Raw genomic sequence first — 57,671 nt, forward strand, 5'->3', positions numbered from 1 at the left:
CGCGCACCTTCTCCAAGGCCTATGGCCTGGCCGGGCTGCGCGTGGGCTTCGCGATCGCCCAGCCGGCGGTGACCGACCTGATGAACCGCATCCGTCAGCCCTTCAACGTCAACTCGCTGGCCCAGGCCGCCGCGATCGCCGCGCTGAACGACAAGGAATTCCTGGCCAAGGGCGCCGAGAACAACTTCGCCGGCTACCGGCAGCTGACCGCCGCTTTCGACGAGCTGGGCCTGGAATACGTGCCCTCGTTCGGCAACTTCGTGCTGGTGCGCGTCGGCGACGACGACGGGGCCGGCGCCCGCGTCAACCTGGCGCTGCTGAAGCAGGGCGTGATCGTGCGTCCGGTGGGCGCCTACGGCCTGCCGCAGTGGCTGCGCATCTCGATCGGCCTGCCGGAAGAGAATGCGGCCTTCATCGCGGCGCTGAAGAAAGTCCTCGCCTAAATGCTGGGCAAGGTCGTCATCGTCGGCGTCGGCCTGATCGGCGGCTCGTTCGCGCTTGCCCTGAAAGGGGCGGGCGCGGTGCGCGAAGTCGTCGGCATGGGCCGTTCGCCGGAGGCGATGGCGCGCGCGCTGGAACTGGGCATCGTCGACGTGGTGGCCGAGTCGGCGCAGCAGGCCATGGCCGGCGCCGACCTGGTGCTGCTGGCCGCGCCCGTGGCCCAGACCGGGCCTATCCTGGCCTCGCTCCTGCCGTATCTGGAGCCGGGCACCGTGATCACCGACGCCGGCAGCACCAAGGGCGACGTGGCGGCAAGCGCGCGCGCCGTGCTGGGCGAGCGGGTCAGGCAGTTCGTGCCGGGCCATCCGATCGCCGGGCGCGAATCGAACGGGCCGGACGCCGCGCTGGCCGAGTTGTATCGCGGCAAGAAGACCGTGATCACGCCGCTGCTGGAGAATTCCGCGGGCGACGTCGGATTGGTGGCCGCCGCCTGGCGCCTGTGCGGCGCCGTCATCCACACGCTCACGCCCGAACAGCACGACGCCGTGTTCGCCGCGGTCAGCCACCTGCCGCACCTGCTGGCCTACGCGCTGGTCGACGACATCGCCCGCAAGCCGCACGCCGACCTGCTGTTCCAGTACGCCGCCAGCGGTTTCCGCGACTTCACCCGCATCGCCGGCTCCTCGCCGGAAATGTGGCGCGACATCAGCCTGGCTAACCGCGACGCACTGCTTACCGAGCTCGATGCATATCTGGCACAATTGACCGCATTGCGCGGGCTGCTCGCGGCCGGCGACAGTGCCGGCCTGGAAGCGGTGTTCGACAACGCCCAGCGCGCCCGCCGCGCCTGGGGCACCGCCATCGAGGCGAACGAACCGCCGCCGGGCCCCGAATCAGGAAAATAAATGACGCAGCAAACACCGCAGCAAAAGCATTACCCGCAACACATCGACCTCGAACCCGTCATGCACGTCGAGGGCACGGTGCGCCTGCCGGGCTCGAAAAGCATCTCGAACCGCACGCTGCTGCTGGCAGCGCTGGCCGAGGGCGACACCACGATCCACGACCTGCTGGCCTCGGACGACACCATGGTCATGCTGGGGGCGCTGCGCGCGCTCGGCATCGGCTGGGAAGAAATCGACGAGCGCACCATCCTGGTGCATGGGCATGGCGGCAAGCTGCCGAACGGCGAAGCGGACTTGTTCATGGGTAACGCCGGCACCGCGATCCGCCCGCTGACCGCGGCGCTGGCCGTGATCGGCGGCGACTACACCCTGCATGGCGTCTCGCGCATGCACGAGCGTCCGATCGGCGACCTGGTCGACGCCCTGAACGAGGTCGGCGCCCAGATCGAGTACACGGGCGAACCGGGCTTTCCGCCGCTGCGGATCAAGCGCGGCCACATTCACGCCAACCGCATCGCGGTGCGCGGCAACGTGTCGAGCCAGTTCCTGACCGCGCTGTTGATGGCGGCCCCCTTGATGGCGCGCGGCCATGCGGTGACCATCGACGTGGTCGGCGAGCTGATCTCCAAGCCCTACATCGAGATCACCCTGAATCTGATGCGGCGCTTCGGCGTCACGGTCGAGCAGAACGGCTGGGCATCGTTCACCGTGCAGCCGGGCCAGCGCTATGCTTCGCCGGGCAGCATCCACGTCGAGGGCGACGCGTCCTCGGCCTCCTATTTCCTGGCGGCCGGCGCAATCGCCGGCGGTCCGGTGCGGGTGGAAGGGGTAGGGGAGAACAGCATCCAGGGCGACGTGCGCTTTGCCGACGCCCTCGAGCGCATGGGCGCGACCATCACCCGCGGCGAGAACTGGATCGAGGCGCGCTCGAACGGCGTCCTGAAAGCCATCGACGCCGATTTCAACCACATTCCCGACGCCGCCATGACGATCGCGGTGGCGGCGCTGTATGCCGACGGCACCAGCACCCTGCGCAACATCGCCAGCTGGCGCGTGAAGGAAACCGACCGCCTGGCGGCCATGGCGCTCGAGCTGCGCAAGCTCGGCGCCATCGTGGAGGAGGGCGCGGACTACATCCGCATCACGCCGCCGCACGAATTGCTGCCGGCGACCATCGACACCTATGACGACCACCGCATGGCGATGTGCTTCTCGCTCGCCGCGCTGGACGGCAAGGCGCGGCGCGGCAACGCGATGCGCATCAACGACCCGAAATGCGTCGCCAAGACCTTCCCCGACTATTTCGAGGCCTTCGCCGGTATTGCTCGAAATGAACTGTTTTAAAAAATGAATCAACCGCGCGTCCGGCGCGTAGCCAGGTAGAAAAAAGGTAAGAAGAAAAATGCCGAATTCCCATATCCCCGTCATCACGATCGATGGCCCGACCGCTTCCGGCAAGGGCACCGTTGCCGCCCGCGTCGCCGACCGGCTCGGCTATCACCTGCTCGATTCGGGCGCGCTGTACCGGCTGACCGCCTTGTCCGCGATGCGTGCCGGCGTCGACCTTGGCGACGAGCACGGCGTGGCGAACCTGGCGGCGCAGTTGCCGGTCCGGTTCTCCGGCGACGGCATCTTCCTCGATGGCGAGGAGGTCGGCGCGCTGATCCGTGCCGAGGAAGTGGGCAACAACGCATCGAAAATCGCGGCGCTGCCCGGCGTACGCCAGGCGCTCTACGCCCTGCAACTGGGCTTTCGCACGGCCCCCGGCCTGGTGGCCGACGGGCGCGACATGGGCACCGTCATCTTCCCGAATGCCCGCCTAAAAGTGTTTCTCACGGCAAGCGTCGAGGCGCGTGCGGAACGCCGGTATAAGCAATTGATTGGCAAAGGATTTTCTGCTAATATGGACGATCTGCTGGCGGATTTGCAGGCGCGCGATGCACGCGATACTGGGCGTAGCGTCGCCCCGCTGGTGCCGGCGGAGGGTGCGTATGTCCTCGACACGTCCGAGATGACGGTCGATGAAGCAGTGGAACAAGTGTTGCATTGGAACGCACTGTTGTAAGGCGATGTTGTCATCGCAGCTGTAATTTGTGGTGCCGGTGTTGGCAATGTTGCTGCGCCGGTGATGTTCAACTTGACCCAGTTCAGGCCGCGTATTGCCGTCCTGCTGGCTAACTTGTAAATAACCTATGTCTACTGCAACCACCCAAGCATCCGGTATGGAAAGCTTTGCCGCCCTCTTCGAGGAATCGCTGTCGCGTCAAGACATGCGCTCGGGCGAAGTCATTTCCGCTGAAGTCGTGCGCCTGGATCACAACTTCGTGATCGTCAACGCCGGCCTGAAGTCGGAAGCTTTCATTCCTATCGAAGAATTCAAGAATGACCAGGGCGAACTGGAAGTCCAAGTTGGCGACTTCGTTTCCGTGGCCATCGAATCGCTGGAAAACGGTTTCGGCGATACCATCCTGTCGCGCGACAAGGCCAAGCGCCTGGCATCGTGGCTGGCTCTGGAAAAAGCAATGGAGTCGGGCGAGATCGTCACCGGCACCGTCAACGGCAAGGTCAAGGGCGGCCTGACCGTCCTGACCAACGGCATCCGCGCATTCCTGCCGGGTTCGCTGGTCGACACCCGTCCGGTCAAGGATACCACCCCGTTCGAAGGCAAGACCCTCGAATTCAAGGTCATCAAGCTGGACCGCAAGCGTAACAACGTCGTGCTGTCGCGTCGCGCCGTCATCGAAGCATCGATGGGCGAAGAGCGTGCGAAGCTGATGGAAACGCTGAAGGAAGGCACCGTCGTCACCGGCGTCGTCAAGAACATCACCGACTACGGTGCGTTCGTCGACCTGGGCGGCATCGACGGCCTGCTGCACATCACCGACCTGGCATGGCGTCGCGTGCGTCACCCGTCGGAAGTGCTGTCGGTTGGCCAGGAAATCACCGCCAAGGTCCTCAAGTACGACCAGGAAAAGAACCGCGTCTCGCTGGGCGTCAAGCAGCTGGGCGACGATCCTTGGACCGGCCTGTCGCGTCGTTACCCGCAAGGCACCCGCCTGTTCGGTAAAGTCACCAACCTGACCGACTACGGCGCATTCGTCGAAGTCGAACAGGGCATCGAAGGCCTGGTGCACGTGTCGGAGATGGACTGGACCAACAAGAACGTGGCTCCGAACAAGGTTGTCCAGCTGGGCGACGAAGTCGAAGTCATGGTCCTGGAAATCGACGAAGAGCGTCGTCGTATCTCGCTGGGCATGAAGCAGTGCAAGGCCAATCCTTGGGACGACTTCGGCATGACCCACAAGAAGGGCGACAAGGTCAAGGGTTCGATCAAGTCGATCACCGACTTCGGCGTGTTCATCGGCCTGCCGGGCAACATCGACGGCCTGGTGCACCTGTCGGACCTGTCGTGGACCGAGCCGGGCGAAGAAGCCGTGCGCCGCTTCAAGAAGGGTGACGAGCTGGAAGCCGTGGTCCTGGCCATCGACGTCGAGCGCGAGCGTGTTTCGCTGGGCGTGAAGCAGCTGGAAGGCGACCCGTTCAACAACTTTGCAGCCCTGAACGACAAGGGTTCGCTGGTCACCGGTACCGTCAAGTCGGTCGAGCCGAAGGGCGCCGTGATCCAGCTGAACGAAGAAGTCGAAGGCTACCTGCGTGCTTCGGAAATCTCGCGCGACCGCGTGGAAGATGCCGGCACCCACCTGAAGGTTGGCGACAAGGTCGAAGCGCTGGTCATCAACATCGATCGCAAGGCTCGCAGCATCCAGCTGTCGATCAAGGCGAAAGACAATGTCGAGACCCAGGAAGCAATGCAGAAGCTGGCTTCGGACAGCAGCGCCGCATCGGGCACCACCAGCCTGGGCGCACTGCTGAAGGCCAAGTTCGATAACAAGAACTAAGCAAAGGCTATCCTGACGAGGCGACCAGATGACCAAGTCCGAGCTGATTGCACGACTGGCTGAGCGTTATTCTCAGCTGGTCGCCAAGGATGCGGAGTACGCTGTCAAGACCATCCTCGATGCGATGACCAACGCTTTGGCTACCGGCCAGCGCATCGAGATCCGTGGTTTCGGCAGTTTCGCGCTCAACAGCCGTCCGCCCCGCATCGGACGCAACCCGAAGTCCGGCGACAAGGTGATGGTGCCCGAAAAACGGGTGCCCCACTTCAAGCCCGGCAAGCAGTTGCGCGAGCGGGTGGATGCGATGGTCGGGCAACCGATCATCGAAGACTGAGTCGTCTGCCTGCGTGCAGACAAAACGGCATCCGCGAGGATGCCGTTTTTTTTCGTCCAGCGGTGTGAGAACCGTAGGGTGGGCGCCCCGTGCCCACGCGTGAACGATGAACATCGTTGGCCCACATTGTCGGCCCATGTTGATGCGCCAACGTCATGCGAGCGTCACGCGTGGGCACAGGGGCGCCCACCCTACCGGCGCACGCCGCTCGTCTTTGAAATAAAATTGCAGATATGCGACACTGCGCCTTTGCACACACCGGCAACATCACCCGATGAAATTCGTCTCCACCATTGCGGGATTTATCCTGTTCGTGCTGTTTTTCGGCTTCGCGCTGAAGAATACGCAGGCGGTCGACCTGCACTTTTTCCTGAACTACGAACTGCGTGGTCCCCTGGTGCTGATGCTGCTGGCGTTCTTCATTGCCGGCGCTGCCCTCGGGATCCTGGCCGTGACCCCGACCGTGTTCCGCCACCGCCGCGAAGCCTCGCAGCACAAGAACACCATCCAGGCCCTGCAGAGCGCCGCCGGCACCGGCGCCGCCCAGCCGGCCGCGGATGCCGTCGCGCCGGGACGTGCCCAGCCGGCGCCACGCCCGGCCGCGCCGCGTTGACACCATGCGCCAAGCGGCGCTAACGAACATAAAAAGAAACCATGGAAGCTGAACTCTGGTGGCTGCTGGCCATTCCCTTCTTCTTTGGCCTGGGCTGGATCGCTGCCCGGGTTGATATCCGCCAACTCCTGTCCGAGTCGCGCACCCTGCCGCGCGCCTATTTCCGCGGCCTGAACCACCTGCTCAACGACAAGCCGGACAAGGCCATCGACGCCTTCATCGAGATCGTCACCCTCGATCCGGAAACGGCCGACATGCACTTCGCACTCGGCAACCTGTTCCGCCGCCGCGGCGAGATCGAGCGCGCCATCCGCGTCCACCAGAACCTGCTGGCGCGTCCGGACCTGCCGCTCGAGCAGCGCACCCAGGCCCAGTACGAGCTGGGCATGGACTACCTGAAGGCCGGCCTGCTCGACCGCGCCGAGGAAACCTTCAACGGCCTGGTCGACAGTTCGTATTCGGTGCAGGCACGCCGTGCACTGCTCGAGATTTACCAGCGCGAAAAGGAATGGAGCCGCGCGATCGATGCCGCCACCGGCCTGCAATCCTCGGGCGCCGGCGCGCGCCAGAAGGAAATCGCCCAGTTCTACTGCGAGCTCGCCCAGGACGCGCTGGTGCGCAACGACAACGCCGACGCCCTGGCGCTGCTGGACAAGGCCCTGCACGCCGACCGCAACAGCGTGCGCGCCACCATGCTGCTGGGCGACGCCCTGCTGGCCCAGGGCGACGCCGAGGGCGCGCTGACGGTCTGGAAACGTGTCGAGCACCAGAGCGTGCCGCACGTGGCCCTGGTCGCCGGGCGCCTGATGGACGGCTACCGCCGCGTCGGCCGTCCGCAGGAAGGCGTCAAGCTGCTGCGTTCGTATTTGACGGAAGCCTCGTCGATCGACCTGATCGAGGTGATCTTCAAGGCGGTGATCGAGCTCGACGGCGTCGATGCCGGGCACCAGCTGGTCGTGGACGAGCTGCGCCGCAACCCGACCCTGCTGGGCCTGGACAAGCTGCTCGAGGCGCGCCTGATGGATGCCCCGGCCCACGTCTGGGAAGAGCTCTCGATGGTGAAGAACCTGATCCACGGCTACACCGCCAAGTTGGCGCGCTACCAGTGCGGCCACTGCGGCTTCAAGGCGCGCCAGTACTACTGGCAGTGCCCGGGTTGCAGCCAGTGGGAAACCTACCCGCCGCGCCGCACCGAAGAACTCAACGTCATGAACTGACGCCAGCCGGGCCGCCACCAACAGGGCGGCCCGGTCTCGTTTGTACTGCACCACACCGCATCCACGCATCACATCGCACCCACACGCCATGAGCACTGCCATCCCATCCCGCCTGCTGGCGGCAGAAGACTATCTCGCCAACCCCGCCCCCCGGCTCGACCACGTGCGCATGCTGGTGGTCGGCGACGTCATGCTCGACCGCTACTGGTTCGGCGACGTCTCGCGCATCTCGCCGGAAGCCCCGGTGCCGGTGGTGCGCATCGAGCGCCGCGAGGAGCGCCTGGGCGGCGCCGCCAACGTCGCGCGCAACGCCGCCGCGCTGGGCGCGCACAGCGGCCTGCTGGGCGTGGTCGGCAAGGACGAGGCGGGCGAGCAGGTCGACGCGCTGCTGCGCGATTCCAGCATCCACAGCTACCTCAAGCGCGACGAAGCGATCTCCACCATCATCAAGCTGCGGGTCATCGGCCGCCAGCAGCAGATGGTGCGCATCGACTTCGAGGATGCGCCGACCGAGACCGTGTTGCGCGACAAGCTGACCCAGTTCCGCGCCCTGCTGCCGGACTACGATGTCCTGATCTTCTCGGACTATAACAAGGGCAGCCTGGTGAACGTGGCCGAGATGATCCGCGAGGCGCGCGCGGCCGGCAAGGTCGTGATGGTCGACCCGAAGGGCGACGACTTCTCGATGTATGCCGGCGCAACCATCCTGACCCCGAACAAATCGGAACTGCGTCGCATCGTCGGCAACTGGAAGAGCGAGGACCAGCTCACGGACAAGGCGCAGGCGCTGCGCACCGAGCTCGGCCTGGAAGCGCTGCTGCTGACGCGCTCGGAAGAGGGCATGAGCCTGTACACGGAGCGCGAGGTGCTGCACGTGCACGCGGATGCGCGCGAGGTGTTCGACGTGTCCGGCGCCGGCGACACCGTGATCGCAACCATGGCGGCCATGCTGGGCGCGGGCGCGCCGCTGGACATGGCGCTGGCGACCGCGAACCGGGCGGGCGGGATCGTGGTGGGCAAGCTGGGGACGGCGACCGTCACGCGCGAGGAGTTGTTCGGGGCGTGAAGCGGGGGCGCTTCGGCCACGACATCCAAAAAATGTATCGGCCCGGATAAGCACGACCGCGTGGGTTCAAGAACCCACCCTACAAAAGCGGCGTTCGGACGCCAACGTTCGCACCGGGTTGCGTAGGGTGGGTTCTCGAACCCACGCGGTACGACGCCGGCATGTCGAAACGCCGGCATATCGAAACACCGGCAACGAACGCGGCCCGACGCAAACCCGTCACATCAACAACACCTCCCCATCTTCCGGAATCACCACCCGCGTGCTCTCCGGATAATCTTCCTGGCCATCGAAGCGGTGGCAAAACACCGTCTCCTGCGCATGGTTGCGCAATTCCTGGCTCGTATGCACGGTCGCCACGACCCGTTCGCCATCGAGCAGGGCGACCGGCACGTCGCGCAGGCGGCTGCAGACCGAGACGCCCAGCTTGCGCGTCACCGCCCACACCATCGGCTTCTGGTACCAGGGCAGCAGCTTGCCGACCGAGCCGCGCGCGTCTGCGAGCAGGTGGCGCATCGCGCCGATGGTCCAGGCCTCGCGCGGCAGCGTCGGCACCAGCACCAGGTTGACCGACAGGTCCTCGCTGCGCCGGTTGATCAGGAAGTGGCTGTGGTCCTCGGCCAGGCGCTCGTCCACCGGCACCATGAACAGGCCGTCGGCGCGGCGCGCGACCGGCATCGCCTCGTACTCGCCTTCGAGCCAGACCTGGAGATCCTCGACGCGCACGGCCTGGTGCGTCGGGCGCAATTGCACGGCCAGCGCGGCGCGCCCGCCCAGGGCCTGCTGCACCGCCTTGGCCATCGGATAGAACAGGTCGCGGTAGGGCACCAGGCGCGTGCGCGGTCCCTTGACCTCGACGGTCTGCACGGGCTCGCGTGGCGCGTCGACGGCGGCCGCCGCGCCGCAGGCGCACAGGAGAACGAGCAGCAAGAACAGTCTTGGCATGGCCAGCTCCGGACGGCTTCCTGGGAAAACCAGATGCTTTCACGGCTGTGCGTAAACTTCAACACGCATTATTGGCAGTGTCGGTTTCGCGGCACAGTTCGCGCTTGATCCGGCTCAACCGTAACAGGTCAACAGTACTGACTCCCGGACGTTAAGCGCGCTGGACGGCATTCGCCGTTCCCGTACTGTCACGACTATGGAGACCACATGATCAAGAAACTGCTGCTCGCAATTGCCACGCTCGCCGCCTCGGCCAGCTTCGCCTTCGCCCAGGTGGACGTCAACAAGGGCGACGAGGCCGCCCTGAACGGCGTAAAGGGCCTGGGCCCGAGCACGACCAAGGCCATCCTGGACGAACGCGCCAAGGGCGAGTTCAAGGACTGGACCGACCTGCAGAAGCGCGTCAAGGGCATGGGCGAGAAGAAGGCCGCCAAGCTGTCCGAGGCCGGCCTGCAGGTGAACGGCAAGGCGAAGGAGGGCGCCGCGATGACAGCCAAGGGCGAAGCCAAGGCGGCCAAGGCGAGCGCTGCCAAGGATGCCGGCGCTGCCAAGGAGTCGAGCGACGCCAAGGGCAGCATGTAAGCGCTGCGCGCAGGCACGCCGCCCGCGGCCGGGCCATCGGCGCGGGCGGCTTCGCTATACAAATTTTTGAGATGTAAGTACTGCAAGAAATGACATGTGCATGAGAAGATATGTTGCTTGATTGAAGCGCAACGATTCCAAGGATTTCCATGCCTCATGTTCGCATTACCGCCGGCCTCGTGGCCGGCCTGATCGCCGGGGGCGCCTTTGCCGCCCCGGCTGCACCGGCCGCCAGCGCAGCTGGTCCCGACGTCACCCGCCACCAGGCACAGATCGACAAGATCGTCGCCGAGATCTCGCCCAAGCGTATCGAAAGCTATATCCGCAAGCTGGTCAGCTTCGAGACGCGCCATACCATGTCCGAGACCGAGTCGGACACGCGCGGCATCGGCGCGGCCCGCCGCTGGATCAAGAGCGAGCTGGAGCGCTGCGGCGCCGGCAAGCTGCAGGTCGCCTTCGACAGCCACATCGCCCCGGTCTCGGCGCGCATCTCGCGCCCGACCGAGATCGTCAACGTGGTCGCCACCCTGCCGGGCACCCAGGAAGCCGCGAAGGACCGCCTGTACGTGGTCAGCGGCCACTACGACAGCCGCAATACCGACGTCATGGATGCCACCGGCAAGGCGCCCGGCGCCAACGACGACGCCTCGGGCACCGCGGCCGTGATGGAGATGGCCTGCGTGATGGCGAAGCACCAGTTCGACGCGACCCTGGTCTTCATGGCCGTCGCCGCCGAGGAGCAGGGCCTGCTGGGCGCCGGCCACTGGGCGCGCCAGGCGCGCGCCAACAACCTGAACGTCGCCGGCATGCTGAACAACGACATCATCGGCAGCTCGCGCGCCGACGACGGCCGCGTCGACAACAAGCAGGTGCGCCTGTTCGCGCAAAGCATCCCGGCCACCAAGGAGATGAGCGAGGCCGTGCGCCAGCTGGTCGCCACCGGCGGCGAGAACGATTCGATCACGCGCCAGCTCGCGCGCCACGTCAAGGAGCAGGGCGAGCGCTACGTGAAGGGGTTCAAGGTCAACGTGATCCAGCGTCACGACCGCTACCTGCGCGGCGGCGACCACATGCCTTTCCTGGAGCAGGGCTATGCCGCGCTGCGCTTCACAGTGCCGAACGAGGATTTCGCGCACCAGCACCAGAACCTGCGCACCGAGGACGGCAAGGTCTACGGCGACCTGATCGACTTCGTCGATTTCGACTACGCCGCGAAGGTAACCAAGGTCAACGCCGCGGCCCTGGCCTCGCTGGCGCTGGCCCCGGCCGCGCCGAAAGACGTCAAGGTGCGCACCGCCGGCCTGACCAACGACACGACCCTGGTCTGGGCCGCGAACGCCGAACCGGACGTCGCCGGCTACCGCATCGTCTGGCGCGAGACCACCGCGGCGCAGTGGGAAGGCGCTAAGTACGTGGGCAATGTGCTTGAGGCCACGGTGAAGCTGTCGAAGGATAATTACTTCTTCGGCGTGCAGGCGGTGGACAAGGACGGCAACGTCAGCCCGGCGACGTATCCGTTGCCGCTGCGCTGATCGCAAACGAGCGTTACAGGGGCGCCTGCCCCTGTCTGCTTTTCGTAGGGTGGGCACTCGTGCCTACGCGGTCTCACCGCTGAAAAAACGGCGCAATGACTGGCACCGCTTTCGTCTGCGGTCCTGATCTGATGCGCGGATGATCGCCGGTGCTAGTCCGCGTGGACACAGGTGTCCACCCTACAAAACTCATCGGAATCATCTTGTCTGCGGTTCTGGTCCGGTGCGCGGCTGATCACCCTGCCATTCCGCGTGGGCACAAGTGCCCACCCTACGAAATCCCCATTCACGATTCCCCGATCCCGCACAACGCGGCCCTCTGGACCACATCACGACGCTCAATTGCTTATCGGATTAAAATGGCGGTTTGAAGAACCGCAAGAGAGCGAACATGGCCTACAAGACCATCGAAGATACGATCGGTAACACGCCGCTGGTGCAATTGGTACGCCTGCCGGGCGCGGACGCCGCGGCCCGCAACAACGTCATTCTCGGCAAGCTGGAAGGCAACAATCCGGCGGGTTCGGTCAAGGACCGCGCCGCCATGTCGATGCTGAAGAACGCCGAGGCGCGCGGCCAGATCAAGCCGGGCGATACCATCATCGAGGCCACCTCGGGCAATACCGGCATCGCGCTGGCGATGGCGGCGGCGATCCGCGGCTACAAGATGGAGCTCCTGATGCCGGACAACCTCTCGATCGAGCGCCGCCAGAGCATGGCGGCCTATGGCGCCCAGATCATCCTGACGCCGAAGACCGGCGGCATGGAATACGCGCGCGACATGGCCGACCAGATGCAAAAAGACGGCAAGGGCATCATCCTCGACCAGTTCGCCAACCAGGACAACCCGCGCGCCCACTACGAAACCACGGGCCCGGAAATCTGGCGCGACACCGAAGGGCGCATCACGCACTTCGTGAGCGCCATGGGCACGACCGGCACCATCATGGGCGTTTCGCGCTACCTGAAGGAACAGAACGAGAACGTGCGTATCATCGGCGCCCAGCCGGAAGAAGGCTCGTCGATTCCGGGCATCCGCAAGTGGCCGCAAGCCTACCTGCCGAAGATCTTCGACAAGTCGCGCGTGGACCAGGTGGAGAACGTGAGCCAGGCCGCGGCCGAGCAGATGGCGCGCCGCCTGGCGGCCGAAGAGGGCATCTTCTGCGGCATCTCGGCCGCCGGCGCCGCCGAAGTGGCGCTGCGCATTTCGCAGACCGTCGAGAACGCGACCATCGTGTTCATCGTCTGCGACCGTGGCGACCGCTACCTGTCGACCGGCGTGTTCCCGGCGTAAAAGCTAAACAGAAACAGAAACGACGAAGGGGCCACACGGCCCCTTTTTTATCGGCGCAGGATCCCGGTCACACGACCGTCTCGAAGATCCCGCGCTGCTCCGGCGCCAGGCCGGAGCATGCGATTACGACTGCTCGCCGGTGTTGCCCGACGCTGCAGGCGCTGCGCCTTCCTTCGGCTTGAACTGCTTGTCGCTGATGCGGAACTTGTTGCGGCGGTCGCCCATCAGGTAGCGCAGGTCGCGGATCGACAGGTCGCTCACTTCGTGCATGCGGATCAGCAGCGATGCGCCGACCGGCAGGCGGTGGTGGCGGATCTTCGAGATGACCGGCGGCGCCACTTCGAGTGCGCGCGACAGGGCTGCGTCGTTCTTCAGGCGCAGGTTCTCGATCAGGGTGTCCAGCAGACGGTTCGGGTTGTATTGCAGCAGTTCATCCGATTCCGAATCGCTGTTCATATCAATGCCGACTTGGTTTGTCATGATTTCAATAATTCCTATGTGGGTTACGGAAAGTCGCTAGCGGCGTGTCGATTCCGGAAGGTCTTTCGAAAAAATCTACTCAATTGTACAACTATTTTGGTGTTCAGTACTTATGAGCAATAGAATTCGGTGCGAAGGTCTCTGTTTTGTTGTCTAATCGCAACAATAGCCGCAATGCAATTCTCTCACAAACTCACGGAAAAAATAATTGTTTTTTCGTTAAACTTAAATGTAAAGGAAACAGGTTTTGCCCGCCGCACGTTTCAAAATGATATGCTCGGTTGATAACACTTTGGGGAGTATGTCGTCCCCGAGAATGTTTCCATAGAGTATAGAAACCGGGGCAACTGGGATACCCCAGGGGAGTACCTGGGGTTGAAAAGAATTCACTGCGGCAAAAAGTTGCCGTTGAAGTTACAACCTGTTACAAAGTTTCCGGCTCTACAATAGCTTACATCAGGGCATTGTCGCGGGTTTCGCGCACTGCGCGGCCCAGGTCGATGACCGACATCGCATAGAAATAGCTGCGGTTGTACTTGGTGATGGCGAAGAAGTTGTCGCTGGCGGCCCAGTACTCGGTCGGCTCGGCGCCGTTCTGCAGGTCGACCAGGCCGTACAGGCGTCCGTCAGGGAGCGGAATGTCGGGCGTGACGCCGGCGGCGTTCAACTCGTCGGGACGCAGCGTGGCGCTCAGGCCGCGCTCGAGCAGCGGTTCCCAGGCGCGGCTGGGCGATACCGAGGCCTGGATCACGGCCGGCGCCGTGTCGCGCGGGTTCCAGCCGTGCTGGACCAGGAAGTTGGCGACGCTGCCGATGGCGTCGGACGTCGAGCCGCGCAGGTCGACGTGGCCGTCGCCGTCGAAATCCACGCCGTATTTCAAGATATTGCCCGGCATGAATTGCGGCAGGCCGACCGCGCCCGCGAACGAGCCCAGCAGCGAGAACGGATCGATGTTCTCGTGGCGCGCCAGCAGCAGCGCGTTTTCCAGTTCGCTGCGGAAGAAGGCGGCGCGCGCGGCCTGGTTCGGCGCTTCCGGATAGGCAAAGGCGAGGGTGGTCAGGGTGTCGAGCACGCGGAAACGGCCGGTGTCGCGGCCGTACACGGTTTCCACGCCAATGATGCCGACCAGGATCTCGGCCGGCACGCCATAGGTCGCTTCGGCGCGTTGCAGCGCCTCGGCGTTCTCGTTCCAGAAGCGCACACCCGCATTGATGCGGATCGGTTCGATGAAGCGGGCGCTGTAGGCTTGCCAGTTCTTCGGCTTGCCCGGCGGCGCCGGCTTAACCAGCTGCACCGCCGACTCGACGAAGCGCACCTGGCGCATCAGGGTGTCCAGTTCGCCGCGTGCGAAACCGTGCTTGGCCGCCATTTCGTCGGCGAAGTCGCGCACCGCCTGCCACTCGGCAAAATTGACCTGCTCGCCATCGTAGTCGATGGTTTTCGCCGCCGTCACCGCCGTCGCGGCTACCGCGGCCGCAGCCACGGCTTTCTTGACCGGCTTGGCGTTGGCCTTGGCGGCCTTGTCCTTGCCCGCCTTCGCAGCTTTTGCCGTCTTCGCGGCCTTGGCGGATTTGCCGGCCTTGGCGCCCTGGGACGCCTTGGCCGGGCGCGTCTTGGCGGCCTGGCCGCTGTCGGCGGCGCTTGCTTGCGAAATCGGGGTGGCGGCGAGGAGGAAGGCGGCGAGTGCGGGTACGAACAGTTTCATCTGACTTGCGAAAGTAGGCGCTTCAAGGTCGTGGCAAGATGGGCGTCGGCGCCGCGCGGCGCATAGCGCCAGCTGCTGTAGCGGTGCAGGAATTCCTGGGCGGCGGCCAATGCTTCCGGCGCCAGCCTGCCTGCGGCCGCGATGCGCGCCGCGTAGGCCCGCGGCCCCTCGTCTGCCGAGCGCGCAAGCCCAAGGCGGGACAGGCGCGTGCATAGGGCCGAGTATAGCGCATCGACCGGATCAACTTCCCGGCGGCGACGTAATGTGCGGACCAGCAACAACACAATTGCCAGGATGCCTAGCCAGAGCGGCAAGCGCCAGTCCAGCAGCGCGGCCTGCAATCGGTCGACCATGCCGCGCTGGCGCTGCGGCGTGTAGTTCAGCACCCACTGGTTCCAGCCATTGTTCATGGCGCCGGCGGCATAGCGCAGCTGCAGCAGCCAGGGATGGGCGGCGCCGTCGATGCCGACCAGGCCGCCAAGACCTTCGATGCCGAAGGGCGGACGCGGCGGCACGGCGCCGGCCATGCCGCGCTGGACGCGCTCGGGCGCGACCGCCGCCGTCGGGTCGATGCGCACCCAGCCGCGCCGCGCCAGCCAGACCTCGGCCCAGGCGTGGGCGTCGGACTGGCGCACGGTCAGGTAGCCGTCCAGGGGATTGATCTCGCCACCCTGGTAGCCGGTGACCACGCGCGCGGGAATCCCGGCGGCGCGCATCAGGAAGACAAAGGCGCCGGCATAGTGCTCGCAAAAGCCGGCGCGGCTGCCGTACAGGAAGCCATCGACGGCGTCGCGCCCGAGCAGCGGCGGATCCAGGGTGTAGACGTAATGCTCGCTGCGAAAACCGCGCAGCACGGTGTCGACGCGGCGCGCCGGGTCGGGAATCGCACGCAGCTGCATGCCCGCCATCAGCGCGCGCGGATTGCCGTCGGCGGGCAGCTGCAGCCACTGGTCGGCGTCGAACGGCAGGGCGTCGGCCTGCAGCCGGTAGTGGACGAACGAGGCGACCTGGTAGCGCAGCCGCGCAGCGATCGGCAGCAGGGTCGTCATTTCGACTTCGGCGCTCAGCTGGGCGGCGTTGCTGGCGACGCCGGGCAGGCGCTCGGGCATCTCGAGCGCGAACAGCCAGCGGTTGTTGGCCGGCTCCAGCGTGACCTCGTAGCGCAGCGGCTCGCCGGCGACCGACAGCGCCAGCCTGCGGTCCTCGAGGCCCTGCCGCCGGGCCGCGCCGACGCGGGTCCAGGTGCGCCCGTCGTAGTCGCCCAGCACCGGGCCGCGCCAGTAGAGCTGCTCGCGCGGCGGCGGCGCGCCGTCGAACCTGACGCGGAAGGCCACTTCCTGCGACTGCGCCAGGTTCGCCATCATGCCCGGCGCCATGGTCTCGGACAGACCCGTGCGCGCACCGCCGGCATCCCCCGGCAGGCCCCACAGCGGGCCCTGGATGCGCGGGAACAGGAAGAACAGGGCCAGGGCCAGCGGCGCGGCCAGGCCCAGCATGCGCGCGCTCATCAGGAAGCGTTCGCGCAGCGGCGGCACCGCGCCGGCGAACTGGAAGCTCATCTGGGCCGTGAACAGCAGCAGCACCGAGAGCGCCATCAGCAGCGCGGTGACGATGCCCTGCTCGTAGAAGAAGTTGGTCAGCACCAGGAAGAAGCACAGGAACACCACCACGAACAGATCGCGCCGCGCGTGCATCTCGAGCATCTTGAAGGCTACCAGCAGCACCAGCATCGCGACCCCGGCGTCGCGCCCGAGCAGGGTCTGGTAGCTGTGCATCACGCCCAGCATGGCGGCGAAGGCGAGCGGCAGCAGGAGCAGGCTGGGCGGCATGCGCTTGCCCTGCAGGGTGATCGCGGCGCGCCAGGCCAAGGTGGCGCCGCACAGCAGCGAGACCCACCATGGCAGGTGCGCCGTATGCGGGAGGAGGACCAGCAGCGCGCTGGCGAGCAGCAGCAGGGTGTCGGCCTTGTCGCGCGGCAGGTTCGCGATGCGTGCGAGTGCCGCTTTCAAGGCGCGCTCCCGCTGCCGCCGTTGTCATCCCCGCGTCCGTACAGCGCCAGCGCGCGCAGGCAGGCCGCCTGGTGCGCCGCGCCGAGTCCGGCGTCGAAAGCGTGGGCGCCGAGCCGGAAGGCATAGGGCAGGGCGCGGCCCTCGGCTTCCAGCACCCAGCGCGTCATGCGCGACAGGCGCAGCTCCAGGTCCTCGCGCGGCGGCAGCGCGGCCAGGTCGAGCACCAGTTCGTCGCGCGCGCCGCCTTCGAAATGCTTGGTGGCGAGTTGCCCGCCCTCGCTCGGGTCGAGGCGCGCGATCTGGCGCCAGGCCAGGCGCCGCAGCGGGTCGCCCGGCTGGTAGGCGCGCACCCCGGCGAAGTCGTCGCTGCCGGGCTGGCCGGCGCCGTCGCTGCGCGCGCCGCCCGTTCGAGGCAGGGGCAGGGGTGGCGCGCCTTCCTCGGGAAACGGATAGACCAGGGCCTGCGCCTGCGGATGCCAGTAGGCCCAGGCGCGGAACAGCCCGAGCGGAAAGCGCGTCGAGAGGACCAGGCGCGGCGCCGCCAGCCAGCCGCGCGCGCCGGCAGGCACCGCGATGCGCACGCCGGTGCTGGACGAGGCCGGGACGTCGGCCACGTGGCGCTCTTCGCCGGCGCCGGCGAGGTCGATCCGGATCGCGTAGCGCGCACGCGGTCCGGGATTGGTGAGCAGCAGGTCGAACGGCGCTTCCTGGCCGGCGAACACGCTGGATGCGCGGCCGGGCGAGAGCACCAGGTAGGCCAGGTTGCGCCAGGTGAGCACCATGTCGACCAGCGCGCAGGACAGCGCCATGAAGGTGAGGGCGTAGCCGAGGCCGAGGTTGTAGTTGATCGAGCCGACGAGGAGCACCAGGATCAGCGCGCCGAAGCCCAGGCCCGGCCCGGTCGGCAGGATGTAGATGCGGCGCTGGCCGAGCACCAGCGCGCCGGCGTCGCGCAGGCCGTGGCGGCGGGCGCCGAGCTTGCGGGCCAGCCAGCCCGCGGCCGGGTCCGTGGCCGATTCAGTGGCCGATCCTGTGGCCGATCCTGTGGCCGGTTTTGCGGCCGATTCTGCGGCCGATCCTGCGCTCGATCCTGCGGACGCCTGCGCCATGTCGCTTCCCATGCGGCTCCTTACACCGGCACCGACTTCTGCAGCTGCAGCACCAGGTCGCGGCTGGCCAGGGCCATGCCCTGGGCCGACTTCAGCGGCCGCAGGCGGTGCGCGCAGACCGGCACCAGCACCGCCTGGATATCCTCGGGCAGCACGTGGTCGCGCCCTTCCAGCGCGGCCCAGGCGCGCGCCGCCTGCAGCAGCGCCAGGGTGGCGCGCGGCGACAGGCCCTCGGCGAACAGCGTGCCCTGGCGCGAGGCCTGGGCCAGGGCCTGGACGTAGTCGATCAGGGCGGCGGACGCGTGGATCCGGCGCAGCGCGGCCTGCGCGTCCATCAGCTCGAGCGGATTCATGGCTGCCCGCAGCGTGCGCAGCATGGCGCGCCGGTCCTCGCCCATCAGCAGGGCGCGCTCGGCGGCCGGGTCGGGGTAGCCCAGCGACAGGCACATCAGGAAGCGGTCGAGCTGGGACTCGGGCAGCGGGAAGGTGCCGACCTGGTGCGCCGGGTTCTGGGTCGCGAGCACGAAGAAGGGCTCGGGCAGGGGCCGGGTGACGCCGTCGGCCGTCACCTGGCGCTCTTCCATCGCTTCGAGCAGGCCGGACTGGGTCTTGGGCGTGGCGCGGTTGATCTCGTCGGCCAGCAGCACCTGGGTGAAGATCGGGCCGGGGTGGAACACGAAGCCGTTCTTCTCGCGCTCGTAGACCGAGATGCCGGCCACGTCGGCCGGCAGCAGGTCGCTGGTGAACTGGACCCGGTTGAACCGCAGGCCCAGCGACAGCGCCAGCGCGTGCGCCAGCGTGGTCTTGCCGACGCCGGGGACATCCTCGATCAGGAGGTGGCCGCCGGCCAGCAGGCAGGTGAAGGCGAGGCGCACCTGCTGGTCCTTGCCGACCACGATCTGGCCGACCTGGCGGGCTGCGTCGTGCAATTTGTTGAACATGCTAGGTTCCATGGTCGAATGCTGCGATGGTCCGGGCGGCATGGTAGATTAGCGCTATTGGCAATCTTTCTTTCCCGCGGCCCTACGGTCGATTCTATGCGAGAACCGGGATGTCCGGTGTATGGATGAGCAGCAGGAGCGGGCACGGCCGCCAGGAGCGTCCACCATGAGTCCACCATGAGTTTCACCACGAGCGCACCATGAGCACAGCCATCTACAGCCACCCCGACTGCCTGCGGCACGACATGGGCGATTGGCACCCGGAGTCGCCGGACCGCCTGAAAGCCATCGACGACCAGCTGATCCTGGCCCGGCTCGAGGGCCTGGTCGAGCGCCGCCTGGCGCCGCTGGCCGAGGTGCCGGCGCTGCTGCGCAACCATACCGAGGGCGCGCTGGCGCTGGTGCGCGACCACCTGCCGGCGGAAGGCGAGTTCTACCCGCTCGATTCCGACACCATCCTCTGCCATGCCAGCTACCAGGCCGCCCTGCGCGCCGCCGGCGCGGCCGTCGCCGCCACCGACGCCGTGGTCCAGGGCGAGCTGGTGAACGCCTTCTGCTCGGTGCGCCCGCCGGGCCACCATGCCCGCCCCGGCGAACCGATGGGCTTCTGCCTGTTCAACAACGTGGCGATCGCAGCGCGCCATGCGCTGGAAGCGCACGGCCTGGAGCGCGTCGCCATCGTCGACTTCGACGTCCACCACGGCAACGGCACCGCCGAGTCCTTCCGCGACGATCCGCGCGTGCTGATGGCCAGCTTCTTCCAGCATCCCTTCTACCCGTATTCCGAGCCCGAGCCGGTCACCGCCACCAACGTCAACATCCCGGTGCCGGCTCGCAGCGGCGGCGACGTCGTGCGCCAGCTGGTGCGCGAGCACTGGCTGCCGGCGCTGCACGCCCACCGCCCGCAGATGATCTTCATCTCGGCCGGCTTCGACGCCCACCGCGACGACGACATGGGCGGCATGGCCTTGGTCGAGGCCGACTACGCCTGGATCACGCGCGAAGTGATGGCGGTGGCGCGCGAGCACGCGGGCGGGCGCATCGTCAGCTGCCTGGAAGGCGGCTACGATTTGTCGGCGCTGGGGCGCAGCGTGGTGGCGCACCTGAAGGTGCTGGCGGACCTGGATTGATGGCGTATTGATATTCGCATGGTGTTGGCGCATCAAAATCGGCTAACAATGTTCATCGTTCACGCGTGGGCACGGAGTGCCCACCCTACGCATTTGTTTTAAAACCACAAAATCTTCTCTGGTCAATTGCACGATTGACTCATTTGCATGCGGGACATACAGTCAGCTCAGCCGTAACAACGGCTGCGCCTGCGCGAGCCGGCAGCGATGGTGTTCGACACAGGCGTCCACTCTAACGAGAAGGAGGAGATTGTGAAGAAAGCATTCCAGACGGCGATGGCGCTGTGCCTGATGGCGGCGTCCAGCATCGCGGCCGCGGCCAACTACACCCTGTGGATCAACGGCCGCGGCGGCGGCGGGACGATCGGCAACTACAACAGCTTCACCTACTGGGGACCAGGCACCACCGCGGCCGGCGTCAACAAGAAGGCGGTCAACTGGGACGGCAAGAGCAGCATCGCTTCGCAAAGCGGCAAGATCCGCGACGCGCTCGACTGCTTCTGCACCGGCGGCAACTGGTGCTACATCGCCACCCACAGCGCCGGCGACCTGATCTTCGGCTACACCCTGGCCAACTACGGCGGTTCGGCACGCGTGAAGAAGAACGCGACCCCGAACTCGTCCGGCGTCTGCGGCAATACCGACGGCAGCTCGCAGACAGGCTGGAACATCAAGTGGGTTCGCGTCGCCTCGGGTGCGGGCGGCGGCTCGGAGCTGGCCGACGCCGGCTCCTGGGCCCTGACCGAGGAACTGGTCAAGGACCTGAAGACCACCACCGCGCGCGCCATGTACAACCACAACACCACCCGCAACGTCTGGTTCTACATGTACGCCGGCGCCAAGGGCACCGCCTATTCCGGCATCCTGCCGGGCCAGGACGACGAAGCCATCGCCTACCACAGCAGCGGCGGCGTGGCCGGCAGTGCCGGCGGCTCCTATTGCAATCCGAGCGACTGGCTGTGCAACGACCTGACCCTGGGCACGGCCGCCAACGAAGGCGGCACGGCGAAGTGGAGCTACCACTCGGTCAGCTTCCGCGACGACGGCGAAGCCTATAACCACTATGCTAGCGGCAATTGGGGAGGCATCGTCGGGGTGGTCCGCAACGCCGTGGTGAACAGTGCTCTCTGAACGTTCACGCAGGAAGGAGGAGGGCAGCCTGCGCAGCTGGCTGCCGCTGGCGCTGCTTGCGGTGCTGGTGGCGGCCATCGGCTGGTTCGCCCTGCGCGGCCCAGGGGAGGCCGCCCCGGCCACCCCGGCCGCTGGCGCTGCCCAGTCTCCGCAGGGCCCGCAGTTCTTCGGCCAGGTGGGCGGGCAGCCGGACCCGGCGCCGGCCGCCGCCGAACGCGCGCGGCGGCGCCAGCAACTGGTCGAGAACGTCCAGCTGACCGACCACACCTATTGCAGCTACCGCGAGGGCAGCAAGTATCCAATGGGTTCGCGGCCGATGGCGCAGAATTCCGACCAGGCCTATCCGAACCGCCCGGTCACCGAGATGATGCCGATGCGCACGGGCGACAGGAGCAGCAACCCGAACATCCTGCTGCAGACCTCGCAGTCGCGGGTCTACATGGCGGCCGGCGAATCGGTCGCGTTCTCGATCCGCGCGGTGACGCCGGACGGCAGCGTGCTGCCGCTGGTGGTCACGCGCGCGGTGGCGGCCGGGATCATGACGACCGGCGCGCGGCCGACCACGCAGGTCGCGCTGGCCTTCGCCGACGACGGCGCCGGCGCCGATCCGGTGCCGGGCGACGGCGCCTTCGCCGCCGTGCTGACGCCGGCGCAGAGCGGACTGGCCGGCTTCCACGGCACGATCCGCACCGAAGTGCGCTACACGGCCGGCGGCCAGAAAGGCGTGCAGGTGTTCGACGTGATCTATTCGCCCTCGGTGCCGGCGCTCTGGGCCGGGCAACCGCGCGAGATCGTCGAGGACGGTTCGCTCGCCTTCGTGCTGCGCGCCGACGTGCGCAAGCCGGGCCGCTACGTGATCACCGGCCGCGTCGACGACGCCCGGGGCCGCCCGTTCGCGCTGGCCACCTTCAACGATGTGCTCGGGCCGGGGCCGAACGAGATCAAGCTCACCGTGTTCGGCAAGCTGATGCACGACGGCGCGCCGGCGCTGCCCCTGACCCTGCGCGACGTCGACGGCTACCTGCTCAGGGAAAACGTCGACCCCGACCGCGAGCTGATGCCGCGCCTGGAAGGGCCGGTGCTCAAGAGCCGGACCACCTCGCTGGACGGCATCTCGGACACCGAGTGGACCAGCGAGGAGCGCGAGCGCTACCTGACGGAATTCGCGAAGGACCGCAAGCTGGCGCGCGGCGAACTGGAGAAATTCGATCCCGGCCAGCCGCTACCGCCGAGCGCCTGCGAGAAGTGACCGTAGGGTGGGCGGCTGCACCGGGATTGCAGCGCAGACGCGAGCCGTGCGCCGCCCACGCGGTGATCGCTGCCGGCTCCGCTCGCGTGCGCGATGATCTTGCCGCCAACCATCACCGCGTGGGCGGCGCGAGAGCACGACGGCTGCTCTTCGTTCAAGGTCGAGCCGCCCACCCTACGATTGCCGGCATCAAGTCATGCGCCTCGCCGTTCAGTATCCTTCTCCTGACGCTTGTATCGGCACGATTGACGCGCTGCGCCCCTTGCCTTTGCATGGCCGGTACAACAAAAAGCGGAGGAAGACATGGGACGTCCTGCACGCCTTGCACTTGCGCTGTGTCTGCCCGGCATGTTCGCCGCCGGCCTGGCCAGCGCCACCAACTACACCTTGTGGATCCACGGCCGCACCGGCGGCGGCGCGATCGGCAACTACGACGATTTCACCTATTTCGGCCCGAATGCCACCCCGGCCGGCGTCAACAAGAAGGCGGTCAACTGGGACGGCAGGAGCGGCGTCGCCTCGCAGAGCGGGTACGTGCGCAACGCGCTCGACTGCTTCTGCACCGGCAACAACTGGTGCTACATCGCCACCCACAGCGCCGGCGACCTGCTGCTCGGCTATACCTTGGCCAACTACGGCGGCTCGGCGCGGCCGGTGACGAACGCCCAGGCGAACGGCGCCGGCGTCTGCACCGCCGGCGGCGGCACCCAGACCGGCTGGAACATCAAGTGGGTGAGGGTGGCGGCGGGTTCCGGAGGCGGCAGCGAACTGGCCAACATCGGCGCCTGGGCCACCGACGAGCCGATGGTCGAGCAGCACAAGGTGACCACGGCGCGCGCGCTGTACAACCACAACGACACGCGCGGCATCTGGTTCTACATGTATTCCGCGGCCAGGGGCACGCTGTATTCCTTCGTCCTGCCGGGCCAGGACGACGAAGTGGTGGCCTATCACAGTGCGGGCGGGGTCTCGGGCGGCTCGGGCAGCTCGTTCTGCAACCCGGGCGACTGGTTCTGCAACGACCTGACCCTGGGCGATGGCAACAACCAGGGCGGGCGGCCGAAATGGACCTGGCATTCGGTGGTGTTCAGGGACGACGGCGAGGACTATGGACACTACACGGACCGCAACTGGGGCGGCGTGACCGGTCTGGTGCGGCGCGACATGGAAATGCTGGCGCGGTAGGGTGGGCGGTTAGATCGTCGGCGGTGAGCAGACGCGCCCTGTGTGCCGCCCACGTGGTGATCGTTGGCGGCAAAATCATCGCGCACGGGATCGGAGCCGCTAACTATCACCGCGTGGGCGGCGCACCTTACGCGGCTGAGCATATGTACCGGTAGAGCCGCCCACCCTACGGTACATCATCGGCGCCGCGTTCAACCTGCGACACCGTTCAACCCGCGCCGCTCTTGCGCGCGGCGCGCTTCTCCATCGCGGTCGGCCGCTTGCCGACCACGTAGACGACATACATCGGCTGCCTCGGATCGATGAGCGGCTGCGCGAGCTCGCCCTCGGCCACGGCGTTCGACACCGCATCGGGCAGGGTGCGCGCCGTCGGCGCCGGCGCGGCGCGCTCGGCCGGGCCGCTGAGGCAGGCCGCCGCTCCCAGCACGATGAAGGCGCCGAAAATCCAGATTTCCGCGTTGCGGGCGAATTCCATGATGTTCTCCTCATCCGGCCAGGGGCAGCCGGTCAGCTCATGGTGCCCAGCCTGAGTGATTCGTTATTGCAACGGATCAAGCCAATTTCATTCCTATTGGAAACATTGCGACATGTGGCCGGGACGCCGCAGCGGTGGCCAGCGTAAAATGCCGCCTTGTCAGAAGAAATTGGAAAGCACAGCATGTCGATACAATGGTTCCCGGGCCACATGAACTCCGCCAAGAAGCAGGCGGAGGAGCAGATGGAAAACATCGATCTGGTGATCGAGGTGCTCGACGCGCGCCTGCCGGAGGCGAGCCGCAACCCCCTGGTCGAGAAGATGCGCAAGTTCCGCCAGCGTCCCTGCCTCAAGATCCTGAACAAGATCGACCTGGCCGACCCGGTCGCCACCGCCGCCTGGAAGGCCTTCTACGACGCCCAGGAAGGCGTGACCGCCTACCCGATGACGACCAAGAAGCCGGCCGACGTCGCCCGCATCCCGCAGCTGGCGCTGTCGCTGGCGCCGCACCGCGGCGTGCCGACCAAGCCGCTGCGCATCATGATCATGGGCATCCCGAACGTGGGCAAGTCGACCCTGATGAACGCCCTGCTGAAAAAGCGCGTGGCGAAGGTCGGCGACGAGCCGGCCGTGACCAAGACCCAGCAGAAGCTCTACCTCGACAAGCACACGGTGCTGGTCGACACCCCGGGCCTGATGTGGCCGAAGATCGAGATGGACAGCGACGGCATGATGCTCGCCGCCAGCCACGCGATCGGCACCAACGCCCTGATCGAGGAGGAAGTCGCCTTCTTCCTGGGCGACCTGCTGCTCGAACGCTACCCGCAGCTGCTGACCGCCCGCTACGGATTCAAGACCGAAGGCATGGACGGCATCGCCGTGGTCGAGAACGTGGCCTCGCGCCGGGGTTTCCGCGTGCGCGGCGGCGAGTACGACATCGAAAAAGCGGCCCACGTGCTGCTGCACGACTACCGCACCGGCGCCCTGGGTCGCATCAGCCTGGAAACCCCGGAAACGCGCGCCGTGCGCATCGCCGCCCACGAAGTCGAGATGGCCGAAAAGGCGCGCATCGCCGCCGAGAAGGCCGCCGCCAGGGCCGAGGAAGCCGCGCGCGGCAAGCGCGGGACCTGAGCCGCGTAGAACGCTTGATTCGCCTGCTGCCTCTGATCGGGCGATGAGACCGCGTGGGCTCAAGAGCCCACCCTACAAAAGCGGTCCTCGGAGGGGGGGTACTCGTACCCACGCGGGCTCACGGCACGCATCCACGCGCCCCGTGCATCGACCGCCACCCTTGCCCGATATATAATCCTCCCCGTTCTGGTGCCCGCGCACGCAATCGGCGTGCGCAGTTAAACGGGAAACACGAGTCCGCGGCGCCTCCGGCGCGCGGCCAAGGTGTGCTGCCCCCGCAACGGTAAACAAGCGTCGCCCCGGCGACTGGCCCCTCGAAGACCACTGTGCCCCGGCATAGGAAGGTGAGGCGGTCCGACTTGCGAGCCCGGATACCGGCCAGGACAGGTGAACGTCCCAAGGAACGTTCGTTGAATCCGGCTTGCGGGGACGCAGGGCCGGGTGCACACTTTTCAAAAGAATCACAACATGACTTTTGCTGTTCCGAACAGCGCGCCGGCGATCAAGCCGCTCGCGCTTGCCTGTGCCGTTTGCTTCTCCTTTTCGCTGTTCCCCGGCGCCGCCAGCGCCGAGCAGGCCATGACCACCGTCCACGTCACCGGTGCGCGCTTCGCCAGCGACGCGGCCCTGCCGCCGATCGGCGCCAGCGTGATCACGGCCGAGGACATCCGCCGTGCCGGCGCCACCGACGTGAATGCCGCGATCCGCAAGATCGGCGGCGTGTACGGCCGCCAGAGCCTGGACGGCTCGCCCGACTTCGCGCTCGACCTGCGCGGCTTCGGCTCGAACGGCAGCCAGAACCTGGTGATCCTGGTCGACGGCGTGCGCATGAACGAGAACGAGCTGGCCGGCACCGTGCTGTCCTCGATCCCGGTCGACACCGTCGAGCGCATCGAGATCACGCGCGGCGGCAGCAGCGTGCTGTACGGCGAAGGCGCGACCGGCGGCGTCATCAACATCATCACCAAACGTGGGGCCGAAGCCGGCTACCACGGTTCGCTCAGCCTGGAAGGCGGCCGCTTCGACCAGTACGACGCGCGCGCCTCGGTCCGCCATGGCGAAGGCCCGCTGTCGTTCGACCTGGCCGCCGCCAAGCAGGGCACCGACAACTACCGCGACAACAACGAATTCCGCCAGAAGACCATCAGCGGTGGCGTCCAGTGGGCCGTCGACGGTTCGCGCCTGGGCCTGCGCGTGGAAAGCGCGCGCCAGGATTCGCGCTTCCCGGGCTCGCTGACGCTCGAGGAATTCAACGCCAACCCGCGCCAGACGAATACCCCGAACGACTTCGGCAGCCTCGACAGCGACCGCGTCACCCTGTCGGCCGAGCACCGCATCGGCAGCGTCGAGCTGGCGGCGGAGCTGTCGCACCGCGAGCGCGAGGTGAACGCCGCCTACGACTACGGCACCTACGTCTACGAGTACGGCTACCACACGCGCCAGACCCAGTTCTCGCCGCGCCTGCGCCAGACGTCGCGCTGGAACGGCATGCTCAACGAGGTCGTGGCCGGCGTCGACCTGATGCGCTGGGAGCGCGCCACCAGCACCGGTTCGGACGCGAGCCAGGATTCGAAGGCCTTCTACCTGCGCGACGAGATGCGCTTCCCGGGCGCGGCCAACGCGCGCCTGGCGCTGGGCGCGCGCCACGAGCGCTTCGAGAAGGACGAGGCCAACCCCGACCTGTTCGTGCCGAACGGCGAGCAGTCGCAGAACGGCTGGAGCGTCGAGGGCAGCATCGATCCGATTGCCGGCGTCACCGTGCACGCCAAGGCGGGGGAGAGCTACCGCATCCCGAACGCCGACGAGAACGGCTACCGCTCCTCGACCGGGCTGCTCGACGTGCAAACCTCGCGCGACCTCGAGCTCGGCGTCACCGTCGGCGACGAGGAACGCCGCGTCGCGGCGCGCGTGTTCCGCCACCGCCTGCGCAACGAGATCTTCTTCGATCCGACCCTGGGCGGCGGCTTCGGCGCCAACACCAACCTCGATCCGACCCGGCGCCAGGGCGTCGAACTCGAAGGCCAGCTGAACATCGGCGGCGACTGGCGCCTGACTGGCCAGTGGCAGCACGTGCAGGCCGAGTTCACCGATGGCCCGAACGCCGGCCGCGAGATGGTGCTGGTGCCGAAGAACGTCGTCACCGCGCGCCTGGCGTGGATGCCGGCCAGCGGCCACAGCGCCGACGTCGGCGCGCAGTACGTGTCGAACCAGCGCTACGGCAACGACTTCTCGAACACCTGCGCCGCGCGCATCCCGTCCTACACCACCGTCGATGCCCGCTACGCGCGCAAGGTCGGCGCCTGGGAGTTCGCCGTGAGCGGCCTGAACCTGGCCGACCGCCAGTACTTCAGCAACGCCTTCGGCTGCCGCAGCGGCATTTACCCGAGCGACGGCCGCCAGCTGAAGCTCTCGGCGCGCTACGACTTCTAAGGTCATGCGCGTCCCGCCGCCAGCATCGCCGACACGCCAGCGCGCCGTACTGCTGGTGCTGACGGCCTGCGCATTGCTGGCGCTGGCCGCCGCCGGCACCGCCGGTTCGGTGCCCGTGCCCCTGCGCGAGCTGCCGCAAGCGCTGGTCAGCCTGCTGGCCGGCGCGCCCGACGGCATGGCGGCGACCCTGCTCGACCTGCGCCTGGGCCGCGCCAGCAGCGCCTTCGTCAGCGGCGCCGCGCTGGCGCTGGCCGGCGTCATGATGCAGGCGCTGGTGCGCAATCCGCTGGCCGATCCCTACGTGCTGGGCGTCTCCGCCGGCGCCGCCGTCGGGGCTCTCGCCGCGCTGCTGTTCGGCGCGGCCCTGTGGGCGGTCGACCTCGGCGCCTTCGGCGGGGCGGCCGGGATCTCGCTGCTGCTCTACCTGCTGGCGCGCCGTGACCTGGGAGGCGGCCGCAGCGCGGCGCGCACCGGCGAGTCAGGCGTGCTGCTGCTGACCGGCGTGGTGCTGGCCTCGGCCTGCATGGCGCTGGTGACCCTGATGCTGTCGGTGGCGCCCGAATCGCGCCTGCGCGGCATGGTGTTCTGGATGATCGGCGACCTGGCCGGCGCCGGCTGGCGCGTGCTGCCCTGGATCGTGCTGGGCGCGGCGCTGCTGCTGGCGCTGCGCCGGGCGCGCGCCCTGAACCTGATGGCCCTGCATGCCGACGCCGCCGCGGCGCTGGGCGTCGACGTCGCCTTCGAACGCCGCTTCCTGTTCCTCTGTTCGGGCCTCCTGACGGCCTGCGCCGTCACCACCGGCGGCAGCATCGGCTTCGTCGGGCTGGTGGTGCCGCACGCCTGCCGCCACGCCTTCGGTCCCGATCATCGTATCCTTTTACCGGCTGCCGCCCTCGCGGGCGGCAGCTTCCTCGTGCTGGCCGATACCCTGGCGCGCACCGTGCTGGCGCCGCAGCAGCTGCCGGTCGGCGTGCTGACCTCGCTGATCGGTGTGCCCGTCTTCCTGTTCCAGCTGCACCAACTGCATGTGCGCCGCCGATGATTTCCACCCATGACCTGACCCTGCGCATCGACGACCGCGTGCTCGTCGAGCACCTCGACTGGCGCGTCGACTCCGGCGAAAGCTGGTGCGTGATCGGCCCCAACGGCGCCGGCAAGAGCACGCTGCTGCGCACCGTGGCCGGGCTGCGCGCGCCCGACGGCGGCAGCGTACGCCTGGCCGGAAAGCCCCTGGCCGACTGGCCGCTGCCGGCGCTGGCGCGCGAACGCGCCTATCTCGCGCAGTCGCGCGGCGACGCTTTTGCCTACCGCGTGATCGAGACCGTGCTGATGGCGCGCCATCCGTATCACGCCGACCGCTACTGGGAAGGCAGCGACGACCACGCCGCCGCCGAGCACGCCCTGCGCACCCTCGACGTGCTGCACCTGGCCCAGCGCGACGTGCGCACCCTCTCGGGCGGCGAGCGCCAGCGCGTGGCGATTGCGGCCCTGCTGGCCCAGGACACGCCGCTCCTGCTGCTGGACGAGCCGGCGAACGCCCTCGACCTGGCGCACCAGGTTGCGGTGACCAGTCTCATGGCGCGCCTGTGCCGCGAAGAGGGCAGGACGGTCGTCAGCGTGGGCCACGACCTGAACCTGGCCTGGAGCGGCGCCACCCACGCGCTGCTGCTGAATGGCGATGGCAGCTGGCACGCCGGCCCGATTGACGCGGTGATGCGGCCCGACCTGTTGAGCCGCTGCCTCGGCCATCCGATCGCGGCCATCGCGCATGGCGGGCGCACCGTGTTCCTGCCGGATGCGCCGGAGCAGGGCGCGGCCGTGATTCCCGTCCGGAGAGCCCCATGAAAGCGCTGCTTCTCGTCCTGCTGGCGCTGGCCGCCAACCTGGCCCAGGCGGCGGTTACGGTGGTCGACGATGCCGGTCGCCGCGTCACACTGGCGCGCCCGGCCCAGCGCGTGATTTCGATGGCGCCGCACGTGACCGAGCTGCTGTTCGCGGCCGGCGGCGGCGCGCGCATCGTCGGCGCCATGAACTACAGCGATTACCCGGCGGCCGCGCGCAGCATTCCCCTGATCGGCTCGAACAGCCAGATCGACCTGGAGCGCGTGATCGCGATGAAGCCGGACCTCTTGATCGTCTGGCAGAGCGGGAATACCGCGCGCCAGATCGCCCAGTTGCAAAGCCTGGGGATCCCGGTCTTCCATAGCGAGCCGCGCCGACTCGACGAAGTGGCGACCAGCCTGCTGCGCTTCGGCCAATTGCTCGGCACCGAGGCCACCGCGCAGGCCGCCGCCGCCGAATACCGGGCAAAGCTGGCCGCGCTGGGCGCGCGCTACGCCGGCCGGCCGCCGGTCACGGTGTTTTACCAGGCCTGGGACAATCCGCTCTATACGCTCAACGGCGAGCAGATCGCCAGCGATGCGATCCGGCTGTGCGGCGGGACCAGCATCTTTGCCGGCCTGAAGACGATCGCGCCCCAGGTCGGCGTCGAGGCCGTGGTGCAGAAAGACCCGGAAGCGATCGTCGGCGGCAAGCTGTACACGCCGCAGGACCGCGGCCTGTCGATCTGGCAGCCCTACCGCGGCATGACGGCGGTACGCCGCGACAACCTGTTCACGCTGGACGAGGAACTGCTGACCCGGCCGGGCCCGCGTATTGCCGATGGCGCGGCTGCCCTGTGCCAGCGCCTGGAAGAGGCGCGTGGTAAGCGCCCGTTACAGCGGTAAGCAAATGCAAAAATCCACGGCATTCCCGAAGGGGAGGGCAAAAAAGTGGTAATCTCGCGGTCGTTTTCTTCAACTACCAGACAACAAGGATACATATGCGCCGCACCCTGCGTTTAGCCCTGATCGCCGCCAGCCTGGTCGCCAGCACCGCTTTCGCTTCGCCCACCAATCCGCAGAACGGCGTCGAGTACGTGACGCTGGCGGCGCCGCAACCGGTCCAGGCCACCGGCAAGAAAGTCGAAGTGGTCGAGTTCTTCGCCTACCACTGCCCGGCGTGCTTCGCACTGGAACCTGGCCTGAACGCCTGGGTCAAAAAGCAGGGTGACAACATCGTCCTGCGTCGCGTGCACCTGCCGTTCCAGGGACCGAACGACCCGGAAGCGCACCTGTTCCTGACGCTCGAGGCGATGGGCAAGCTCGACGAAATGCACAGCAAGATCTTCCATGCCGTGCACGTGCAGCGCGTGCGTCTGATGAAGGACGAGCAGATCATCGACTGGGTGTCGAAGAACGGCATCGATCGCGCCAAGTTCCTCGAAGTGTGGAATTCGTTCAGTGTCATGACCAAGCTGCGCCGCCTGCCGCAGGTCAGCAATGCCTACCAGGTGAGCGGTACGCCGACCATCATCATCGACGGCAAGTACCAGACCTCGCCCGGCCAGATCGCGGACAAGCTGAAGATGAAGGACGGTAAGCAGATCATGGACGCAAGCTTCCAGGTCCTGGACGCACTGGTCGCAAAGGCAGCCAAGACGAAATGAGCGATTCGGAACGCAAGGTCCTCGAGATGTACGAAGGTTCCCGCCCACGGGAAGAGGACCTGTTCGAGACCAGCAATGTGAATCACGTTGCCTGGTCGCTGGTCGTGATCCTGTTCGGGATCGTGATCTGGCTCTGCATTGCCCTCGTCAATGCGGAGAACCAGCGTTACGCCCTGATCACCAACCAATGTCCGGACCCGGTGTTCAAGGGCGCGGTCGACAAGGCCTGCCTCTACACCGTGAAATCGCGCGATCACTGGTGGGAACACCTGTGGTACGGCTTCACGCACGTCAAGCCCGAGCGCAAATAAGGCCCTGGGCGCCGACGCATGCCGCGACGGCGCCGACATCTACGGCCGGTGCGGGACGTAGGGTGGGCGGCTCCACCTGACCCGGTGCGCAGCCGCAACCTGTGCGCCGCCCACGCGTTCAGGCGGCGCCTGAGTGGATGTGGTGTCGTTCTTGCCCGGAAGTTCTTTAGGCTCCGCTTGCTGCCGCAACTGTTCCACCGTGGATTGAACGCGTGGGCGGCGTCACCGCAACGTGATCGCACCCAGCCGGGTATAGCCGCCCACCCTACGAAACCGTAGTGTTTTATCTCCGATTCCGTATCACATCGGCAGCGTGATCACGAACCGCGCCCCGCCCAGTTCCGACTGTTCCACGGTAATCGTCCCCCCGTGCAGCAGCACGGCCTTGCGCACGATCGACAGTCCGAGGCCGAAGCCGCCGGTCGCGCGGTCGCGGCTGCGGTCGAGGCGGTAGAAGGGCTCGAAGATGCGCTCGCGTTCGTCCTGCGGGATGCCGGGCCCGTCGTCCTCGACCGCCAGCACCAGCGCCTTGCCGTCGCGCCGCGCCGACAGGCGGATCGCCGTCGCCGCATACTTCTGCGCATTCCTGAGCAGGTTCGACAGCGCCCGCCCCAGGTGGCGTGGATCGGCCTCGACCGTGCCCAGTTCGCCGTCCTGCTCGAGCGCCAGCGCCTGGGTCCCCGGCGGCAGCGCGGCAACCGTCGTGCGCAACAGTGCCGCCACGTCCACCACCTCGGGCTGCAGCGCCAGTTCGCTGCCCAGGCGCGCCATGCCCAGCAGCTCGTTCACCAGCGCGTCCAGTTCGCGCAGGTCGCCCTCCATCGCGGCGATGCGCGGGCGCAGGGCCGGGTCGTTCGCCTTCGCGTCCAGCAGCTCGAGCGCGAATTCGAGACGCGCGATCGGCGTGCGCAGTTCGTGCGACACCGAATGCAGCAGGTTTTTCTGCGCGACCAGCAGCTCCTCGATGCGGTCGGCCATGTGGTCGATCCGTTCGGCCAGCGGATAGATGCTGGCCGAGCGCGGCATGCGCGCGCGCGCCGAAAGCCGGCCGGAGCCGAACTCGTCGGCGACGCGCGAGAGCCGCTGCAGGCCCTGCCAGTGCGAGCGCGACCACAGCGCGATCGGCACCAGCAGCGCGAACGCGACGATCACGTAGCGCACCGCTTCCATCTTGAGGGCCAGGTTGACGTCGATCGGCAGGTCGCGCGCGTGGATGACTTCGTCCTCGCTGCCGATGTAGCGCTCGCCGCGCAAATCGACCCGGCGGTAGAAGGCCTTGGCGTCGACGTCGAGCACCACCTCGCCGCGTTCGAGCGCGGCCAGGCTGGAGGCGGGCAGGGCGGCGCGCGCCGCCTGCAGGGTAATCAGGTCGAAGCGGGTGTCGGAGACCTCGCGCACCCGGTTCAGGCGCACCAGCCATTCGTCGGTGGGCGCCTCGTCGACGTATTGCTCGATCAGGAAGATCTGGGCCGCGGCCTGGCGCCGGGCGATGTCGTCGAGCGGATCGCCGAACAGCCGGCTCATCGCAAAGTAAATGACGAAGGTCGCGGCCGTGATCGACAGCATCACCAGCACGAAAAAGCGGAAAAAGATCCGGTTCACCCGGCTCCTCCGCGACACCGACAACGACCGACCGACCTTCGAAACATTGTATTTCTCCTAATGCCATTGTATAGGAGCAAGGGTCATCCTGGAAAATAGAGCGTCTAACAAAGCCTCCAGGGCGAGGCGCCCCGTCGAAGACAGTACGAGCGAGCCGGCGCAACGCTGCCATGGGGGGCTTGGTTAGCCGTTCTTACAAATTCACGACAAATGGCCGACATCTCCCGGATGTTTGGAAATTGCCGAACGGATATGCTACGCAGGATTCAGATTTTCCGTTTGCCCACTCGATACGCGAGTGTCGGTGGGTTTTTTTATTCCGGTCGCCGCCCATGGTGCGCGTGGCCATCCCGAGCCGGGTGGCGCCGCATGGCCATGGCGCCGCCAACTGTCGAGAATCATGCTGTAAGGATATATCGGATAAGGTTTGCCTCAAAGTAAAATACTGGCACACTTATTCCATTGCCCCGCCATGAACAAGTTTCTCGCTCTCGCGCTCGCTGCCGTAACGAGCGGCGCCTCCGCCCAGACGCCGGCCATGAATCCCATGCCGGACGGCAGCCGCGACATGTATGTCGGGCTGGGCCTGGTCTCGGCGCCACGCTACGAAGGGGCGCGCCACAGCGAGCGCCATGCGCTGCCGGTGCTGCAGGTGCAGTGGAGCAATGGCGTGTTCGTGTCCGGCATGCGTGCCGGCATCCACCTGGGCGGCAATCCCAATCTTGAATATGGTCCCCTGGTCGAACTGCAGCGCCGCCGCGACGCGACGGGCGAGGGCGGCGGTATCGGCAACCTCGGCACCGAACGCTATTCCATGGTCTCCCTGCCGCAAGTGGAGCCGGGCGAGAACCGCCTGGCCGGCATGGAGCCGGTCTCCACCCGCCTGCTGGGGGGCGGCTTCCTGAACTATTACCTGACGCCCGACTGGCGCCTCACCGGCAGCCTGCTGTATGGCGCCGGCAACGAGCGCGACGGCGCCCGCCTGGACCTGGGCGTGCAGCGCCTCGCCATGCAGCTGGGCGCCCATCACCGCCTGTCGTTCACGGCCGGCGTCAGCTTCGCCAACGCAGCCTACAACAACGCCTTCTTCGGCGTCGACACCCTCGACTCGCTGCGCAGCGGCAATCCGGTGTATCGCGCCGGCAGCGGCCTGAAGAACGGCCATGTCGGGGTGCGCTGGAACTGGGCGTTCTCGCCTTCCTGGATGCTGAGCTCGCAGGTGCAGGTAGCGCGCCTGGGCGGCGACGCCCGCCACAGCCCGCTCGTCGAGCGGCCGACCAACCTGACGGTTTCCACCGCCATCGCCTACCGGTTCTGACGATGACCATGGCCCGACACCTCATCGCATGCTGCTCCGTGACGCTGTGCGCCCTTGGCGCCACGGCGCCGGCGGCGGCTGCCGAGTGGGTCAGTTACCGCGATGCCTACCGCGCCATGGTGGTGTTCGAGAAATACGGCGGGCCAAAGAACCAGATCCAGAACCACCTGCAGGTGGCGCCGCTGACGTCCGGCGTGTCGCTCGAGGGCATGCAGCTGACGCTGGCCGGCAAGGCGACCCAGGTCAACCTGCCGCTCGATCCGCTCGGGCGCACCAGCTTCCCGCTGCTCAAGGCCGCCTACGACGACAACGCCACGCTGGTCCTGGACCGCAGGATCGGCGCCTTCGCGGTGCGCCCGCGCGTCTCGCTGCTGCCGCAGGCGGACGGCGTCTACGAGGACGCTACACTGCGCACCGCCTGCGAGCAGGCGCTCGGGTTCGCGCGCTACGTCGATGCCTCGCTGCGCACGCGCCAGTGCGGCGGCGTGCGCTTCGTGTTCGCCAAGCGTCACCCCGGCAGCGCGGCCATCGCCGTGCGCCTGCACCGCCCCGACGGCGCCGGTCAGCCGCTGGCGCTGGCGACCGGCGCCGCCTTCCCGGGCGACCTGGACGAGGCCTTCCCGGTGGTCGTGTACCGCTTCGGCGGCGCCGAGCGGGCGCAGGTCATCAGCGCCAACATCCCGCTGGCAATCGTTCCCTTGTTCGAATGAGTCGTAGGGTGGGCGCCCCGTGCCCACGCGTGACCGATGAGCAGACGCAGCGCGTTGCCGACGCCGATACGACGCACACTTCTTGCGCTGCCCACGCGGTGATCGTTAGCGGCAAGATCATCCGGGGCGAGAGCGGCACCACTTCTCAGCGTATCAATTCCACGCCGACGGCGAAAACAGATACCCCTCGCCCCACACCGTCTTGATCTTCTCCGAGCGCGCATCGTCGAACTTGCGGCGCAGCTTGGAGATGCAGTTGTCGATGCTGCGGTCCAGCCCATCGAACTCGATGCCGCGCATTTTCTTCAGCAGTTCGTCGCGCGAGAGCACCCGGCCGGCGGCCTCGGCCAGCACCAGCAGCAGCTTGTATTCGGTATTGCTCAGTACGCAAAGCTGGTCGCGCCAGAACACGGTACGGTCGGCGCCGACGATGCGCAGGGCGCCGAACACCAGCTCGCCGGTCTCCGGTGCGGCCCGGGACTGGGTGCGGCGCAGCAGGGCGCGCAGGCGCGCCAGCAGTACGCGCGGCTGCACCGGCTTGTTGACGAAATCGTCCGCGCCCTGCTCGAGCCCGGACACCTCGTCATAGGAATCCTCGCGCGCGGTCAGGATCAGGATCGGCACCTCGGAGAGTTCGCGGATCTTGCGGCAGACCACCATGCCGTCCAGGCCCGGCAGCATCAGGTCGAGCACCACGATATCGGGCTGGCTCGCCTGGAAGCGCGGCAGCGCCTGGTCGCCGCGCGTGACCAGCTCGACGGCGAATTCGTACGCGGACAGGTATTCGGTGACGAGCTCGGCCAACCGGGCGTCGTCTTCCACCAGCAAAACTCGGTACATGCTTTTCTCCTCTGCCGATATTGTATAGAAGCAATCGCACGTAAGCACAGATACCTACATTCTGCCGACAGCTGGTGACATTTTCCGGACAATTCGATAATGAGCGGTCCGGAAAAGCAAAAGGCGCTGTCACCGTTCGCTATGGATGAGCAGTGAACTGTCGAGTTCATTCACGGTCCAACCCGCATCGCCATCCGATACGGGGTCGACCATGAAAGCGCCTCGCTTCACGAAGTGGTTTGCGGCCTTGCCCGCACTGAACGGGCCCCAGCGGCTGCGTGTCCTCGACGCCTTGCGACCGGCTGCCGGGCTGCACCAGGTGCTCGCGCTGATTGCACAAGTCAGGTCGGCCGGACGCTGCTGCCCCCATTGCCGGTGCGAACGCTGGCATCGGCATGGCTATGCGAACGACCTGCAGCGCTACCGCTGCCGCGCGTGCCGGCGCACCTTCAACGACTTGACCGGCACCCCGTTGGCAGGCCTGCGGCTGCGGGGGAAATGGCTGGCTTATCTCGATGCGCTGCGGGCATCGCGCCCGGTGCGGGCGGCGGCCGACGGCGTCGAGGTACACCGCAACACCGCTTTTCGCTGGCGTCATCGTTTTCTGGCTCGGGTGAAGGCGGACCGGCCGGCATCCCTAAACGGTATCGCCGAGGCCGACGAAATGTTCATCCTGGAATCCCAAAAAGGTTCACGCACGCTCGATCGGCCGGCGCGCAAGCGGGGTGGCGCGGCCAGCAGGCGCGGCATTTCACGCGAACTCGACTGCATCCTCGTGGCGCGTGACCGCTACAAGCAGACCATCGACGCCGTCACCGGCCGCGGCCCCGTCAGCAAGATCCAGCTCGAGCGCCACCTGCTGCCCTTCCTGGACAGGGACGTTCTGCTCGTGACGGACGCGAACGCGGCCTATTGTGCTTTCGCCCGCGCCCATGGCATTGCGCACCAGGCCGTCAATGTCAGCGCCGGCGAGCGGATCCGGTCGGGCCCGAAGGGCGCCATCCACGTACAGAACGTGAACGCCTATCATCAGCGCCTGCGGGCATGGCTGGCGCCCTTCCATGGGGTCGCATCGCGCTACTTGCCGAACTACCTGGGATGGCGCCGGATGCTCGATGGCGGCAAGGTCACTTCTGCCGATCAGTTGTTCCGCCTTACCATCGGGCTCATCCACAGCGAACGGTGACAGCGCCAAGCAAAAAAGCCGCACGCGGCGACTTTGACCAGGGCGCAAGGGCGGTTCAGCCCATCTTCCGGCTCAGGTCCCACATCGCTTCGAGCAGGCGGTCGATGTCGTTCACGCTGGACCAGAGGTGGGTGGAGATCCGAATGACGTAGTGGTCGCTCGGCGCGCCGATCACCGCCACGTTGACGTTGCGGACCACGAAGCCCGGCTGGTAGTCGCTCAGCATGCGCGCCACGAATTGGCCCGACTTGGCGCTGTTCATGATGTCGCCCGCGTTCATGAAGGGATTGAACGAGGTCACGGCCGAGACCAGCTTCGGGTCGTCCTTCGGCGAATACAGGCGGTCGACGCCCCAGATCTCCGCGATGCGCTCCTTCAGGTAGGCCGACAGGGCCAGGTCGTAGGTCTCGATCTTCTTGCGCCCGACCTGGTCCCACAAGCTGCAGGCGGACACCAGAGCCCGGTACATCGGCGTGTGCAGGCTGCCGCAGGAGGTGATGACGGAAGCGATGTCGTAGGTCGCGGTGCCGTTCGTCGTGCGTTCGCGCGGCGACCAGCTGCTGGTGTGGATCGGATACCACTTCGGCAGGGGGAGGGGATTCGATGGCCGGATCTTGTTGCGCACGATCAGGATGCCGGTCGAGCCCGGACCGCACTGCCACTTGTGGCCGGCGCCGGACATGAAGTCCATCCCGAGCTGGGCGTAGTCATAGGCCATCATGCCGGGCAGGTGGGCGCCGTCGACGATGCTGACCAGCCCGTGCAGCTTGGCCACGTCCATCAGCTCGGCGATCGGCAGCATGGTGCCGGTCTTGTAGGTGGGCGCCGAGAACATCATCGCGCGCACCCGCTTGCCCTGGGTGCGCAGTTCGCGGATGCGGCTGTCGAACAGGGTCGCGTACAGCGCGGCGGTCTGGTTGTTCCCGGTCGGCATGGCGACGCGCGCGACTTCGATGCCATAGCGCGTCACCGCGATGGCCAGCGGCGTCTCGCCGCCGCCGTGCTCGTGGTTGGTGGTGACGACGACGTCGCCCGGTTTCCAGTCCAGGCCCAGGATCGCATGGCACATGCCGGACGAGGTGTTGGCCGAAAAGGCCAGCTCGTCGGGATCGACCCCGAAGCCGGGCGCGACCTGGGTGCGCTCGGCCAGCAGGTTGCTGTAGCCGTTGCCGGACTCGGCCGCCTTGGCGCGGTTCTCGCTGTCGAACAGGTCCAGCGCCAGCTTCGGCATCGAGCCGGCGGTGCCGATGTTCATGAAGCGCTTGGCGGGATTGAGCGTGAACATGTCGTTCATCTGGGCCCAGAAGCCTTCGTCGGCCAGCAACTGCTGGCGCAGTTCGTCGCTGCGGCTGCTCGCGTTGCCGCTGCTGCAGCCGACCAGCGGCCCGAGCGTGGCCGCCAGCGCGCTTGACCCGAGAATGCGCAGGAAATCGCGCCGGTTCCGGCTCCAGTGCGCCGGCGCGCTGACGATGTCCGTCGACAAACCCGTTTCCTCACCTGCCATCATGCGATTCTGCATCCTGGTCTCCTGTTGGTGATGCTGGTTAACGGCGCGCCGCGATCACGGCGATCTCGATCTTCGCGTCGCGCGGAATGCGCGCCACCTCGACCGTCGAACGCACCGGCGGGGCCTGCCTGAAGTACTCGGCGTAGACGCGGTTCATGGCCGCGAAATCGTTCAGGTCCTTCATGTAGACGGTGGCGCTGACGACGTCGACGAAATCCAGGCCCTGCGAATGGAGCTGCAGCTTGATGTTCTCGAGCGTCGCCCGGGTCTGCTCCTCGGTGGTTGCGCCCACCAGGGCGGTGCCTTCCTTGTTCAGCGCGATGACGCCGGAGAACCAGACCAGCCTGGCGTGGCCGATCATCTGGGAATAGGGACCAATCGCCGGGTAGGTCTGGTCGGTGGACAGGACGACCTTGCCGCCGCCATGTGGAATGGCACATCCGGCCAGCGCAAGCGCGCCGAGCCCCAAGCATGCATTGCTGACGAATCGCTTGATCTTCACAGACATCTCCTGTTGAGTGAGCAACACAGGAGAGTCTTATCCGAGCGAAATGCGTAGCTTTGCGCTAGCTCCCTTTTCTGTTGTAAATCCAACGCAACAGCCGGGTTGCTTGCTTGATGTCAATTACGTCAGGCGCGGTGTTGTGTGCACGCGGCAGTACCGGCCCGGGGCAGGCGCGCGGACGTAAACAAAACGGCCCGCAGAACGCGGGCCGTCGTCAGGTGTGCGCCGGGTGGCGCAAGGACTTGCTCATCGTGTCCAGTGGATCACCCCGCGCAAGGCCGCCGTGGCGTTGTCGCAACGTTGCTCGAAACGCAGGTCAATGGCCGTCAATTGTCCGAGCGAATACGTGACCCGGTCGACGGCGAACCAGCCTTTGAGCATATTGCAGCCGCGCCCGTTGCCAGACCAGCTCATCCCGCCGCGGGCGGGGTTGTGGAAGGGGTAGCGCTGCAGGCTGCCGTAGAAGCCTGGTTGCAGTTGTGACAGGGCGTTCATGCCAACGAAGTTGGCGTCCCAGTTGCCGGCCGTGATGGCCAGCGCCGCGGTGAGATTGGTCGTGACCGAGAACGGCCCGGTAGCCGGCGTCAGGAGCTCCGTGCGTCCCTGGCCGATGTAGTCGCCTGGCTCGCTGGCAAGGTAGACGTAATTGCCGGCAGGGGGCACGAACGATGCGCCGGGCGACCACAGTCCGGCGGGAATGGGCACCGGCCCTGCCGTAATGGCGCTGTCGCCGGCTGACCAGCGCAGCTTGCCGCGCAAGGGAACCTGGTTGCCGTCGCAATATTGTAAAAAACGCAGTTCGATGTCGGTCAGGGTCGTGCCGCTATAGCTGACCTTGTCGATGACGAACCAGCCCTTGAGCTGATTGCAGCCGCGGCCTTCCCCGCCCCAGCTCATGCCGCCCAGGACCGGATTATGGAAGGGGTAACGTTGCAGGTCGCCGTAGTATCCGGTGGTCAGCCTGGTCAATCCCTGCATGCCCTGGAATTCTCCGCTCCAGTCCTCGTCGCCGAGGATACCCACTGAAAGGCGAGCGCCGTCCGCCTGGAGGCTGAACGCCGTGTCGGCGGGTGTGTACATGTAGGTGCGGCCGCCACCGATGTAATCGCCATAGCGGCTTTCCAGGTAGAGATAGTTACCGGCAGAGGGAAGCATCCCGGCGCTCGGCTGCCACAATCCCGCAGGTACCGGCGCCGGCCCGGCGATCTGGACGTTGTCGGCATTGGTCCTGGTCCAGTGGATCTGGCCACGCAGCGCACTTGCTCCGCCTTCGCAATGCTGTTCGAAGCGCAGGTCGAGGGCGGTCAGCGCATCCCCGCTCATCTCGATCCTGTCGATCGCGACCCAGCCCTTGATCGTGTTGCAACCCCGCCCCTCGCCACTCCACTCGACGCCACCGACAGCCGCATCGGCGAACGGCGTACGGGTCAGTTCCGCGAAATAACCGGCTTGCAGCTTGCCGGCGGCGGCAGGCAGCAGGAATTCGCCGTACCAGTCCTCGTTGCCCCTCAGGTTGACCTTGAGCCCGAGCGTTGTGGCGGACAGCGTGATTTGGGCGTTCGCTTCGGTATAAGAATAGGTGCGGCCGCCGCCGATATAGTCGCCCGACGCGCTTTGCAGATAGACGTAATTCCCGCTCGCCGGCACCGCATTCGATGGCGCGGACCACAGATTTGCCGGGATCGGATATTGCAGGGCGGGCGCCGGCGCTGGCGCCGGCGCCGGAGCTGGCGCGGGAGTCGGAGCAGGAGCGGGAGTCGGAGCAGGAGCCGATACCACCGGCGGCTTGACAGGGGCGTCGTCGCCGCCGCCGCCGCAGGCGACCAGCAGCGCGCAAAGGAACAGCCCGGCAGCACGTGTTACTGAAAATGCTTTCATATGAGATAACAAAGTGTTAAGCGCATGGCAGTTTATTTTGTTTCTATGCAATTGTCTTTAGTTAGAGCAAAAAAAATTCCGCAGAAGCGGATGTAGGCGAGCCGGATAAAAACTGTTCGTCATAATAAAGTTCGAAATTGCTGCCATGGAACGACGCTTGCCGCTAGAACCATTTCTTCGTTGTTAACGATCGGGACAATCACCGGCGTCTGCCGCGCTCGGGTATATAAGAAAGGTTCAGCTCGGAACAGAGCAACATAAGGTCGCTAACTAAAACGGCCTGTGAGCAATCCCCGCGTGGATCGCGAGCTGTCCTGTTTCCGCCACACTAGGTTTTAGTAATAAAAGGTTTCCATGTAGAATCTAATATTATCTTTTTATAATTAGGTTTCTCATGTTTTTCCGTTTCCCGATACCGATGGCGCTGGCCGCGGCAGGGCTTGTCCTTTTCGCAGCCGCAAATGCCCGGAGCGGTACGCCCGACGCTACCTTCAAGCTGGGCTATGGCGGCGACGTCGTGCATTACCCGTCTACCGTCGCTGCTCTTGACGACGGGCAGTGCCTGTCGATCTACTTGAAAAGGCAGGGCGACGGCTGGGTGAGCGAGGTCTCCCGCGCGCCGGAGAAGCGCGCCGCACTGCTGGAAGACGATGAGCTGGAACGCGTCTTCGCCTGCGTCGGGGGCGCTCCGGGGATGCGCGGGTGGGTGGAGAAGAACGGCGTCGTCTCGGTACAGATCCTGACCGGCTATTACTTCAACGGCTGCACCAACACGGAGTCCTGCGAGATTCCCTACAAGAGCGCCCAGTTCAACTATATGAACAACTGGCACTACTATTCGCGCATGAACCGCAAGAAGGGCTACGTCGCCGTCAATTCCGCGTTTCTCGACAAGGCTGCGAAGAGTGCCAACGCCGCAAGCTGGGTCGACGGCGCGGCGGTCGTACGCGCCGCATCGCAGGCACCGCTGCTGGATTTGTACCGGCAGCAGTACTTCACGCTCATGCAGGCAGAAGCGGAGCGGGCGGAGCCGAACAAGGATGCTTTGCAGCGCTGGCTGATGGCATTCGGTGTCGTCGCCACCGACGACGCATGGCGTGTCGTCGCGCCAAAGCTGGTCACGGCGGACGCAGTCGGGCTCGCTGCACGGCACACTTCCGCCGAGCGGTTTGCCGACTTGAAGACGCAGGCTCGCGCCTATTGGCAGGAGAAATACCGCAGCGACTGGGCACCGTACCGCAATGTGGCGGTCAATGCGGATAACGTAGCCGCGTTCGACGCGCTTGGCCGCCGCACGCCGGACACGGATGCCGGGACGGCGTTCGCCCTTGTCGACTTCGACAATCTGGCTGCTGGCGCACGCGACAAGGTGGCGAAATATATCGCCGCGCAGAATGCGCAAGCGGCGGCCGCCGAGCAGGCCAGGGCCAAGGCGCAGGCGGATCGCCTGGCGGCGTTCGAAAAGAAGATGGCCCCATGGCGCAAGGCGCTCAAGACAGGAAGCGCCACGAACTGCGGTCCCGTGCTGGAAGTAAAGGGGCAGCTCGTCAAGGTGTACGCCCCGGTCAAGGACTACGGTAACGAGCATTGGCTCGACCGCGGCACGCTGTACATGCCGGGCGAACGGTGCTTCTTCCTCAACGGCGTGTACCGTCCACCTTACGCTGCTCCCGCAGGCTGAACGGCGGCAGCTGCAGGCGCCGATGCCGGAAAGGGCAAGGGTGCATTCCTCCCTTGTGCTATGGGAGAATGCACCCTTGTACCGACCTGCCCGCTTTCCATGACGCCAAGCCAACGCATCGCCGCCGCCATCGACCTTTTCAACAGCCAGCGCTATCCCGAGGCCCTGGCGCAAGTGGCCGGGCTACTCGAGGGCGATGGCGCCAACGTCGACGCCCTGAACCTGGCCGCGGCCTGCATGCGCGCGCTCGGACGGGCGGACGAAGCGGAGCATTACTGGCGGCTTGCGCTGGCGCGCGAACCGCGCCATGCGGCCAGTTGGAACAACCTCGGCATCCTGTTGCAGCAGGCGGGCCGCGCCGCCGAGGCCGAAACGGCGTATCGGCGCGCGCTGGCCCTCGAGCCCGCCTACGCCGACGCGCACTACCATCTCGGCCTGCTGTACCAGCAGGAGGGCGCCTGGGAATCGGCAGCGGCGTCGCACGCGCGCGCGCTGGCGTTGCGTCCGCGCCATGCGGCCAACAGCGCCAACCTGGGTCTGGTGCTCGAGCGGCTCGGCCGCATCGATGAAGCCGCGGCGCGCTTCGGCGACGCGGTGGCCGCGGATCCGGCCGATGCCGGTTCGCTGCAGCGGCGCGCCATCCTGCTGCACCGGCTCGGCCGGCTGGAGGAGGCGCTTACCTGCTTCGAGGCGGCACGCGCGCTCCGGCCGGACAGCCCGGAGCTGTGGAACAACAGCGCCGTGTTGCACGCGAACCTGGACCGTCTCGACGACGCCGAGGTCGGTTATCGGCGCGCGCTGGCCTTGCATCCCGGCTATGCCGACGCCTGGCACAACCTGGGCCTGTTCCTGATGCGGCGCGCACGCTATCCGGAGGCACTGGAAGCCCTCCTTGCGTACCGCGCCCTGCGGCCGGGCGACGCGGAGGGCCTCAATTCGCTGGGCAATGTCTATCAGCACCTGGGGCGCGATGACGAAGCGCAGACCGCTTATCGACACGCGCTGGCGGCGCGTCCGAGCTATGCGAAAACCCTGAACAACCTGGGTACGCTGCTGCAGCGCCAGGAGCGGATGGAGGCCGCCGAAGAAGCTTATCGCGCGGCGGCCGCAGCCGACGCCAACTACCCGGAAGCGCGCTGGAACCTCGGCTTCCTGCTGCTGGGCCAGGGCCGCCTGGAAGAAGGGTGGCCATGGATGGAGGCACGCTACGATCCCGCGCTGGCGCGCCCGATCGCTGTCGCCCCGCGCCTGGCTTGCCCGCAGTGGCGTGGCGAGGAACTGGCCGGACGCGCGATCGTCGTCTGGCCGGAACAGGGCTTCGGCGACCAGGTGCAGTTCGTCCGCTACCTGCCGCTCCTCAAGGCCGCCGGCGCACGCCAGGTGACGCTGGTCTGCCACGATCCGTTGTTGCCCCTGTTGCGGAATGCGCCAGGGGCCGACCGGGTGCTCGCCGCCAGCGAGGTCGCCCGGCTCGGGCCGCACGACTATTGGGTATTCATGCTCAGCCTGCCCATGCATTTCCGCACCACGCTGGCGACGGTGCCGGCCGGGATTCCCTACCTGTCCGTCGATCCCGTGCGTGCCGGATGCTGGCGCGCGCGCCTGGCCGGTGGAGCGGAGGAGGAGGGGCGCCTGCGGGTGGGGCTGGTCTGGCGCGGCTTTGGCGGCCACGTGAACGACGCGCACCGCTCGCTGCCGGGGCTGGCGTCCCTGGCGCCGCTATGGTCGGTACCCGGCGTTTCCTTTGTCAGCCTGCAGCGCGGCATGGATGGCGAACCGGTGGAGGCCGACGGGTCACGGGCGCTCCTCGACATCGGCGCCGAGATCGCCGATTTCGCCGACACCGCCGCCATTGTCGAGGCGCTCGACCTGGTCATTTGCGTCGACACCGCCGTCGCCCACGTGGCGGGCGCGCTGGGCAAGCCCTGCTGGGTCTTGCTGCCCGCCGTGCATCCCGACTGGCGCTGGCTGCGCGGACGCAGCGATTCTCCCTGGTATCCAGGCGTCATGCGCCTGTACCGGCAACAGCATCCCGGAGACTGGGACCACGTCGTGCGCGCCGTCGCTGCCGACCTCAACACCTTGGCCCGACCCTAGTCGCAAGCTGGTCGACGACACCCGAGAGCGATCGGTGTTGTATGCGCACATGTATTTTTGGGTTTTCAAGGAACAATCATTTCCTGTTGGAATCTCATTTGTAGGATAATCCCTACAACGTGCCTCTGCAGTGAAGTTCGGCTCCGCCCCCGGGAAGACGACACTCGTGCGCTCTTCCATCTCCTCCTTTACCTGATCGCTTCATGAACCATATCTATCGCCTCGTCTGGAACACTAAACGTCACATGCTGATGGCTGTCGCGGAAGTCGGCAATGCGCAGGGCAAGGAAGGCGGAAAGACCGGGGCGATACGTGTTGGCGACGAGAGTGCGGAGCCTTTCCGGGGCGTGCGCAAGGCACTCGTTGCCGCCGTCGCTGCGCTGTTTCCGCTCGTCTCGTTTGCCCAGGTGAGCTATTACCCGGATGTGATCGCCCACGGCGAGAGTGTCACCTTGACCGACTCCGACGTGCCCGAATACGAGGGCATGCGTCTGCGTAACGACGGCCAGTTCGATGTGCGTCCGACCACCGTCGATACGCATCTGGCCAGCCTGTCGGGCTCCGGCGCGGTCCTGCTGGGCACGTCCGACCTGATCCTGACCAACGCCAACGACTCATTCTCCGGCGTTATTCGGGGGAATGGCGGTCTGTCGCTTGCTGGCTTTGAGGTGCTGAGCGGCGCAAACACGTTCACGGGCGCGACCAGCGTTGCCGAATGGTCGACACTGACGCTGTCTGGTTCGGGCGCCATTGCCGCCTCCAGCGGCCTGGTCAACAACGGCACTTTCAACATCGCGGCGACCAACAACGGCGCCGACGTGCAATCCCTGTCCGGCTCGGGGGCGGTGCTGCTCGGCGGCCAGACGCTGACCCTGACCAATGCGAGCGGCGATTTCGCTGGCGTCATCCAGGGCAACGGTGGTCTGAACGTCGCCGGTGGCAATGAGGTGCTGAGTGGTGTGAACACCTACACGGGCGCGACGAACGTCGCCCAGTGGTCGGCCCTCGAACTGTCCGGTTCGGGCAGCATTGCTGCTTCTAGCGGCTTGGTCAATAACGGCACGTTCGACATCGCCGGCACCAATAAGGGCGCCGAAGTGCAATCCCTGTCCGGCTCGGGTGCAGTGCTGCTCGGCGGCCAGACGTTGACGCTGACCAACGCCAGCGGCGAGTTCGCCGGTGTCGTCCAAGGCAACGGTGGTCTGAACATCGCCGGCGGCAACGAAGTGCTGAGCGGTGTGAACACCTACACGGGCGCGACGAACGTCGCTCAGTGGTCGGCCCTCGAACTGTCCGGTTCGGGCAGCATTGCTGCTTCTAGCGGCTTGGTCAATAACGGCACGTTCGACATCGCCGGCACCAATAAGGGCGCCGAAGTGCAATCCCTGTCCGGCTCGGGTGCGGTGCTGCTCGGCGGCCAGACGTTGACGCTGACCAACGCCAGCGGCGAGTTCGCCGGTGTCGTCCAAGGCAACGGTGGTCTAAACATCGCCGGCGGCAACGAAGTGCTGAGCGGTGTGAACACCTACACAGGCGCGACGAACGTCGCTCAGTGGTCGGCCCTCGAACTGTCCGGTTCGGGCAGCATTGCTGCTTCTAGCGGCTTGGTCAATAACGGCACGTTCGACATCGCCGGCACCAATAAGGGCGCCGAAGTGCAATCCCTGTCCGGCTCGGGTGCGGTGCTGCTCGGCGGCCAGACGTTGACGCTGACCAACGCCAGCGGCGAGTTCGCCGGTGTCGTGCAAGGCAACGGTGGTCTAAACATCGCCGGCGGCAACGAAGTGCTGAGCGGTGTGAACACCTACACGGGCGCGACGAATGTCGCCCAGTGGTCGACCCTCGAACTGTCCGGTTCGGGCAGCATCGCTGCTTCCGGCGGCTTGGTTAACAACGGCACCTTCGATATCGCCGCCACCAACAACGGCGCTGAAGTGCAATCCCTGTCCGGCTCTGGCGCGGTGCTGCTGGGCGGCCAGACGCTGACGCTCACCAATGCGCACGATACCTTCGCTGGCGTCATCAAGGGGAATGGTGGTCTGAACATCGCCGGCGGCAACGAAGTGCTGAGCGGCGCCAATACCTATACCGGCGCAACGAGTGTCGCCGAATGGTCGACGCTAACACTGTCGGGCTCCGGCGCTATTGCTGCCTCCAGCGGCCTGGTCAACAACGGCACCTTCGACATCGCCGGGACTAATAAAGGGGCCGAAGTCCAATCCTTGTCCGGCTCGGGTGCAGTGCTGCTGGGAGGCCAGACGCTGACCCTGACCAATGCCAGCGGCGATTTCGCCGGCGTCATCCAGGGCAACGGAGGCCTCGCCATTGCCGGTGGCAATGAAGTACTGAGCGGTGTGAACACCTACACCGGAGTTACGAACGTCGCTGAATGGTCGGCCCTGGAACTGTCCGGTTCGGGCAGCATCGCTGCCTCCAGCGGCCTAGTCAACAACGGCACCTTCGATATCGCCGGGACCCGCAACGGCGCCGAAGTGCAATCCCTGTCCGGCTCGGGCGCTGTCCTGCTGGGCGGCCAGACGCTGAGCCTGACGAACGCGCGCGATACCTTCGCCGGCGTCATCCAGGGCAACGGTAGCTTGGTCATCGCCGGCGGTCATGAGATCCTGAGCGGCAAAAATACCTATACGGGTGCAACGGGTGTGGCCGAATGGTCGACCCTCGAACTGTCGGGCTCCGGCGCTATTGCCGCATCGAATGGCCTTGTTAACAACGGCACCTTCGACATCGCCGCGACCAACAGCGGCGCCGAAGTGCAATCCCTGTCTGGATCTGGCGCGGTGCTGCTCGGTGGCCAGACGTTGAGCTTGACCAATGCGCGTGACACCTTCGCCGGCGCAATCTACGGTTCGGGTAACCTGGCCATCGCCGGCGGCCATGAGACCCTGAGCGGCAAAAATCTCTATTCGGGCGCGACGAGCGTGGCCGAGTGGTCGACCCTCGAACTGTCCGGCTCGGGCAGCATCGCCGGCTCCAGCGGCTTGGTCAACAACGGCACCTTCGACATCGCCGCGACCAACAACGGCGCAGAAGTGCAATCGCTGTCCGGTTCGGGCGCGGTACTGCTCGGCGGCCAGACGCTGACTCTGACGAACGCGCGCGATACCTTTGCCGGCGCCATCCAAGGTTCGGGCGGCCTCACCATCGCCGGCGGTCATGAGATCCTGAGCGGGACGAATACCTATACCGGCGCAACCGCGGTTGCAAACGGTGCAGGCCTGGAACTGTCCGGTTCCGGCAGCATTGCCAGCTCCAGCGGCCTGGTCAACAACGGCACCTTCGACATCGCCGCTACCAACAACGGCGCTGAAGTACAGTCCTTGTCCGGTTCGGGTGCCGTCTTGCTCGGCAGCCAGACGCTGACCCTGACCAATGCGAGCGGCGATTTCGCCGGCGTCATCCGGGGTAATGGCGGTCTGAACATCGCCGGCGGCCGTGAAGTGCTGAGCGGTGCAAACACCTACACCGGTGCGACCAGCGTTGCCGAGTGGTCGGCCCTCGAACTGTCCGGCTCGGGCAGCATCGCTGCCTCCAGCGGCTTGGTCAACAATGGCACGTTCGACATCGCCAACACCAATAAGAGCGCAGAAGTGCAGTCCTTGTCCGGCTCGGGCGCCGTACTGCTCGGCGGCCAGACGCTGACCCTGACCAATGCGCACGACACCTTCGCTGGCGCCATCCATGGTTCGGGCGGCCTCACCATCGCCGGCGGACATGAGATTCTGAGCGGGACGAATACCTATACCGGCGCGACCGCAGTTGCAAACGGCGCGGGCCTGGAACTGTCCGGTTCGGGCAGCATCGCCGCCTCGAGCGGTCTGGTCAACAACGGCACCTTCGACATCGCCGCCACGAACAATGGCGCCGAAGTGCAATCGCTGTCCGGCTCGGGCGCGGTACTGCTGGGCGGCCAGACGCTGACCTTGACCAATGCGCACGACACCTTTGCTGGTGCCATCCATGGTTCGGGCGGCCTCACCATCGCCGGCGGTCATGAGATCCTGAGCGGCACCAACACCTATACCGGCGCGACCGCAGTCGCTATCGGCGCGAACCTGGAACTGTCCGGCTCTGGCAGCATCGCCGCTTCCAACGGTCTGCTCAACAACGGCACGTTCGACATCGCCGGCACCAATAAGGGCGCCGATGTGCAATCCCTGTCCGGTTCGGGCGCGGTGCTGCTGGGCGGCCAGACCCTGACCCTGACGAATGCGCATGACACGTTCGCCGGTGCCATCCAAGGTTCGGGTGGCCTGGCCATTGCCAGCGGCCATGAGATCCTGAGCGGTACCAACACGTACATGGGCGCGACCGCAGTCGCTATCGGCGCGAACCTGGAACTGTCCGGCTCTGGCAGCATCGCCGCCTCGAGCGGTCTGGTCAACAACGGCACGTTCGACATCGCCGCGACCAACAATGGCGCCGAAGTGCAATCGTTGTCCGGTTCGGGCGCCGTCTTGCTGGGCGGCCAGACCCTTACCTTGACGAATGCCAGCGGCGATTTCGCCGGCGTCATCCAGGGCAACGGTGACTTGAACATCGCTGGCGGCAACGAAGTGCTGAGCGGCGCCAACACCTATACCGGTGCGACCGCAGTCGCAAACGGCGCAGGTCTCGAACTGTCTGGCTCCGGCAGCATCGCTGCCTCCAGCGGCCTGGTCAACAACGGCACCTTCGACATCGCTGCCACAAACGATGGCGCGGAAGTACAGTCCTTGTCCGGTTCTGGCGTTGTCCTGCTGGGCGGCCAGACGCTGACCCTGACCAATGCGCACGACACCTTCGCTGGCGCCATCCATGGTTCGGGCGGCCTCACCATCGCCGGCGGTCATGAGATCCTGAGCGGCACCAACACCTTTACCGGCGCCACCGCAGTCGCAAACAGTGCAGGCCTGGAACTGTCCGGTTCGGGCAGCATCGCTGCTTCCAGTGGCCTGGTCAACAACGGCACCTTCAACATCGCCGCCACCAACAACGGCGCTGAAGTGCAATCCCTGTCCGGCTCGGGCGCGGTACTGCTGGGCGGCCAGACGCTGACCCTGACCAATGCGAGCGGCGATTTCGCCGGCGTCATCCGGGGTAATGGCGGTCTGAACATCGCCGGCGGCCGTGAAGTGCTGAGCGGTGCAAACACCTACACCGGTGCGACGAGCGTTGCCGAGTGGTCGGCCCTCGAACTGTCCGGCTCGGGCAGCATCGCTGCCTCCAGCGGCCTCGTTAACAACGGCACCTTCGACATCGCCGCCACGAACAACGGCGCCGAAGTGCAATCCCTGTCCGGGTCTGGCGCGGTACTGCTGGGCGGCCAGACGCTGACCCTGACGAACGCGCGCGATACTTTCGCCGGCGCCATTCAAGGTTCGGGCGGCCTCACCATCGCCGGCGGTCATGAGATCCTGAGCGGCGCCAATACCTATACCGGTGCGACCACAGTCGCTAGCGGCGCCGGCCTCGAACTGTCCGGCTCCGGCAGCATCGCTGCCTCCAGCGGCCTGGTCAACAATGGCACCTTAGACATCGCTGCCAAAAACAATGGCGCGGAAGTACAGTCCTTGTCCGGTTCTGGCGCTGTCCTGCTGGGCGGCCAGACGCTGACCCTGACGAATGCGCACGATACGTTCGCCGGCGTCATCCGGGGCAACGGTGGTCTGGCCATTGCCGGCGGTCATGAGATCCTGAGCGGGACGAACACTTATATCGGTGCGACCGCAGTCGCGGACGGCGCAGGTCTGGAACTGTCCGGTTCGGGCAGCATCGCTGCTTCCAGCGGCCTGGTCAACAACGGCATCTTCGACATCGCCGCTACCAACAACGGTGCCGAACTGCAAACGCTGTCCGGCTCGGGCGCAGTACTGCTCGGCGGCCAGACGCTGACCCTGACGAATGCGCACGACACCTTCGCCGGCGTTATCCAGGGCAACGGTGGCATCAACATCGCCAGCGGCAATGAAGTGCTGAGCGGTGTGAGCACATACACGGGCGCGACCGCAGTCGCAAACGGCGCGGGCCTCGAACTGTCCGGCTCTGGCAGCATCGCCGCCTCGAGCGGCCTGGTCAACAACGGCAGCTTCGACATCGCCGCCACCAACAGCGGCGCCGAAGTGCAATCCCTGTCCGGCTCGGGCGCGGTACTGCTGGGCGGCCAGACGCTGACCCTGACCAATGCGAGCGGCGATTTCGCCGGCGTCATCCAGGGCAACGGTGGTCTGAACATCGCCGGCGGCAATGAAGTGCTGAGCGGCGCCAACACCTATACCGGCGCGACCGCAGTCACGAACGGTGCAGGCCTGGAACTGTCCGGTTCGGGCAGCATTGCCAGCTCCAGCGGCCTGGTCAACAACGGTACCTTCGATATCGCCGCTACCAACAACGGCGCTGAAGTACAGTCCTTGTCCGGTTCGGGCACCGTGCTGCTGGGAGGCCAGACGCTGACCCTGACCAATGCCAGCGGCGATTTCGTCGGCGTCATCCAGGGCAACGGTGGTCTGAACATCGCCGGCGGCAACGAAGTGCTGAGCGGCGCCAACACCTATACCGGCGCGACCGCAGTCGCGAACGGTGCAGGCCTGGAACTGTCCGGTTCCGGCAGCATTGCCAGCTCCAGCGGCCTGGTCAACAACGGCACCTTCGACATCGCCGCTACCAACAACGGCGCTGAAGTACAGTCCTTGTCCGGTTCGGGTGCCGTCTTGCTCGGCAGCCAGACGCTGACCCTGACCAATGCGAGCGGCGATTTCGCCGGCGTCATCCGGGGTAATGGCGGTCTGAACATCGCCGGCGGCCGTGAAGTGCTGAGCGGTGCAAACACCTACACCGGTGCGACCAGCGTTGCCGAGTGGTCGGCCCTCGAACTGTCCGGCTCGGGCAGCATCGCTGCCTCCAGCGGCCTGGTCAACAACGGCATCTTCGACATCGCCGCTACCGACAACGGCGCCGAACTGCAAACGCTGTCCGGATCGGGCGCCGTCCTGCTGGGCGGCCAGACGCTGACCCTGACCAATGCGCACGATACGTTCGCCGGCGTCATTCAGGGCAACGGTGGTCTGGCCATTGCCGGCGGTCATGAGATCCTGAGCGGCGCCAATACCTATACCGGTGCGACCACAGTCGCTAGCGGCGCCGGCCTCGAACTGTCCGGCTCCGGCAGCATCGCTGCCTCCAGCGGCCTGGTCAACAATGGCACCTTAGACATCGCTGCCAAAAACAATGGCGCGGAAGTACAGTCCTTGTCCGGTTCTGGCGCTGTCCTGCTGGGCGGCCAGACGCTGACCCTGACGAATGCGCACGATACGTTCGCCGGCGTCATCCGGGGCAACGGTGGTCTGGCCATTGCCGGCGGTCATGAGATCCTGAGCGGGACGAACACTTATATCGGTGCGACCGCAGTCGCGGACGGCGCAGGTCTGGAACTGTCCGGTTCGGGCAGCATCGCTGCTTCCAGCGGCCTGGTCAACAACGGCATCTTCGACATCGCCGCTACCAACAACGGTGCCGAACTGCAAACGCTGTCCGGCTCGGGCGCAGTACTGCTCGGCGGCCAGACGCTGACCCTGACGAATGCGCACGACACCTTCGCCGGCGTTATCCAGGGCAACGGTGGCATCAACATCGCCAGCGGCAATGAAGTGCTGAGCGGTGTGAGCACATACACGGGCGCGACCGCAGTCGCGGACGGCGCAGGTCTGGATCTGTCCGGTTCGGGCAGCATCGCTGCCTCCAGCGGCCTGGTCAACAACGGCACCTTCGACATCGCCGCTACCAACAACGGTGCCGAACTGCAAACGCTGTCCGGATCGGGCGCCGTCCTGCTGGGCGGCCAGACGTTGACCCTGACCAATGCGCACGATACCTTTGCTGGCGTCATCCAGGGCAACGGTAGCCTGAACATCGCCGGTGGCAATGAAGTGCTGAGCGGCACCAATACCTATACCGGTGCGACCGCAGTCGCGAACGGTGCGAGCCTTGAACTGTCCGGTTCGGGCAGCATCGCCGCCTCCAGCGGCCTGGTCAACAACGGCACCTTTGACATCGCCGCCACCAAAAACGGCGCCGAAGTGCAATCCCTGTCCGGGTCTGGCGCGGTACTGCTGGGCGGCCAGACGCTGACCCTGACGAACGCGCGCGATACTTTCGCCGGCGCCATTCAAGGTTCGGGCGGCCTCACCATCGCCGGCGGTCATGAGATCCTGAGCGGCGCCAATACCTATACCGGTGCGACCACAGTCGCGAACGGTGCGAGCCTGGAGCTGTCCGGTTCGGGCAGCATCGCCGCCTCCAGCGGTTTGGTCAACAACGGTAGCTTCGACATCATCGCGACCAATAAGGGCGCCGAAGTGCAATCCCTGTCCGGCTCGGGCGCGGTGCTGCTCGGCGGCCAGACGCTGACCCTGACGAGCGCGCACGACACCTTCGGTGGCGCTATCCACGGTTCGGGTGGCCTGGCCATCCTCGGTGGCCAGCAAGCGTTGAGCGGCGACAATACCTACACCGGCAAGACGGTGGTGCGCAACGCCACGCTGCGCACCGTGGCCGACGCCAACCTTGGGCGCGGAACTGCTGCGCTCGAGCTGGACAACGGCACCTGGCAGACTGGCGCCGACCTGACCCATGCGCGTGGCCTGCTGCTGAGCGGCACGGGCACGGTGGACGTCGATGGCGGCACCACGACCTTCGAAGACGGCGCCGTAACGGGCGCGGGCGCCCTCGTCAAGCGGGGCACCGGCACCCTGGTGCTGCGCGGCGTGCTCGGCAACGGTGGCGGACTGCAAGTCAAGGGCGGCACACTGGCGCTGGAGGCAATCAACACTTATACCGGCGGTACGACCGTGGGCCAGGGCGGCGTGCTGCGCATCGGCGCCGATGCCGCCCTGGGGGCGCCGGGCAACGGCCTGACGCTCGACGGCGGCACCCTGCAGACCATCGCCACCCTGGAATCGTCGCGCGCCGTGCTGCTCACCGCCAACAATGGCACGATCGACACGCAAGGCGCGGACAGCGTCGTGTCCTGGCTGGGCAATATCAGCGGCGAAGGCCGCCTGGTGAAGGAAGGCGCGGGCACCCTGGTGCTGGGCGGCGACAACGGCGGCGGCAAAGGCAGCGCCAACCAGCGCGGCGACGGCTGGACCGGCGGTCTTACCATCAACGATGGCCTGGTCAAGGTCACCCATGCCTACGGCCTCGGCTGGGGCAGCGTGCTGACCTTCAACGGCGGCACCATCGTCGCGACCGTGGACATCGCCACCGGCCAGGACATCCGCATGGGCCGCTCGACCGAGATCTACACGGAGACGGGCACCACCACGACGCTGGCGGGCAACCTGCTTTCCGGTGCGCCCGGCAACGGCTGCTTCACCAAGACTGGCCTGGGCACCCTGAACGTTACCGGCAGCGCCACCATCGACAGCACCTGCGTCCAGCAGGGCAAGCTGCTTGCCAACGGCAACTTCAACAGCCAGGTGACGGTGGCGCGCGGCGCGACCCTGGGCGGCGCCGGCACCATCAAGGGCGAGCTGCTGGTGCATGGCACGCTGTCGCCGGGCAATTCGCCAGGCATGCTGACGGCCGACGCCAACGTCACCATGGCCACCGGCAGTACCTACAAGGAAGACATCGGCGGCACCGTGCAGGCGTCAAGCGCGACCCCGGTGGGTGCGGCCGGATATTACTCCTACCTGCACGTCGTCAACGGCAAGCGCTTCACGATCGCGCCGGGCGTGACCCTGGCGCCGGCGCTGAAGGATCTGTACACGCCGGACGAGCCGGGCTATGGCTCGGCGCCGCTGGCACCGCAGCTGGGCCAGACCTTCCGCATCGTCACGGCCGATGGCGGCATCGTGGGACGCTTCGACGCGCTGGCGCAACCCTCCGGCCTGGACGGCAAGCGCATGGCGGTGTTCTATAACGTGGATGGCAGCAACAGCATCGACCTGAAGGTCCTGCCGGCGTCCTACGCCGCCTTCGCCGGCGGCGCCAATGCCAACGGCCGCGCCACCGGCGTCGTTCTCGACACGCTGGTCGAGCGCGACGCCGCCGGCCAGGCGAGCAGCGCGCAGACCGCGCTGCTGTACCAGGTCGGCTCCTACGGCGCCGAGCAGCTGGCGCCGCTGGTGCGCGACCTGGCGGGCGAAGTGCACGGCGCACTGGCCGCGGCCGCGCCGCAAGCCGGCTGGGACCTGCAGCGCAGCGTCCTGAAACACAACGCCGGCGCCGACGCGCGCGCCCTGTGGCTCGACATCACGGCCAACCGCGGCAAGTGGAGCGACGACGCGTCCGCGTCCGGCTTTGATGCCGACCGCGTCCAGGCCACGCTGGGCCTTGACCTGCTGCGCAACGGGGACACCCGGATCGGCTTCGGCGTCAGCCATGCCAACAGCAAGCTCGACGCGACCGCGGGCAGCGGCGAACTGCGCCAGAACAAGCTGTTCGTCTACGGCGAACACGCCATCGGCAGCGTGGTCGTCGACGCCATCGGCGCCCATGGCCGCGACAAGACCGAAAGCCACCGTGCCGATCCGCTGGCGGCGGGCGGGGCGGCACTGGCAGCGCAGGTCGACGGCAAGGGCTCGCTGCTCGGCCTGGGCGTGCGCACCGAGCGCGAACTGGCCGGCGCCCGCGTCGCGCCGTTTGCCCGCGTCACGGTGCAGAAGGTCGAACGCGACGCCGCCGCGGAAAGCGGTGCCTCGCTGGCAGGCCTGGCGCTGGACGATTATTCCGCCACCGGCACGCGCCTGGTGGCGGGCTTGTCGGCGGCTTCGCGCAACGCCGATCCGCTGCAGGCGTCGACCTACCGCTTCAACCTCGGCGCCGGCGTCGACGGCGGCGACCTGCTGCGTCCGCAGCTGGGCACCGTGCTGGCCGGCCTGGACAGCGCGGTCGGCGCGCCGCAGGTGGGCCGCACCTTCGTCCAGGGTGAAGTCAGCGGCACGCTGCAGCTGCGCAAGGGGAGCTACCTGTACTTCGGCCTGGCCGGCGAAGCGCGCAGCGGCTACTACCAGGTCGGCGCCAACGCCGGCGTGCGCGCGGTCTTCTGACCTGACCTGACCTGGCTTGGCCTGACTTGACCCCACCTGGCCCATGGCCCGGGCCGGCTGGCGCCGGGCCGGGCCGGGCCGGGCCATTTTTCGGATAGACTGGCACGCATGTTCGACGCTTTACCCCATTTCTGGATCAACCGCGAGGCCGACCTGCAGCGTCGGGCGCTGGCCGGCGATTTCCTGGCGCGCGCCGGCGTCGTCCACGCGCGCGTCGAGGCGGTCACGCCCAACACCCTGCCGCCGGTGTCGGTACGCAAGCCGCTCGTCAACACCCGCGCCGAGCTGGCCATTTGCGCTTCCCACCTGCGCGCCGTCGGCGCCGCCTGGCGTTCCGGCAGCGCCGCCGCCCTCATCCTCGAGGACGACGTGCGTTCGCATTACCTGTTCGACAGCGCCGCCTTGCTGGCCGCCGCGCCGCCCGACTGGGAAATCCTGCAGCTGCACGTGAGCCATGCGCCGGTCGTGCGCGAGCTGGGCGAGCTCTATCTGCGCCACGGCATCCTGTGGCACGAATGGGAGCCGTCCTGCTACTCGGCGGGCGCCTACCTGGTCAGCCGCGCCGGCATGGAGCGGCTGCTGGCGCGCTACTGTCCCGATGGCGTGTCCCTCGACCTGAGCGGCGTGCATGCCTACGGCAAGCTGGTGGCCGACCATCTGCTGTACCGCCGCAGCATCTGCTATACGGCGACCGTGCCGTTCTTCTTCAACGACGTCGCGCTGGCGTCGACCCATGCGCCGCAGCGCGATGCCACCCACCACCGCCCCGGGGCGCTCGGCGTCGACCAGGTGCGCGAGCGTGTCGCCGCGCAGGCGGCCGAAAGGGACGCGGGCGGCTATCCGTTCGCGCTGCGTCCGCTATGATCGCCGCCCGTCACGCCGTCGCGGTGGTGATCGTCACCACCTGCCGCGCCTCGCTGGCGCGGGCACTGCGCTCGGTGTTCCGCCAGCGCCTGGAAGGCGCGGGCGGGCGCATCCAGGTGCTGGTCGGCGTCGATTGCGACCCGCACCAGCGCCTGCAAGGCCTGCTCGCTTCGGTGGCGCCGGAGTGCCCGCCCCACGTGACGCTCTCGGTGATCAACCTCGGTTATTCGACCTCGCAGCGCCACGGCGGCCCGCATGCCTCGTTCTATGGCGGTTCGCTGCGCTCGGCGCTGACCCTGCTGGCCGACGCGCGCGTCGTGGTCTATCTCGACGACGACGACTGGCTCAAGGAAGAGCACTGCGCGCGCATCCTGCGCGCCATCGAAGGGCGCAAGTGGGCCTTCTCGTATTCGATCTACGCCGACGGCAATACCGGGCGCGAATGGTGCGTGGACGAACTCGAAAGCGTGGGCGTCGGCCGCGGCCTGTATGCGCAGGCGCTGGGCGGCTTCGTGCGCCCGAGCGGGCTGGCGATCGACAAACTGCAGCTGCTGCACGTGGTGCACCTGTGGTCGTGCGCCGCGTTCGCCAGCGGCGACGGCGAAGACCGGCTGGTGTTCGAACAGCTGCGGCGCGAGCCGCACGGCTGCACCGGCGTGGCGACGGTGTGCTGCGCGCTCGACCCGAACGACGCGCTGCACGCGCGCCGCGTCGAGTTCATGCGCAGCCGCGGCGTCGAATATACGGGCGAAGCGAAGATCGAATCGAGCCGGGCCGCGCCGGGCGGCTAGGCCGCTGCCGCTTGCGCGTAGTCGGCGTAGGGGCCGTGCGCGC

44 protein-coding genes and 1 riboswitch (2 of these 45 running past the window's edge) are annotated in these 57,671 nt (G+C 66.7%); of the genes, 31 read left to right on the top strand and 13 right to left on the bottom strand.

What is annotated here, in order from left to right:
• The 9 genes from hisC to rfaE1 form a co-directional block, all read left to right on the top strand.
• Window positions 1-443 carry the 3' end of a histidinol-phosphate transaminase gene (hisC, locus tag ACFOPH_RS00560; RefSeq protein ID WP_312548997.1) on the top strand. 661 nt of this gene lie to the left of the window's left edge, so 443 of the gene's 1,104 nt are visible here — the last part of the coding sequence; the start codon falls outside the window, past its left edge; the stop codon is at window positions 441-443.
• Window positions 444-1,346 carry a prephenate dehydrogenase gene (locus ACFOPH_RS00565; RefSeq protein ID WP_379732817.1) on the top strand — a complete coding sequence of 301 codons (903 nt, stop codon included), beginning with the start codon at window positions 444-446 and terminating at the stop codon, window positions 1,344-1,346.
• On the top strand, window positions 1,347-2,690 hold the full coding sequence (aroA, locus tag ACFOPH_RS00570; protein WP_312548999.1) for a 3-phosphoshikimate 1-carboxyvinyltransferase: 1,344 nt from the start codon (window positions 1,347-1,349) through the stop codon (window positions 2,688-2,690).
• Window positions 2,691-2,748: 58 nt separating this feature from the next.
• On the top strand, window positions 2,749-3,411 hold the full coding sequence (cmk, locus tag ACFOPH_RS00575; protein WP_312549001.1) for a (d)CMP kinase: 663 nt from the start codon (window positions 2,749-2,751) through the stop codon (window positions 3,409-3,411).
• A 157-nt stretch (window positions 3,412-3,568) separates the two neighbouring features.
• Window positions 3,569-5,245 carry a 30S ribosomal protein S1 gene (gene rpsA / locus ACFOPH_RS00580; protein ID WP_312549002.1) on the top strand — a complete coding sequence of 559 codons (1,677 nt, stop codon included), beginning with the start codon at window positions 3,569-3,571 and terminating at the stop codon, window positions 5,243-5,245.
• 28 nt (window positions 5,246-5,273) lie between these two features.
• Window positions 5,274-5,579 carry an integration host factor subunit beta gene (locus ACFOPH_RS00585; protein WP_056344442.1) on the top strand — a complete coding sequence of 102 codons (306 nt, stop codon included), beginning with the start codon at window positions 5,274-5,276 and terminating at the stop codon, window positions 5,577-5,579.
• Window positions 5,580-5,853: 274 nt separating this feature from the next.
• A complete protein-coding gene (locus tag ACFOPH_RS00590) occupies window positions 5,854-6,192 on the top strand; it encodes a LapA family protein (RefSeq protein WP_312549008.1) in 339 nt (112 codons plus the stop codon).
• Between the two features lie 41 nt (window positions 6,193-6,233).
• Window positions 6,234-7,409, top strand: a complete 1,176-nt coding sequence (gene lapB / locus ACFOPH_RS00595) for a lipopolysaccharide assembly protein LapB (RefSeq protein WP_312549010.1) — start codon at window positions 6,234-6,236, stop codon at window positions 7,407-7,409.
• Window positions 7,410-7,497: 88 nt separating this feature from the next.
• Window positions 7,498-8,475 carry a D-glycero-beta-D-manno-heptose-7-phosphate kinase gene (gene rfaE1, locus ACFOPH_RS00600; protein ID WP_379732820.1) on the top strand — a complete coding sequence of 326 codons (978 nt, stop codon included), beginning with the start codon at window positions 7,498-7,500 and terminating at the stop codon, window positions 8,473-8,475.
• Window positions 8,476-8,694: 219 nt separating this feature from the next.
• On the opposite strand, the gene ACFOPH_RS00605 is transcribed toward rfaE1, so the two are convergent.
• Entirely contained in the window at window positions 8,695-9,420 is a 726-nt protein-coding gene (locus tag ACFOPH_RS00605; protein WP_312549012.1) for a hypothetical protein, read from the bottom strand.
• Between the two features lie 207 nt (window positions 9,421-9,627).
• Between ACFOPH_RS00605 and ACFOPH_RS00610 the strand changes: the two genes are divergently transcribed.
• From ACFOPH_RS00610 to cysM, 3 genes are all read left to right on the top strand, one after another.
• Window positions 9,628-10,002, top strand: a complete 375-nt coding sequence (locus tag ACFOPH_RS00610; protein WP_312549014.1) for a ComEA family DNA-binding protein — start codon at window positions 9,628-9,630, stop codon at window positions 10,000-10,002.
• 149 nt (window positions 10,003-10,151) lie between these two features.
• The gene (locus tag ACFOPH_RS00615) at window positions 10,152-11,534 is read left to right on the top strand and encodes a M20/M25/M40 family metallo-hydrolase (protein WP_379732822.1); all 1,383 of its coding nucleotides are present in this window, start codon (window positions 10,152-10,154) and stop codon (window positions 11,532-11,534) included.
• A 391-nt stretch (window positions 11,535-11,925) separates the two neighbouring features.
• Entirely contained in the window at window positions 11,926-12,828 is a 903-nt protein-coding gene (gene cysM / locus ACFOPH_RS00620) for a cysteine synthase CysM (RefSeq protein ID WP_379732824.1), read from the top strand.
• 123 nt (window positions 12,829-12,951) lie between these two features.
• Here the strand turns inward: cysM and ACFOPH_RS00625 are convergent, their stop codons facing one another.
• The 5 genes from ACFOPH_RS00625 to ACFOPH_RS00645 all read right to left on the bottom strand — a co-directional run bounded on the left by ACFOPH_RS00625 (window position 12,952) and on the right by ACFOPH_RS00645 (window position 19,072).
• Complete coding sequence (locus ACFOPH_RS00625) at window positions 12,952-13,308, bottom strand: hypothetical protein (RefSeq protein WP_312549017.1); 357 nt, start codon at window positions 13,306-13,308, stop codon at window positions 12,952-12,954.
• A 451-nt stretch (window positions 13,309-13,759) separates the two neighbouring features.
• Window positions 13,760-15,013, bottom strand: a complete 1,254-nt coding sequence (gene mltB / locus ACFOPH_RS00630; RefSeq protein WP_312549018.1) for a lytic murein transglycosylase B — start codon at window positions 15,011-15,013, stop codon at window positions 13,760-13,762.
• Complete coding sequence (locus ACFOPH_RS00635; RefSeq protein ID WP_379732827.1) at window positions 15,010-17,022, bottom strand: transglutaminase family protein; 2,013 nt, start codon at window positions 17,020-17,022, stop codon at window positions 15,010-15,012. The genes mltB and ACFOPH_RS00635 overlap by 4 nt, the downstream gene beginning before the upstream one ends.
• On the bottom strand, window positions 17,019-18,143 hold the full coding sequence (locus ACFOPH_RS00640; RefSeq protein ID WP_379732829.1) for a DUF58 domain-containing protein: 1,125 nt from the start codon (window positions 18,141-18,143) through the stop codon (window positions 17,019-17,021). Before ACFOPH_RS00640 ends, ACFOPH_RS00635 begins: the two co-directional genes overlap by 4 nt.
• 8 nt (window positions 18,144-18,151) lie before the next feature.
• Entirely contained in the window at window positions 18,152-19,072 is a 921-nt protein-coding gene (locus tag ACFOPH_RS00645; RefSeq protein ID WP_379732831.1) for an AAA family ATPase, read from the bottom strand.
• Between the two features lie 200 nt (window positions 19,073-19,272).
• On the opposite strand from ACFOPH_RS00645, the gene ACFOPH_RS00650 reads away from it, so the two are divergent.
• From ACFOPH_RS00650 to ACFOPH_RS00665, 4 genes are all read left to right on the top strand, one after another.
• Complete coding sequence (locus tag ACFOPH_RS00650; RefSeq protein WP_312554085.1) at window positions 19,273-20,202, top strand: histone deacetylase family protein; 930 nt, start codon at window positions 19,273-19,275, stop codon at window positions 20,200-20,202.
• Window positions 20,203-20,454: 252 nt separating this feature from the next.
• Window positions 20,455-21,333, top strand: coding sequence for a hypothetical protein (locus ACFOPH_RS00655; RefSeq protein WP_312554084.1), 879 nt, complete (start codon window positions 20,455-20,457; stop codon window positions 21,331-21,333).
• A complete protein-coding gene (locus ACFOPH_RS00660) occupies window positions 21,323-22,582 on the top strand; it encodes a hypothetical protein (protein ID WP_379732833.1) in 1,260 nt (419 codons plus the stop codon). Before ACFOPH_RS00655 ends, ACFOPH_RS00660 begins: the two co-directional genes overlap by 11 nt.
• Window positions 22,583-22,885: 303 nt before the next feature.
• Complete coding sequence (locus tag ACFOPH_RS00665; protein ID WP_379732835.1) at window positions 22,886-23,767, top strand: hypothetical protein; 882 nt, start codon at window positions 22,886-22,888, stop codon at window positions 23,765-23,767.
• A 208-nt stretch (window positions 23,768-23,975) separates the two neighbouring features.
• Here ACFOPH_RS00665 and ACFOPH_RS00670 read toward each other — a convergent pair whose 3' ends face one another.
• A complete protein-coding gene (locus ACFOPH_RS00670) occupies window positions 23,976-24,242 on the bottom strand; it encodes a hypothetical protein (RefSeq protein ID WP_379732837.1) in 267 nt (88 codons plus the stop codon).
• A gap of 183 nt (window positions 24,243-24,425) precedes the next feature.
• On the opposite strand from ACFOPH_RS00670, the gene ylqF reads away from it, so the two are divergent.
• From ylqF to ACFOPH_RS00705, 7 genes are all read left to right on the top strand, one after another.
• Window positions 24,426-25,373 (top strand): ribosome biogenesis GTPase YlqF, encoded by a 948-nt coding sequence (gene ylqF / locus ACFOPH_RS00675; RefSeq protein ID WP_312553981.1) that lies wholly within the window; start codon window positions 24,426-24,428, stop codon window positions 25,371-25,373.
• A 170-nt stretch (window positions 25,374-25,543) separates the two neighbouring features.
• Window positions 25,544-25,770: riboswitch (cobalamin riboswitch) on the top strand.
• A gap of 71 nt (window positions 25,771-25,841) precedes the next feature.
• Complete coding sequence (locus ACFOPH_RS00680) at window positions 25,842-27,803, top strand: TonB-dependent receptor family protein (RefSeq protein WP_312553982.1); 1,962 nt, start codon at window positions 25,842-25,844, stop codon at window positions 27,801-27,803.
• Window positions 27,804-27,807: 4 nt separating this feature from the next.
• On the top strand, window positions 27,808-28,845 hold the full coding sequence (locus tag ACFOPH_RS00685; protein WP_379732839.1) for a FecCD family ABC transporter permease: 1,038 nt from the start codon (window positions 27,808-27,810) through the stop codon (window positions 28,843-28,845).
• Complete coding sequence (locus ACFOPH_RS00690; RefSeq protein WP_312552880.1) at window positions 28,842-29,648, top strand: ABC transporter ATP-binding protein; 807 nt, start codon at window positions 28,842-28,844, stop codon at window positions 29,646-29,648. The genes ACFOPH_RS00685 and ACFOPH_RS00690 overlap by 4 nt, the downstream gene beginning before the upstream one ends.
• Window positions 29,645-30,529, top strand: a complete 885-nt coding sequence (locus ACFOPH_RS00695; protein ID WP_312552878.1) for a cobalamin-binding protein — start codon at window positions 29,645-29,647, stop codon at window positions 30,527-30,529. The genes ACFOPH_RS00690 and ACFOPH_RS00695 overlap by 4 nt, the downstream gene beginning before the upstream one ends.
• 95 nt (window positions 30,530-30,624) lie before the next feature.
• Window positions 30,625-31,290, top strand: a complete 666-nt coding sequence (locus tag ACFOPH_RS00700; protein WP_379732842.1) for a thiol:disulfide interchange protein DsbA/DsbL — start codon at window positions 30,625-30,627, stop codon at window positions 31,288-31,290.
• A complete protein-coding gene (locus tag ACFOPH_RS00705; RefSeq protein WP_379732843.1) occupies window positions 31,287-31,601 on the top strand; it encodes a hypothetical protein in 315 nt (104 codons plus the stop codon). Before ACFOPH_RS00700 ends, ACFOPH_RS00705 begins: the two co-directional genes overlap by 4 nt.
• A 300-nt stretch (window positions 31,602-31,901) precedes the next feature.
• Here the strand turns inward: ACFOPH_RS00705 and ACFOPH_RS00710 are convergent, their stop codons facing one another.
• The gene (locus ACFOPH_RS00710) at window positions 31,902-33,203 is read right to left on the bottom strand and encodes an ATP-binding protein (RefSeq protein ID WP_312552869.1); all 1,302 of its coding nucleotides are present in this window, start codon (window positions 33,201-33,203) and stop codon (window positions 31,902-31,904) included.
• 472 nt (window positions 33,204-33,675) lie between these two features.
• Here ACFOPH_RS00710 and ACFOPH_RS00715 point away from each other — a divergent pair, with 472 nt between their 5' ends.
• Together ACFOPH_RS00715 and ACFOPH_RS00720 are read left to right on the top strand one after the other, a co-directional pair.
• Window positions 33,676-34,521: a MipA/OmpV family protein gene (locus ACFOPH_RS00715; protein WP_379732845.1), complete on the top strand. Its 846-nt coding sequence runs from the start codon at window positions 33,676-33,678 to the stop codon at window positions 34,519-34,521.
• An 8-nt stretch (window positions 34,522-34,529) separates the two neighbouring features.
• The gene (locus ACFOPH_RS00720) at window positions 34,530-35,231 is read left to right on the top strand and encodes a hypothetical protein (protein ID WP_379732847.1); all 702 of its coding nucleotides are present in this window, start codon (window positions 34,530-34,532) and stop codon (window positions 35,229-35,231) included.
• Between the two features lie 153 nt (window positions 35,232-35,384).
• Here the strand turns inward: ACFOPH_RS00720 and ACFOPH_RS00725 are convergent, their stop codons facing one another.
• On the bottom strand, window positions 35,385-36,071 hold the full coding sequence (locus tag ACFOPH_RS00725; RefSeq protein ID WP_312552799.1) for a response regulator: 687 nt from the start codon (window positions 36,069-36,071) through the stop codon (window positions 35,385-35,387).
• A gap of 211 nt (window positions 36,072-36,282) precedes the next feature.
• Here ACFOPH_RS00725 and ACFOPH_RS00730 point away from each other — a divergent pair, with 211 nt between their 5' ends.
• Window positions 36,283-37,257, top strand: coding sequence for an IS1595 family transposase (locus ACFOPH_RS00730; RefSeq protein ID WP_379732849.1), 975 nt, complete (start codon window positions 36,283-36,285; stop codon window positions 37,255-37,257).
• A 55-nt stretch (window positions 37,258-37,312) separates the two neighbouring features.
• Here ACFOPH_RS00730 and ACFOPH_RS00735 read toward each other — a convergent pair whose 3' ends face one another.
• The 3 genes from ACFOPH_RS00735 to ACFOPH_RS00745 form a co-directional block, all read right to left on the bottom strand.
• The gene (locus ACFOPH_RS00735) at window positions 37,313-38,761 is read right to left on the bottom strand and encodes an aminotransferase class V-fold PLP-dependent enzyme (RefSeq protein ID WP_379737836.1); all 1,449 of its coding nucleotides are present in this window, start codon (window positions 38,759-38,761) and stop codon (window positions 37,313-37,315) included.
• A 40-nt stretch (window positions 38,762-38,801) separates the two neighbouring features.
• The gene (locus tag ACFOPH_RS00740) at window positions 38,802-39,272 is read right to left on the bottom strand and encodes a Rid family detoxifying hydrolase (RefSeq protein WP_379732851.1); all 471 of its coding nucleotides are present in this window, start codon (window positions 39,270-39,272) and stop codon (window positions 38,802-38,804) included.
• A gap of 243 nt (window positions 39,273-39,515) precedes the next feature.
• Window positions 39,516-41,147, bottom strand: coding sequence for a hypothetical protein (locus ACFOPH_RS00745; protein ID WP_379732853.1), 1,632 nt, complete (start codon window positions 41,145-41,147; stop codon window positions 39,516-39,518).
• A gap of 394 nt (window positions 41,148-41,541) precedes the next feature.
• Between ACFOPH_RS00745 and ACFOPH_RS00750 the strand changes: the two genes are divergently transcribed.
• From ACFOPH_RS00750 to ACFOPH_RS00770, 5 genes are all read left to right on the top strand, one after another.
• Complete coding sequence (locus tag ACFOPH_RS00750) at window positions 41,542-42,828, top strand: hypothetical protein (RefSeq protein ID WP_379732855.1); 1,287 nt, start codon at window positions 41,542-41,544, stop codon at window positions 42,826-42,828.
• A gap of 99 nt (window positions 42,829-42,927) precedes the next feature.
• Entirely contained in the window at window positions 42,928-44,925 is a 1,998-nt protein-coding gene (locus ACFOPH_RS00755; protein ID WP_379732857.1) for a tetratricopeptide repeat protein, read from the top strand.
• 203 nt (window positions 44,926-45,128) lie between these two features.
• Complete coding sequence (locus ACFOPH_RS00760; protein ID WP_379732859.1) at window positions 45,129-55,973, top strand: ESPR-type extended signal peptide-containing protein; 10,845 nt, start codon at window positions 45,129-45,131, stop codon at window positions 55,971-55,973.
• A gap of 108 nt (window positions 55,974-56,081) precedes the next feature.
• Window positions 56,082-56,837, top strand: a complete 756-nt coding sequence (locus tag ACFOPH_RS00765) for a hypothetical protein (protein ID WP_379732861.1) — start codon at window positions 56,082-56,084, stop codon at window positions 56,835-56,837.
• Window positions 56,834-57,628, top strand: a complete 795-nt coding sequence (locus ACFOPH_RS00770) for a hypothetical protein (protein WP_379732863.1) — start codon at window positions 56,834-56,836, stop codon at window positions 57,626-57,628. Before ACFOPH_RS00765 ends, ACFOPH_RS00770 begins: the two co-directional genes overlap by 4 nt.
• On the opposite strand, the gene ACFOPH_RS00775 is transcribed toward ACFOPH_RS00770, so the two are convergent.
• Window positions 57,625-57,671 carry the 3' end of a glycosyltransferase family 2 protein gene (locus ACFOPH_RS00775; RefSeq protein ID WP_312550173.1) on the bottom strand. 781 nt of this gene lie beyond the right edge of the window, so only the last 47 of its 828 coding nucleotides appear in the window; the start codon falls outside the window, past its right edge; it ends in the stop codon at window positions 57,625-57,627. The genes ACFOPH_RS00770 and ACFOPH_RS00775 overlap by 4 nt on opposite strands.

The sequence above is a fragment of the Massilia haematophila genome (assembly GCF_042647645.1).
Taxonomy (GTDB): domain Bacteria; phylum Pseudomonadota; class Gammaproteobacteria; order Burkholderiales; family Burkholderiaceae_D; genus Telluria; species Telluria haematophila.

What these genes read in the sequence shown, in the direction of transcription:
- ACFOPH_RS00740 (WP_379732851.1), bottom strand. Translation starts at nt 39,272, where the DNA reads ATGTCTGTGAAGATCAAGCGATTCGTCAGCAATGCATGCTTGGGGCTC.
- ACFOPH_RS00700 (WP_379732842.1), top strand. Translation starts at nt 30,625, where the DNA reads ATGCGCCGCACCCTGCGTTTAGCCCTGATCGCCGCCAGCCTGGTCGCC.
- ACFOPH_RS00770 (WP_379732863.1), top strand. Translation starts at nt 56,834, where the DNA reads ATGATCGCCGCCCGTCACGCCGTCGCGGTGGTGATCGTCACCACCTGC.
- ACFOPH_RS00750 (WP_379732855.1), top strand. Translation starts at nt 41,542, where the DNA reads ATGTTTTTCCGTTTCCCGATACCGATGGCGCTGGCCGCGGCAGGGCTT.
- ACFOPH_RS00640 (WP_379732829.1), bottom strand. Translation starts at nt 18,143, where the DNA reads ATGGGAAGCGACATGGCGCAGGCGTCCGCAGGATCGAGCGCAGGATCG.
- ACFOPH_RS00765 (WP_379732861.1), top strand. Translation starts at nt 56,082, where the DNA reads ATGTTCGACGCTTTACCCCATTTCTGGATCAACCGCGAGGCCGACCTG.
- rpsA (WP_312549002.1), top strand. Translation starts at nt 3,569, where the DNA reads ATGGAAAGCTTTGCCGCCCTCTTCGAGGAATCGCTGTCGCGTCAAGAC.
- ACFOPH_RS00735 (WP_379737836.1), bottom strand. Translation starts at nt 38,761, where the DNA reads ATGGCAGGTGAGGAAACGGGTTTGTCGACGGACATCGTCAGCGCGCCG.
- cysM (WP_379732824.1), top strand. Translation starts at nt 11,926, where the DNA reads ATGGCCTACAAGACCATCGAAGATACGATCGGTAACACGCCGCTGGTG.
- aroA (WP_312548999.1), top strand. Translation starts at nt 1,347, where the DNA reads ATGACGCAGCAAACACCGCAGCAAAAGCATTACCCGCAACACATCGAC.
- ylqF (WP_312553981.1), top strand. Translation starts at nt 24,426, where the DNA reads ATGTCGATACAATGGTTCCCGGGCCACATGAACTCCGCCAAGAAGCAG.
- ACFOPH_RS00645 (WP_379732831.1), bottom strand. Translation starts at nt 19,072, where the DNA reads ATGTTCAACAAATTGCACGACGCAGCCCGCCAGGTCGGCCAGATCGTG.
- ACFOPH_RS00705 (WP_379732843.1), top strand. Translation starts at nt 31,287, where the DNA reads ATGAGCGATTCGGAACGCAAGGTCCTCGAGATGTACGAAGGTTCCCGC.
- ACFOPH_RS00670 (WP_379732837.1), bottom strand. Translation starts at nt 24,242, where the DNA reads ATGGAATTCGCCCGCAACGCGGAAATCTGGATTTTCGGCGCCTTCATC.
- ACFOPH_RS00755 (WP_379732857.1), top strand. Translation starts at nt 42,928, where the DNA reads ATGACGCCAAGCCAACGCATCGCCGCCGCCATCGACCTTTTCAACAGC.
- ACFOPH_RS00615 (WP_379732822.1), top strand. Translation starts at nt 10,152, where the DNA reads ATGCCTCATGTTCGCATTACCGCCGGCCTCGTGGCCGGCCTGATCGCC.
- ACFOPH_RS00730 (WP_379732849.1), top strand. Translation starts at nt 36,283, where the DNA reads ATGAAAGCGCCTCGCTTCACGAAGTGGTTTGCGGCCTTGCCCGCACTG.
- rfaE1 (WP_379732820.1), top strand. Translation starts at nt 7,498, where the DNA reads ATGAGCACTGCCATCCCATCCCGCCTGCTGGCGGCAGAAGACTATCTC.
- ACFOPH_RS00695 (WP_312552878.1), top strand. Translation starts at nt 29,645, where the DNA reads ATGAAAGCGCTGCTTCTCGTCCTGCTGGCGCTGGCCGCCAACCTGGCC.
- ACFOPH_RS00680 (WP_312553982.1), top strand. Translation starts at nt 25,842, where the DNA reads ATGACTTTTGCTGTTCCGAACAGCGCGCCGGCGATCAAGCCGCTCGCG.
- ACFOPH_RS00720 (WP_379732847.1), top strand. Translation starts at nt 34,530, where the DNA reads ATGGCCCGACACCTCATCGCATGCTGCTCCGTGACGCTGTGCGCCCTT.
- mltB (WP_312549018.1), bottom strand. Translation starts at nt 15,013, where the DNA reads ATGAAACTGTTCGTACCCGCACTCGCCGCCTTCCTCCTCGCCGCCACC.
- ACFOPH_RS00690 (WP_312552880.1), top strand. Translation starts at nt 28,842, where the DNA reads ATGATTTCCACCCATGACCTGACCCTGCGCATCGACGACCGCGTGCTC.
- ACFOPH_RS00610 (WP_312549014.1), top strand. Translation starts at nt 9,628, where the DNA reads ATGATCAAGAAACTGCTGCTCGCAATTGCCACGCTCGCCGCCTCGGCC.
- ACFOPH_RS00665 (WP_379732835.1), top strand. Translation starts at nt 22,886, where the DNA reads ATGGGACGTCCTGCACGCCTTGCACTTGCGCTGTGTCTGCCCGGCATG.
- ACFOPH_RS00685 (WP_379732839.1), top strand. Translation starts at nt 27,808, where the DNA reads ATGCGCGTCCCGCCGCCAGCATCGCCGACACGCCAGCGCGCCGTACTG.
- ACFOPH_RS00625 (WP_312549017.1), bottom strand. Translation starts at nt 13,308, where the DNA reads ATGACAAACCAAGTCGGCATTGATATGAACAGCGATTCGGAATCGGAT.
- ACFOPH_RS00605 (WP_312549012.1), bottom strand. Translation starts at nt 9,420, where the DNA reads ATGCCAAGACTGTTCTTGCTGCTCGTTCTCCTGTGCGCCTGCGGCGCG.
- ACFOPH_RS00650 (WP_312554085.1), top strand. Translation starts at nt 19,273, where the DNA reads ATGAGCACAGCCATCTACAGCCACCCCGACTGCCTGCGGCACGACATG.
- ACFOPH_RS00760 (WP_379732859.1), top strand. Translation starts at nt 45,129, where the DNA reads ATGAACCATATCTATCGCCTCGTCTGGAACACTAAACGTCACATGCTG.
- cmk (WP_312549001.1), top strand. Translation starts at nt 2,749, where the DNA reads ATGCCGAATTCCCATATCCCCGTCATCACGATCGATGGCCCGACCGCT.
- ACFOPH_RS00585 (WP_056344442.1), top strand. Translation starts at nt 5,274, where the DNA reads ATGACCAAGTCCGAGCTGATTGCACGACTGGCTGAGCGTTATTCTCAG.
- ACFOPH_RS00715 (WP_379732845.1), top strand. Translation starts at nt 33,676, where the DNA reads ATGAACAAGTTTCTCGCTCTCGCGCTCGCTGCCGTAACGAGCGGCGCC.
- ACFOPH_RS00565 (WP_379732817.1), top strand. Translation starts at nt 444, where the DNA reads ATGCTGGGCAAGGTCGTCATCGTCGGCGTCGGCCTGATCGGCGGCTCG.
- ACFOPH_RS00590 (WP_312549008.1), top strand. Translation starts at nt 5,854, where the DNA reads ATGAAATTCGTCTCCACCATTGCGGGATTTATCCTGTTCGTGCTGTTT.
- ACFOPH_RS00745 (WP_379732853.1), bottom strand. Translation starts at nt 41,147, where the DNA reads ATGAAAGCATTTTCAGTAACACGTGCTGCCGGGCTGTTCCTTTGCGCG.
- lapB (WP_312549010.1), top strand. Translation starts at nt 6,234, where the DNA reads ATGGAAGCTGAACTCTGGTGGCTGCTGGCCATTCCCTTCTTCTTTGGC.
- ACFOPH_RS00725 (WP_312552799.1), bottom strand. Translation starts at nt 36,071, where the DNA reads ATGTACCGAGTTTTGCTGGTGGAAGACGACGCCCGGTTGGCCGAGCTC.